The organism is Paenibacillus caui (assembly GCF_019904135.1).
In the GTDB taxonomy this organism is placed as follows: domain Bacteria; phylum Bacillota; class Bacilli; order Paenibacillales; family Paenibacillaceae; genus Fontibacillus; species Fontibacillus caui.
Genome location: NZ_JAIOGQ010000004.1, coordinates 114,365 through 171,064, shown reverse-complemented (window position 1 = coordinate 171,064; position 56,700 = coordinate 114,365). Strand labels below are relative to the sequence as shown.

Annotated in this window: 60 protein-coding genes and 2 riboswitches (2 of these 62 only partly in view); of the genes, 10 read left to right on the top strand and 50 right to left on the bottom strand. The window is 52.3% G+C overall.

Translation table 11 applies throughout. The features are described from left to right. The 5 genes in view from K7397_RS04155 to mtnB are tightly spaced (at most 47 nt apart) and all read left to right on the top strand, a layout consistent with a single transcriptional unit that may run on beyond the window. Positions 1–344 carry the 3' end of a glutamate-5-semialdehyde dehydrogenase gene (locus K7397_RS04155; protein ID WP_223066675.1) on the top strand. The gene continues 907 nt to the left of window position 1, outside the view, so the window shows 344 of its 1,251 coding nt (coding positions 908–1,251); its start codon lies beyond the left edge, outside the window; its stop codon occupies positions 342–344. A gap of 47 nt (positions 345–391) precedes the next feature. Continuing rightward, on the top strand, positions 392–1,252 hold the full coding sequence (gene proC, locus K7397_RS04150; RefSeq protein WP_223066674.1) for a pyrroline-5-carboxylate reductase: 861 nt from the start codon (positions 392–394) through the stop codon (positions 1,250–1,252). Further along, positions 1,249–2,469, top strand: a complete 1,221-nt coding sequence (locus K7397_RS04145) for a 2,3-diketo-5-methylthiopentyl-1-phosphate enolase (protein WP_223066673.1) — start codon at positions 1,249–1,251, stop codon at positions 2,467–2,469. Before proC ends, K7397_RS04145 begins: the two co-directional genes overlap by 4 nt. Then, positions 2,466–3,143, top strand: a complete 678-nt coding sequence (locus tag K7397_RS04140) for a 2-hydroxy-3-keto-5-methylthiopentenyl-1-phosphate phosphatase (RefSeq protein ID WP_223066672.1) — start codon at positions 2,466–2,468, stop codon at positions 3,141–3,143. Before K7397_RS04145 ends, K7397_RS04140 begins: the two co-directional genes overlap by 4 nt. Next, on the top strand, positions 3,143–3,784 hold the full coding sequence (gene mtnB, locus K7397_RS04135; RefSeq protein ID WP_223066698.1) for a methylthioribulose 1-phosphate dehydratase: 642 nt from the start codon (positions 3,143–3,145) through the stop codon (positions 3,782–3,784). Before K7397_RS04140 ends, mtnB begins: the two co-directional genes overlap by 1 nt. Positions 3,785–3,852: 68 nt before the next feature. Here the strand turns inward: mtnB and gcvH are convergent, their stop codons facing one another. Further along, the gene (gcvH, locus tag K7397_RS04130) at positions 3,853–4,248 is read right to left on the bottom strand and encodes a glycine cleavage system protein GcvH (RefSeq protein ID WP_223066671.1); all 396 of its coding nucleotides are present in this window, start codon (positions 4,246–4,248) and stop codon (positions 3,853–3,855) included. 253 nt (positions 4,249–4,501) lie between these two features. Then, positions 4,502–4,610, top strand: a riboswitch (glycine riboswitch). 3 nt (positions 4,611–4,613) lie between these two features. Next, positions 4,614–4,724, top strand: a riboswitch (glycine riboswitch). A 138-nt stretch (positions 4,725–4,862) separates the two neighbouring features. Between gcvH and gcvT the strand changes: the two genes are divergently transcribed. From gcvT to gcvPB, 3 genes are read left to right on the top strand one after another with little or no spacing between them, the layout of a single operon-like run. Beyond that, a complete protein-coding gene (gene gcvT, locus K7397_RS04125; protein WP_223066670.1) occupies positions 4,863–5,984 on the top strand; it encodes a glycine cleavage system aminomethyltransferase GcvT in 1,122 nt (373 codons plus the stop codon). Between the two features lie 2 nt (positions 5,985–5,986). Continuing rightward, positions 5,987–7,339 (top strand): aminomethyl-transferring glycine dehydrogenase subunit GcvPA, encoded by a 1,353-nt coding sequence (gcvPA, locus tag K7397_RS04120; RefSeq protein WP_223066669.1) that lies wholly within the window; start codon positions 5,987–5,989, stop codon positions 7,337–7,339. Further along, positions 7,336–8,826: an aminomethyl-transferring glycine dehydrogenase subunit GcvPB gene (gcvPB, locus tag K7397_RS04115; protein WP_420488747.1), complete on the top strand. Its 1,491-nt coding sequence runs from the start codon at positions 7,336–7,338 to the stop codon at positions 8,824–8,826. Before gcvPA ends, gcvPB begins: the two co-directional genes overlap by 4 nt. 132 nt (positions 8,827–8,958) lie before the next feature. On the opposite strand, the gene K7397_RS04110 is transcribed toward gcvPB, so the two are convergent. From K7397_RS04110 to K7397_RS03990, 25 genes are all read right to left on the bottom strand, one after another. Next, positions 8,959–9,966 carry an NAD-dependent epimerase/dehydratase family protein gene (locus tag K7397_RS04110; RefSeq protein WP_237690653.1) on the bottom strand — a complete coding sequence of 336 codons (1,008 nt, stop codon included), beginning with the start codon at positions 9,964–9,966 and terminating at the stop codon, positions 8,959–8,961. After that, on the bottom strand, positions 9,950–10,297 hold the full coding sequence (locus tag K7397_RS04105; protein WP_223066695.1) for an ArsR/SmtB family transcription factor: 348 nt from the start codon (positions 10,295–10,297) through the stop codon (positions 9,950–9,952). The genes K7397_RS04110 and K7397_RS04105 overlap by 17 nt, the downstream gene beginning before the upstream one ends. 172 nt (positions 10,298–10,469) lie before the next feature. Further along, entirely contained in the window at positions 10,470–11,069 is a 600-nt protein-coding gene (locus K7397_RS04100; RefSeq protein WP_223066668.1) for a nitroreductase family protein, read from the bottom strand. Positions 11,070–11,383: 314 nt separating this feature from the next. Beyond that, positions 11,384–12,088: a DnaD domain protein gene (locus tag K7397_RS04095; RefSeq protein ID WP_223066694.1), complete on the bottom strand. Its 705-nt coding sequence runs from the start codon at positions 12,086–12,088 to the stop codon at positions 11,384–11,386. A gap of 32 nt (positions 12,089–12,120) precedes the next feature. Next, positions 12,121–13,416, bottom strand: coding sequence for an asparagine--tRNA ligase (gene asnS, locus K7397_RS04090; RefSeq protein ID WP_223066667.1), 1,296 nt, complete (start codon positions 13,414–13,416; stop codon positions 12,121–12,123). A 33-nt stretch (positions 13,417–13,449) separates the two neighbouring features. Continuing rightward, complete coding sequence (locus tag K7397_RS04085) at positions 13,450–14,655, bottom strand: acetate/propionate family kinase (protein WP_223066666.1); 1,206 nt, start codon at positions 14,653–14,655, stop codon at positions 13,450–13,452. After that, a complete protein-coding gene (locus K7397_RS04080; protein ID WP_223066665.1) occupies positions 14,652–15,524 on the bottom strand; it encodes a 3-hydroxyacyl-CoA dehydrogenase family protein in 873 nt (290 codons plus the stop codon). Before K7397_RS04080 ends, K7397_RS04085 begins: the two co-directional genes overlap by 4 nt. Before the next feature lie 138 nt (positions 15,525–15,662). Next, complete coding sequence (locus tag K7397_RS04075) at positions 15,663–17,165, bottom strand: AAA family ATPase (RefSeq protein ID WP_223066664.1); 1,503 nt, start codon at positions 17,163–17,165, stop codon at positions 15,663–15,665. Continuing rightward, positions 17,158–17,691 (bottom strand): hypothetical protein, encoded by a 534-nt coding sequence (locus K7397_RS04070; protein ID WP_223066663.1) that lies wholly within the window; start codon positions 17,689–17,691, stop codon positions 17,158–17,160. The genes K7397_RS04075 and K7397_RS04070 overlap by 8 nt, the downstream gene beginning before the upstream one ends. Before the next feature lie 239 nt (positions 17,692–17,930). Next, positions 17,931–18,416 carry a cell wall elongation regulator TseB-like domain-containing protein gene (locus tag K7397_RS04065; protein WP_223066662.1) on the bottom strand — a complete coding sequence of 162 codons (486 nt, stop codon included), beginning with the start codon at positions 18,414–18,416 and terminating at the stop codon, positions 17,931–17,933. A gap of 73 nt (positions 18,417–18,489) precedes the next feature. Continuing rightward, entirely contained in the window at positions 18,490–19,788 is a 1,299-nt protein-coding gene (locus K7397_RS04060) for an amidohydrolase (RefSeq protein WP_223066661.1), read from the bottom strand. Then, positions 19,778–20,425 carry a redox-sensing transcriptional repressor Rex gene (locus tag K7397_RS04055; RefSeq protein ID WP_223066660.1) on the bottom strand — a complete coding sequence of 216 codons (648 nt, stop codon included), beginning with the start codon at positions 20,423–20,425 and terminating at the stop codon, positions 19,778–19,780. Before K7397_RS04055 ends, K7397_RS04060 begins: the two co-directional genes overlap by 11 nt. Position 20,426: 1 nt before the next feature. Beyond that, a complete protein-coding gene (gene dinG, locus K7397_RS04050) occupies positions 20,427–23,315 on the bottom strand; it encodes an ATP-dependent DNA helicase DinG (RefSeq protein WP_223066659.1) in 2,889 nt (962 codons plus the stop codon). A gap of 167 nt (positions 23,316–23,482) precedes the next feature. Further along, positions 23,483–24,115: a tetratricopeptide repeat protein gene (locus K7397_RS04045; RefSeq protein WP_223066658.1), complete on the bottom strand. Its 633-nt coding sequence runs from the start codon at positions 24,113–24,115 to the stop codon at positions 23,483–23,485. A 114-nt stretch (positions 24,116–24,229) separates the two neighbouring features. Then, positions 24,230–24,613, bottom strand: coding sequence for an aspartate 1-decarboxylase (gene panD, locus K7397_RS04040; RefSeq protein WP_223066657.1), 384 nt, complete (start codon positions 24,611–24,613; stop codon positions 24,230–24,232). After that, entirely contained in the window at positions 24,606–25,508 is a 903-nt protein-coding gene (gene panC / locus K7397_RS04035) for a pantoate--beta-alanine ligase (protein WP_223066656.1), read from the bottom strand. Before panC ends, panD begins: the two co-directional genes overlap by 8 nt. Continuing rightward, a complete protein-coding gene (panB, locus tag K7397_RS04030; protein WP_223066655.1) occupies positions 25,505–26,380 on the bottom strand; it encodes a 3-methyl-2-oxobutanoate hydroxymethyltransferase in 876 nt (291 codons plus the stop codon). Before panB ends, panC begins: the two co-directional genes overlap by 4 nt. Before the next feature lie 303 nt (positions 26,381–26,683). Further along, positions 26,684–27,670: a biotin--[acetyl-CoA-carboxylase] ligase gene (locus K7397_RS04025; RefSeq protein ID WP_237690651.1), complete on the bottom strand. Its 987-nt coding sequence runs from the start codon at positions 27,668–27,670 to the stop codon at positions 26,684–26,686. Continuing rightward, a complete protein-coding gene (locus K7397_RS21800; RefSeq protein WP_273545567.1) occupies positions 27,663–29,111 on the bottom strand; it encodes a CCA tRNA nucleotidyltransferase in 1,449 nt (482 codons plus the stop codon). The genes K7397_RS04025 and K7397_RS21800 overlap by 8 nt, the downstream gene beginning before the upstream one ends. A gap of 51 nt (positions 29,112–29,162) precedes the next feature. Further along, positions 29,163–30,335, bottom strand: coding sequence for an N-acetyl-alpha-D-glucosaminyl L-malate synthase BshA (gene bshA / locus K7397_RS04015; protein ID WP_223066654.1), 1,173 nt, complete (start codon positions 30,333–30,335; stop codon positions 29,163–29,165). Positions 30,336–30,383: 48 nt separating this feature from the next. Further along, positions 30,384–31,082: a bacillithiol biosynthesis deacetylase BshB1 gene (gene bshB1 / locus K7397_RS04010; protein WP_223066691.1), complete on the bottom strand. Its 699-nt coding sequence runs from the start codon at positions 31,080–31,082 to the stop codon at positions 30,384–30,386. Then, positions 31,079–31,501: a methylglyoxal synthase gene (mgsA, locus tag K7397_RS04005; RefSeq protein WP_223066653.1), complete on the bottom strand. Its 423-nt coding sequence runs from the start codon at positions 31,499–31,501 to the stop codon at positions 31,079–31,081. Before mgsA ends, bshB1 begins: the two co-directional genes overlap by 4 nt. Positions 31,502–31,518: 17 nt before the next feature. After that, positions 31,519–32,322 carry a 4-hydroxy-tetrahydrodipicolinate reductase gene (gene dapB, locus K7397_RS04000; protein ID WP_223066652.1) on the bottom strand — a complete coding sequence of 268 codons (804 nt, stop codon included), beginning with the start codon at positions 32,320–32,322 and terminating at the stop codon, positions 31,519–31,521. A 17-nt stretch (positions 32,323–32,339) separates the two neighbouring features. Continuing rightward, a complete protein-coding gene (locus K7397_RS03995) occupies positions 32,340–32,873 on the bottom strand; it encodes a tetratricopeptide repeat protein (RefSeq protein WP_223066651.1) in 534 nt (177 codons plus the stop codon). Positions 32,874–32,923: 50 nt separating this feature from the next. Next, positions 32,924–33,256, bottom strand: a complete 333-nt coding sequence (locus tag K7397_RS03990; protein ID WP_223066650.1) for a nucleotide pyrophosphohydrolase — start codon at positions 33,254–33,256, stop codon at positions 32,924–32,926. Positions 33,257–33,404: 148 nt separating this feature from the next. Here K7397_RS03990 and K7397_RS03985 point away from each other — a divergent pair, with 148 nt between their 5' ends. Further along, positions 33,405–34,274 (top strand): YitT family protein, encoded by an 870-nt coding sequence (locus K7397_RS03985; protein ID WP_223066649.1) that lies wholly within the window; start codon positions 33,405–33,407, stop codon positions 34,272–34,274. Positions 34,275–34,303: 29 nt separating this feature from the next. On the opposite strand, the gene K7397_RS03980 is transcribed toward K7397_RS03985, so the two are convergent. The 4 genes from K7397_RS03980 to K7397_RS03965 form a co-directional block, all read right to left on the bottom strand. Continuing rightward, positions 34,304–35,182, bottom strand: a complete 879-nt coding sequence (locus K7397_RS03980) for a sporulation protein YpjB (RefSeq protein WP_223066648.1) — start codon at positions 35,180–35,182, stop codon at positions 34,304–34,306. A 77-nt stretch (positions 35,183–35,259) separates the two neighbouring features. Further along, a complete protein-coding gene (locus tag K7397_RS03975) occupies positions 35,260–35,886 on the bottom strand; it encodes a DUF1405 domain-containing protein (protein WP_223066647.1) in 627 nt (208 codons plus the stop codon). A 120-nt stretch (positions 35,887–36,006) separates the two neighbouring features. After that, entirely contained in the window at positions 36,007–36,189 is a 183-nt protein-coding gene (locus K7397_RS03970; protein WP_223066646.1) for an IDEAL domain-containing protein, read from the bottom strand. Positions 36,190–36,230: 41 nt separating this feature from the next. After that, a complete protein-coding gene (locus K7397_RS03965) occupies positions 36,231–37,376 on the bottom strand; it encodes a hypothetical protein (RefSeq protein ID WP_223066645.1) in 1,146 nt (381 codons plus the stop codon). 258 nt (positions 37,377–37,634) lie between these two features. Between K7397_RS03965 and K7397_RS03960 the strand changes: the two genes are divergently transcribed. After that, positions 37,635–37,901, top strand: coding sequence for a hypothetical protein (locus tag K7397_RS03960; protein ID WP_223066644.1), 267 nt, complete (start codon positions 37,635–37,637; stop codon positions 37,899–37,901). A 155-nt stretch (positions 37,902–38,056) separates the two neighbouring features. On the opposite strand, the gene K7397_RS03955 is transcribed toward K7397_RS03960, so the two are convergent. The 20 genes from K7397_RS03955 to K7397_RS03860 form a co-directional block, all read right to left on the bottom strand. After that, positions 38,057–38,650, bottom strand: a complete 594-nt coding sequence (locus K7397_RS03955; protein ID WP_223066643.1) for a histidine phosphatase family protein — start codon at positions 38,648–38,650, stop codon at positions 38,057–38,059. 126 nt (positions 38,651–38,776) lie between these two features. After that, positions 38,777–39,352, bottom strand: a complete 576-nt coding sequence (locus tag K7397_RS03950; protein ID WP_237690650.1) for a zf-HC2 domain-containing protein — start codon at positions 39,350–39,352, stop codon at positions 38,777–38,779. Positions 39,353–39,372: 20 nt separating this feature from the next. Further along, complete coding sequence (locus K7397_RS03945) at positions 39,373–39,966, bottom strand: RNA polymerase sigma factor (RefSeq protein ID WP_223066641.1); 594 nt, start codon at positions 39,964–39,966, stop codon at positions 39,373–39,375. Between the two features lie 527 nt (positions 39,967–40,493). After that, positions 40,494–41,588 (bottom strand): prephenate dehydrogenase, encoded by a 1,095-nt coding sequence (locus K7397_RS03940; protein WP_223066640.1) that lies wholly within the window; start codon positions 41,586–41,588, stop codon positions 40,494–40,496. 45 nt (positions 41,589–41,633) lie between these two features. Next, entirely contained in the window at positions 41,634–42,731 is a 1,098-nt protein-coding gene (gene hisC / locus K7397_RS03935; protein ID WP_223066639.1) for a histidinol-phosphate transaminase, read from the bottom strand. Between the two features lie 39 nt (positions 42,732–42,770). After that, positions 42,771–43,577: a tryptophan synthase subunit alpha gene (trpA, locus tag K7397_RS03930; protein WP_223066638.1), complete on the bottom strand. Its 807-nt coding sequence runs from the start codon at positions 43,575–43,577 to the stop codon at positions 42,771–42,773. After that, positions 43,574–44,776: a tryptophan synthase subunit beta gene (trpB, locus tag K7397_RS03925; protein WP_223066637.1), complete on the bottom strand. Its 1,203-nt coding sequence runs from the start codon at positions 44,774–44,776 to the stop codon at positions 43,574–43,576. The genes trpA and trpB overlap by 4 nt, the downstream gene beginning before the upstream one ends. Next, complete coding sequence (locus tag K7397_RS03920; RefSeq protein WP_223066636.1) at positions 44,773–45,447, bottom strand: phosphoribosylanthranilate isomerase; 675 nt, start codon at positions 45,445–45,447, stop codon at positions 44,773–44,775. The genes trpB and K7397_RS03920 overlap by 4 nt, the downstream gene beginning before the upstream one ends. Beyond that, positions 45,440–46,255 (bottom strand): indole-3-glycerol phosphate synthase TrpC, encoded by an 816-nt coding sequence (gene trpC, locus K7397_RS03915; RefSeq protein ID WP_223066635.1) that lies wholly within the window; start codon positions 46,253–46,255, stop codon positions 45,440–45,442. Before trpC ends, K7397_RS03920 begins: the two co-directional genes overlap by 8 nt. Continuing rightward, positions 46,245–47,285, bottom strand: a complete 1,041-nt coding sequence (gene trpD, locus K7397_RS03910) for an anthranilate phosphoribosyltransferase (protein WP_223066634.1) — start codon at positions 47,283–47,285, stop codon at positions 46,245–46,247. The genes trpC and trpD overlap by 11 nt, the downstream gene beginning before the upstream one ends. 13 nt (positions 47,286–47,298) lie before the next feature. Further along, a complete protein-coding gene (gene trpE, locus K7397_RS03905) occupies positions 47,299–48,861 on the bottom strand; it encodes an anthranilate synthase component I (RefSeq protein WP_223066633.1) in 1,563 nt (520 codons plus the stop codon). Positions 48,862–49,376: 515 nt separating this feature from the next. Next, positions 49,377–49,742, bottom strand: coding sequence for a chorismate mutase (gene aroH, locus K7397_RS03900; RefSeq protein ID WP_223066690.1), 366 nt, complete (start codon positions 49,740–49,742; stop codon positions 49,377–49,379). Further along, positions 49,735–50,838: a 3-dehydroquinate synthase gene (aroB, locus tag K7397_RS03895; protein WP_223066632.1), complete on the bottom strand. Its 1,104-nt coding sequence runs from the start codon at positions 50,836–50,838 to the stop codon at positions 49,735–49,737. Before aroB ends, aroH begins: the two co-directional genes overlap by 8 nt. Beyond that, complete coding sequence (gene aroC / locus K7397_RS03890) at positions 50,838–52,007, bottom strand: chorismate synthase (protein WP_223066631.1); 1,170 nt, start codon at positions 52,005–52,007, stop codon at positions 50,838–50,840. The genes aroB and aroC overlap by 1 nt, the downstream gene beginning before the upstream one ends. Positions 52,008–52,229: 222 nt before the next feature. Continuing rightward, a complete protein-coding gene (locus tag K7397_RS03885; protein ID WP_237690649.1) occupies positions 52,230–53,030 on the bottom strand; it encodes a CheR family methyltransferase in 801 nt (266 codons plus the stop codon). 23 nt (positions 53,031–53,053) lie between these two features. Continuing rightward, a complete protein-coding gene (gene ndk / locus K7397_RS03880; protein ID WP_223066629.1) occupies positions 53,054–53,497 on the bottom strand; it encodes a nucleoside-diphosphate kinase in 444 nt (147 codons plus the stop codon). Positions 53,498–53,595: 98 nt separating this feature from the next. Further along, positions 53,596–54,570 (bottom strand): polyprenyl synthetase family protein, encoded by a 975-nt coding sequence (locus K7397_RS03875; protein ID WP_223066689.1) that lies wholly within the window; start codon positions 54,568–54,570, stop codon positions 53,596–53,598. Then, positions 54,570–55,433: a menaquinone biosynthetic enzyme MqnA/MqnD family protein gene (locus tag K7397_RS03870; RefSeq protein ID WP_223066628.1), complete on the bottom strand. Its 864-nt coding sequence runs from the start codon at positions 55,431–55,433 to the stop codon at positions 54,570–54,572. Before K7397_RS03870 ends, K7397_RS03875 begins: the two co-directional genes overlap by 1 nt. Next, positions 55,414–56,037: a UbiX family flavin prenyltransferase gene (locus K7397_RS03865; RefSeq protein ID WP_223066627.1), complete on the bottom strand. Its 624-nt coding sequence runs from the start codon at positions 56,035–56,037 to the stop codon at positions 55,414–55,416. Before K7397_RS03865 ends, K7397_RS03870 begins: the two co-directional genes overlap by 20 nt. Beyond that, positions 56,034–56,700, bottom strand: the 3' portion of a protein-coding gene (locus K7397_RS03860; protein WP_223066626.1) for a UbiA-like polyprenyltransferase. The gene runs 209 nt beyond the window's last position; the window shows 667 of its 876 coding nt (coding positions 210–876); the start codon falls outside the window, past its right edge — the gene reads right to left on this strand; its stop codon occupies positions 56,034–56,036. The genes K7397_RS03865 and K7397_RS03860 overlap by 4 nt, the downstream gene beginning before the upstream one ends.

Below are 56,700 nucleotides of genomic sequence, written 5' to 3'. Positions count from 1 at the left end.
CTACCGAGCAGGATTACGCAACGGAGTATAATGACTATATCCTGAATGTGAAAGTGGTTGACGGTCTGCAGGAAGCGATTAGCCATATTGCCAAATTCGGCACCAAACATTCGGAATGCATCGTGACCGAGTCGGCCTCGAATGCCGATCGCTTTCTTCTGGAGGTGGATGCCGCAGCCGTTTATCACAACGCTTCAACCCGCTTTACCGATGGGTTTGAGTTCGGTTTTGGCGCCGAGATCGGCATCAGTACGCAAAAGCTGCATGCCAGAGGCCCGATGGGACTTCCCGCGCTGACGTCCACAAAATACAAGATTACCGGATCGGGACAAATTCGAGAGTAGCTTAAGTTCATAGTCCATATCTATTCCATTTGCAGGAGGTAATTCAAATGTCCATACCGGAGCAATCCACTTCCCCGGCCATCGTTTTTCACGGCGCAGGCTCCATGGCGGAAGCTATCGTTCGCGGTCTGATTTCAACCGGAACATCCAAACCGGGGACCATCGCCATGCTGAACCGCAGCAACCGGGAACGGCTGCAGGCGCTGTCTGACCGCTACGGCGTTCACACCGCGAACGAGCCTGCCGACAAGGAAAAGCTGCTCGCAGAGGCCGAAATCATCGTCCTCGCCATGAAGCCGAAGGATGCCGGCGCAGCCATTAAACTTTTGGGGCCGCTGCTGCATGATGGCCAGCTTATCGTATCCGTTGTCGCCGGCCTCTCGATCCGCACGATTCAAACCTTGCTGGGACAAAAGCTGCCGGTCGCAAGGACGATGCCGAACACGTCCAGCACGATCGGGCTTGGCGCGACCGGTATTTCGTTTTCGGAGGAAGTGACGGACGACTTGCGGCACCGTACGCTGTCCATCTTTGAAGCGGTCGGCACCGTTAGCGTCATTCCTGAAGAACAGATGGATATCCTGACGGGCGTTTCCGGCAGCGGTCCGGCCTATGTGTACTTCATGATGGAGGCAATGATCGCGGCGGGCATTGAAGGCGGGCTTACGCCGGAGCAGTCCAGGGAGCTTACGGTTCAAACCGTGCTTGGAGCCGCCTCCATGATGAGGGAGACAGGCGAAGAGCCTGCCGAGCTGCGCCGGGCGATTACCTCGCCGGGTGGTACGACTCAGGCCGCGCTGGAAGTGCTCGCGCAGCAGGGCTTCCCCGAAGCGGTGAAGAGAGCCGTTCATCGCGCCGCGGAGCGATCCCGCGAAATGGGGGCCGCGATTGAGGAGGAATTGTCGTGAGCTTCTGCACAGCCACTTACCGGATTTATGACGATAAAGCGGACTTTGACAAGAAAGCCAAATCGATTGCCGTCGGCATGACCGTAGGCAGTTGGACCGAGCTTCCTCAGCTTCAACAGGAACAAATGCGAAAGCATTTGGGACATGTGGAAAGCGTTAAGGTCCATGAACCGGAAGGCGCAGCCCCGGGTGAACGCTACGCCGATGTGGTGATCGCCTATCCCGACATTAACTACACCAAAGACATCCCGGCGCTGCTGATCACCGCCTTTGGCAAAATCTCCATGGACGGCAAAATCCGGCTGCTGAATCTTGGCCTTTCCGAATCGTTTCTTTCCGCTTTTCCGGGTCCAAAATTCGGGATTCCGGGCATTCGGAGCTTGCTGGACAACCACAACCGCCCTTTGCTCATGAGCATCTTCAAATCGGTTGTCGGCTACGATCTGGACGGTCTGAAGAAGCAGTTTATGGCCCAGGCGCTGGGCGGCGTCGATTTGGTCAAGGACGATGAAATTTTGTTTGAGAACGAGCTGACCCCGATTGAACGACGGGCTGAGGCTTGCCTGAAGGCGGCCGAAAAGGCGCAAGCGATCACGGGCAAAAAACTGCTGTACGCCGTCAACTTGACCGGCAAAACTTCCGAACTCCGCAGCCAGGCGCTGAGGGCCATAAACGCCGGAGCGACCGCCCTTCTGTTCAGCACGCTGGCCTATGGCTTTGACGCGCTGCAGGAGCTGAGCGCAGACCCGGACATCCATGTCCCGATCGTCGCTCATCCTTCCCTCGCCGGCGCCATTTATCCGTCCAAGCATTACGGAATCGCCCCTGCCCTGCTGCTGGGCAAGCTGCTGAGAGTCGCCGGCGCCGACCTTGTGCTCTTCCCTTCGCCTTACGGTTCCGTCGTTATGCCGAGGGAAGAAAATCTGGCGATCCGGGATGAGCTGGTTCGCGAGGATCTGCCGCTGAAACCCAGCTTCCCGGTTCCGTCGGCGGGCATCCATCCGGGGCTTGTCCCGCGCATTCTGGGCGATTTTGGAACCGATGTCGTCGTCAATGCAGGCGGCGGCATTCACGGGCATCCCGGCGGCGCGCAGGCCGGGGGGCAAGCTTTCCTGCAGGCCATTGACGCCGCCATGAACAACGTGGCGCTTGAGGAAGCGGCGCTCCGGCTGCCGGAGCTGAAAGCGGCACTTGACCTTTGGGGAGGAAGCAAATGACCGGCAAGAAGGAACCCGTCATTTTCTGCGATTTTGACGGGACGATTACGAACAGCGACAACATTGTGGCGATTATGAAGCACTTCAGGCCGGAAGGCTATGAACCGATTATGGATGCGACAGTCCGCCAGGAGCTCTCCATCCGGGAAGGTGTTGGCCGAATGTTCGCGCTTCTTCCATCCGCCATGAAACAGGAAATTACGGATTTTGTGCTGGGACAAGCAGGGATTCGAGCAGGATTCAAGGAGTTTCTGCAGTATGTGCGGGAGCAGCGCATTGAATTCAATGTGACCAGCGGAGGGATCGATTTCTTTCTGGGGCCGCTGCTGGCTCCCTTTCAGATTGAGCCGGAGCATATTTATTGCAACGCCTCCGATTTTGGCGGAGAGACGATCCGCATCGTATGGCCCCATCCCTGTGACGATGAGTGCGGGAATGGCTGCGGCATGTGCAAAACAACCGTAATGCGGCGATACCCTAAGGAGCGTTATGAACGCATATTGATCGGCGACAGCCTGACCGATTTCGAAGGCGCAAAGCTGGCCGACCGCGTATATGCAAGGGCGCGACTGACCGAGCAATGCCGCGAGCTCGGCGTTCCTTACACGCCGTTTGAAACCTTTTACGATATAATGAACGACATGAAGTCAAGAGAAAGAAAGGATCGTGAATGATGAGCTTCCATCTGATTCCCCTTGAGGAAAAACTTAAGGCCCTGGATGAGCTCCGCACCGTCAAGGAGCTGTTCGCATCCAGAGGCTGGTTTCCAGGCACCAGCGGCAATCTTTCGGTCAGAGTCGGCGGCTTTGCGGAAGAGGCCTTTTATTTCGCCGTCACGGCCAGCGGAAAAGACAAGTCCGTCAGTACGCCCGAGGATTTTCTGTTCGTAGATCAGCAGGGCAAGCCTTGCGAGACGACGGGGCTTAAGCCGAGCGCCGAAACGCTCATTCATGCGGAGATTTACCGTCTAACGGGCTGCGGCGCCATTTTTCATATCCATACCATCTTCAACAGCATAATCAGCGAACGCTACGGCGACAAAGGAGCCGTTCCCGCGCAAGGAATCGAGCTCATCAAGGGTCTCGGCATCTGGGAGGAAAATGCAAAGATCGAGGTTCCCGTCCTCCCCAACTACGCGAACATTTCAAAGATCGCAGAGCTTGTTCCAGACGCGCTCAAAGGCGATATCCCCGGCATCCTGCTGCGCAATCACGGCATCTATGCCTGGGGCAACAACGTGTTCGAAGCCAAGCGGCATCTGGAGGCGTTCGAGTTTATTTTTGAGCATATTTATCACAGCTTGCTGCTGCCTTAGCCAATCTGTCAATCGTAGAAAAAAAACTCCAGACTCCCGGCGCTTGTTGCGGAGCTGGAGTTTTTATTTTAATTTTCGTCGATATGCTTGCCGTACGCCTCGGCATCCAGAAGCTTCGCGAAAGCTTCCTCCCCGCTGCCGGACAGCTTGATCTTGACCATCCAGCCGCCGCCGTACGGGTCCTCGTTCACCAGTTCAGGCGCATCCTGAAGCTTGTCGTTCACTTCCACAACGCTTCCGCTAACCGGTGAGAACAGATCGGATACCGTCTTGACGGATTCAATCGTCCCGATCCCGTCTTCCGCATCCACTTCGGTCCCCAAGTCCGGAAGCTCCACAAACACAATATCGCCGAGCCGGTCCTGGGCAAAATCGGTGATGCCAACGAGCACGGTTCCGTCACCCATATCCTGCACCCATTCATGTTCTTCGCTGTACCATAGTCCTTGTTTAATTTCGCTCATCGCTCTATTTACGCTCCATTCCTCATGACCAGATTTTGCCTGATGCTTGGCGCCAGACACGGATTTACAAATCTAGGTTATTCATTTCGCTTGCAAATGTCAATATATCTTACATTTTTTACGCCTGTCCTGATAACAGCCGCCAACCCTTGCCAGATTGCCCGCCTTTGCCTCATAAATTTCAAATTTAATGATAATTTTATTGACATCTCGTGCGGTTTCCCGTTTTAATGAGAGTATGAAGAAAAAGCGGTTGAACGTAAAGGGAGAGCTTATCGCTGCTTGAGCGGTAACGCCGAAGGAGCAAGTTCCGGTCACGGACCCGGAGTGAATCTCTCAGGCAAAAGGACTTTTACCGGACGCATCTCTGGAGAGCATTTGGTCCCGGCAAGGGCCGAATCACCCAAGGGGAAACCTATGAACACCCAATCCGGGTGTCGATCGTGTAGGGTAACTCTCAGGTACCAAGGACAGAGCCTTCAGGAATCCGGGCTTGGCGATATTTTTCGTCAGCCAGCGGGTTCCTGGGCCTGTCCTTTTTGTGCTGCCCGCAAAGCGTTATTTAAAGCCCAGGTACAAACAAATTCCAGCCAATCATTCACGAGGTGATAAAAATGACAGATCTGCTTAGGACACCGCTGTTTCCCTGCTATTCCGATTTTCCAGGGGCAAGATGCATTGATTTCGGCGGATGGGAACTGCCTGTTCAGTTCGAAGGCATCCAGAAAGAGCATGAAGCCGTGCGCACGCGTGCCGGTTTGTTTGATGTATCCCATATGGGAGAGTTCATTGTGGAAGGTGTGGGCGCGCTCGCTTTCCTTCAGCACATGCTGACCAATGATGTATCGGTCCTAAAGCCGGGCGACGTCCAATATACGCTGATGTGCTATCCGGACGGCGGCGTCGTGGATGACCTGCTCGTCTACTGCCTGGCTGACAACAAATACATGCTTGTCGTCAACGCGTCCAATATCTCGAAGGATTGGGACTGGCTCCGCGAACACCAGGCAGAAAACGTCCAGATGACCGATGTCTCGGCAAGCACCGCCCTGATTGCCTTGCAAGGTCCTTTGGCAGCGCAAATCCTTATGGATGCTGCGGGAGCTGCCGCGATCCCGGCCTCCCCTTTTACGTTTCTTATGAACGTCGAACTCTTTGGCGGTAAAGTCATCGTTTCCCGTACCGGCTATACCGGCGAAGACGGATTTGAAATTTACGCCCTGGCGGACAATGCTGGGACGATCTGGAGAGGGCTGTTTTCGGTCGGAGCGGCGCACGGACTAGTGCCGGCTGGGCTTGGAGCGCGCGATACACTGCGCTTTGAAGCGAAGCTGCCTTTGTATGGCCAGGAGCTTTCGGCGACGATTTCTCCTTTGGAAGCCGGCGTCGGTTACTTTGTGAAATGGAACAAAGGGGACTTTATCGGACGGAGCGCCCTGGAGCGCCAGAAACTGGCCGGTCCAAAGCGTAAGCTTGTCGGCATTGAAATGATTGACCGCGGAATTCCGCGGAGCCATTATCCCGTATTTGCTGATGGAGTCCAGATCGGCGAAGTGACCACCGGCACCCAGTCGCCTACGCTCAAGCGGAATCTGGGGCTTGCGCTCGTGGACAGCAAATACGCTGCGATCGGAACCAAGGTCGAAGTTGAGATTCGCGGCAAACGGCTCAAGGCCGAAGTCGTGAAGGCTCCATTCTATAAAAATACACCCAAGTCTGCCAAAGGAGCTGAGTAAACATGAAGCACCGTTATTTGCCCATGACCGAGCAGACGAAAGCCGAAATGCTCGCCGCTGTCGGTGTCGAATCGGTTGAAGATTTGTTCAAGGATATTCCTGCCGCCATCCGTTTTCAAGGAGAGCTTCCGGTTTCGCCCGCCCTTGACGAATATGCCCTTACGCGCCATATGGGCGCCCTGGCCGGACAAAATGCGGATACCGATCGTTTTGTCAGCTTTCTTGGCGCAGGGATTTACGATCATCATGTCCCTTCCGTCATTAATCACGTCGTTTCCCGCTCCGAATTTTATACGGCTTATACGCCTTATCAGCCTGAAGTCAGCCAGGGCGAGCTGCAGGCCATTTTCGAGTTTCAGTCCTATATCTGCGAACTGACCGGCATGGCCGTAGCGAACGCCAGCATGTACGACGGAGCGACCGCGCTGGCGGAAGCCGCCAATTTGGCCGCTGCGGCAACGCGCCGCAAACGGATCGTCGTCTCCCGCGCCGTTCATCCAGAAGCGAGAAGCGTTCTGCACACTTATGCGCACGGACTTAACCTGGATGTGGTGGAAGTGGAAACCCGAAACGGCGTCACCGATCCCGAGGCGCTGGCCGCAGCCGTAACCCCGGATACCGCAGCCGTACTCGTGCAAAGCCCAAACTTCTTTGGCGCCATTGAAAATATTCCGGCGATCGGCGAGCTGATCCACGCCGGGAAGGGCCTCCTGATCGTCAGCACCAACCCGCTGGCGCTCGGTCTGATCGAGGCTCCCGGCAAGCAGGGCGCGGATATCGTTGTCGGCGACGCCCAGCCGCTCGGCATCTCCGGCTCCTTCGGCGGCCCGACCTGCGGTTTCTTTGCGGTTTCGGAAGCCCATATGCGGCGGATGCCGGGACGCATCGTCGGCCAAACGAAGGACCGCAATGGCAAAAGGGGCTTTGTGCTTACGCTGCAAGCCCGCGAGCAGCATATCCGACGCGAGAAGGCAACGTCCAACATTTGCTCCAACCAGGCACTGCTCGCCCTCTGCGCATCCGTTTATCTGTCTGTCATGGGCAGACGCGGCCTTGTTGAAGTCGCCGAACTCAACCTGCAAAAAAGCCACTATGCCAAACAAAAGCTGGCTGGCGTCAGCGGAGTGACCGTTCCTTTTACATCTCCGACGTTTAACGAATTTGTCATCAGGCTGCCTGAAGGTGCGAATATGTCCCGGATCCAGAGCAAGCTGCTGGAAGAAGGTTATATCGGCGGCTATGATCTCGGAAGAAGTTATCCCGAGCTTGCGGGACATCTGCTGATTGCCGTGACGGAGCGCCGCAGCAAAGAAGAAATCGACCGGTTCGCGGTCATCCTGGAGGGATTGCTATGAGTATGAGCGAAACCATAAACCGTAATGAGAAGCATGACAAAGCGCTGATTTTTGAACTTAGCCGTCCGGGACGCACCGCTTACTCCCTGCCTGAGATGGACGTACCGGTTCAGAAGATCCATGAGCTGATTCCGGAAGGCATGCTGCGCAAGCAGGAGGCCGCTCTTCCCGAAGTATACGAAGTCGACGTCATCCGCCATTACACCGAGCTGTCCCGGCGCAATTTCGGCGTGGATAACGGCTTTTACCCGCTCGGTTCCTGTACGATGAAATACAATCCGAAAATCAACGAGGATGTAGCCCGCTACGCCGGCTTCGCCAAAATTCATCCTTACCAGCCTGAAGAAAGCATTCAGGGCGCGCTTGAACTGATGTATACCTTGCAAAAGGATCTGGCCGGACTGACCGGCATGGATGCGGTCACGCTGCAGCCTGCGGCAGGCGCCCACGGCGAATGGACAGGGCTCATGATGATTCGCGCCTACCATGAAGCGAACGGCCAGCATGAGCGGACCAAGGTCATAGTCCCCGACTCCTCGCACGGCACGAACCCGGCGAGCGCATCGGTTGCCGGGTTCCAGACGGTGACGATTCCTTCGACGGACAAAGGTCTTGTCGATCTGGACGCGCTTCGCGCGGCCGTTGACGACGACACGGCAGCCCTGATGCTCACCAACCCGAACACGCTAGGCTTGTTTGAAGAGCACATCGTAGAAATTGCCGAAATCGTGCATGAGGCGGGCGGACTTCTCTATTACGACGGGGCCAACTCCAACGCGATCATGGGCATTACCCGCCCGGGGGACATGGGCTTTGACGTCGTTCACCTGAACCTGCACAAAACGATGAGCACGCCTCACGGGGGCGGCGGACCCGGAGCCGGTCCTGTTGGCGTCAAAAGCCTGCTCATCCCTTACCTGCCGAATCCGGTTGTCATCCAAAAGGATGACGGCACGTTTGCGTTCAGCGAGAAAAGCGATTCCTCAATCGGCCGCGTGAAAGCCTACTACGGCAACTTCGGTATTCTGGTTCGCGCTTATGCCTATATCCGTACTTACGGACCTGAGGGCCTGCGCCGGGTATCCGAATATGCGGTGCTTAACGCCAACTATTTGCGGGCCCGTCTTGCTCCTTATTACCAGATGCCGTATGACCGGATCTGCAAGCACGAGTTTGTCATGTCCGGCAGCGGTTTGAAGCCGTACGGCATCCATACGCTCGATGTGGCCAAACGGCTGCTCGATTTCGGCTACCATCCGCCGACCATTTATTTTCCGCTTAATGTGGAAGAATGCATTATGATTGAGCCAACGGAAACCGAAAGCAAAGAAACCCTTGACGGCTTCATCGAAGCCATGATTCAAATTGCGAGTGAAGCCAGGGAGAACCCTGAGCTGCTGCTGAATGCGCCCTATACCACACCTGTGACCCGTCTGGATGAAACCGGCGCGGCCCGCAAACCGGTGCTGAACTGCGCCTGCAGCTAAACCGTTTCCCTCGATTCTGAAAGAAATGCTTTCCGCTGATTAAACGATAACAAGCCCCGGGTCCGTTGGAAGGTTGAAGCCTGCTGACGACCCGGGGCTTGTTCTTACTGGTCTCTCAAATTCTTATTCTTCTCAGTGATTCAACGCTGTTTGTCTGGATCTGAAATCATGAATGGCTTCCCCCACTGCATCTTTTAAACCATACTTCGTTGTAAAGCCCAAGCTCCTGATCTTCTTATCATCCCATAACCGGTTTACTGTAAGCATTTGGACGGCAAATCTGGATAAAGGAGGCTCCTTGGTGGCCGGAGTCATATACTCAGCAAGTCCACCAATCGCCCAAGCAATAGGCCTTGGAATCTTAATTGTTCTTGAAAACGAGCCCACCGAAACGTCGATCATTTCTTTTAAATCTCCCCAAGTTGTATCAAATCCCTTTAAGTTATAAATACCAGTATCTTCAGGGGATTTTTGATGAGTCCCTAACCAAGTCATAGCCCGTCCTATATCTCGCGTATCAACCAAGGAAACACGGGCATTCCCATTTCCAAGAATAGGGTACCTTCCTTTTTTGTGCGCCTCATACAATTTTAGAAAGAAAGATGAATGGTCTCTGGCACCAATGGTGCTCGCCGGGCGAAGGATCATAGTTTCCAGGCCCGTACTTTTCCCGTATTGCTGAACAATCTGCTCTCTTTGAAATTCAATCTCCTGTATGGGGTACTCGGGCTTTGAGATGTAAGATTCATCAAACGGATCGCTGCTTTTGAAATCATAAAGGACGATTGTACTTAGCTGAATAAATTTTGACACGCCGATCGCTGATGCAGCTTCAAGCAGTTCTCTCGTTAATTTAATCTCTACATCGGCACCTGCTACTTTTCTTCCCAGTACCTTTGCACCTGCTGTACAATTATAAACGACATCTTTCCCCCTCATGCATTCGGCCACTTCAGATGGATCGTTAAAATTAACGACTTGAGCATGAACTCCAAGAGCTCGTAGAAATCGAGTGTCGCTTGACTTGCGGACAGCAACCGTTACTTCATGATCCGCCAGTTTTAGTTGTTCAACTACGTGGCTTCCTATGAAGCCAGTTCCCCCAAATACTATCGCCTTCACTTTAACTTCTTCCTCCATTATCGCTGCAGCTTTCTTCGATAATCTGAATAAGCTGTTTGACTTGATGTAACGAATTATCAATCCTCAGATAATAAAATTTTTCCTTACCTAACTTCTTAAAATCGATAAGGCCTGCCAGTCTCATGATTTTGAGATGATGTGAAATCGCGGGACGCGACAGGTCATTCAAGTGATCTGTAATCCCATTTACCGTCAACCGGTCAAATTGCATAAGAAGCAGTATTATTTTTTGACGATTAGGATCTCCAAGCGCCTGAAAAACGGCACTCACTTCTTTAAATTTTTCAGCTACCTGTTCTTTATTGTTACAATGGTGGAAGCCTTCCATCATTTCATCTCCTAATATGTTTAAAAGATTAAACTTATTTAAGTAATAAACCTGGACTTACATTTATGCAAGCTATTTTATTCTTTTCATTTGAGTAGCTTCGAGAGTAATATACCGAAAATGAAAAGACCGGCCCTCCGGCCGGTCCGAAAAGTTCCATTAACATTCATGATCACTTAAAAACTTTAACGCGTTCTTCCACAGGCTGAAATTGTTTGTCGCCCGGCTGCGCCGCAGGTTTGCCAAAAGGCATTTGGGCAATCAGCTTCCAGTTTGAAGGAATGCCCCACGCGGACTTAACTTCAGCGTCGATCAGCGGGTTGTAGTGCTGAATGGATGCGCCCAATCCTTCTTGCTCCAGGGCAGTCCAGACCACGAGCTGCAGCATGCCGTTGGACTGATTCGCCCAAATCGGGAAATTGTCGGAATACGCCGCATACTGCTCCTGCAAACCTTTGATTACATTATCATCTTCAAAGAACAGAACGGTTCCATAGCCGTTATAAAATGAGGCCATTTTTTCAGATGTAGCTGCGAAAGCCTCTTCGTTTTTTGCAATTTTTCTTAGTTCTTCTTTGGTAATGTCCCACAATTTATTGTGGTTTTCTCCCAGCAGCACTACGGCACGGCTTGTTTGGGAATTGAAAGCGGTAGGCGTGTGTTTCACAGCCTCTTGGACGATTTCCACAATGCGCTCGTCGGAAACCGTGGATTCCTTGCTGATTCCGTAATAAGTCCGTCTGTTCTTCAATGCTTCAAAAAGTGTACTCATGTTTAGCAGCCTCCCTGAATAATTAAGTATTGTTTAAGTTCTTAAGTATACTGCCTGCTTTGCTCTCTAAAGAAAGCATGCGTCCGTACCTGCCAAAATATACAGAATGAAGTAATCCGTATATTTGGGTTCCAGAGTTAAAGTTCATTGATAGTAAATTAATTGTTAGTTACTTTTCGTAATTTAATATATAATAGTAATCAATTAATGTCAATACCTATATCATAAAAAATTCTATCCCGACATTATTTCTTGGAAAATAACTAAAAAAAAGACATCCGATAAAATCGGATGCCTTTGAATGTCTTTATGGATCACTTGCTGCCTGTCCCCCGGAAACGCTGCGTATAGGCCTTCGCCTCGTCGGCTGTACGAACTCTGTTTCTGCTCCATTCCAGCAAAATACGGTCGATATACCGGAAATGGATCTTCCCGGCAAAAACAGCTTCCTTTAACGCAAGCCTGATCAGTTCCTCAGGATAACCGTCCTGGTCAATCCAGCCGGATATGGTCTCACATTCCATCGGCGACAAAGGGCGGGCAAATTCCTGTTCAAAAGTTACGAACAGATTTCGCTGAGCGGGATCGATTTCTTCGAAATCTTCTCCCGCCATGTTCTGTCTGCCTGACCGGCTTTCCTTGCGTTCCGCTGCAAAGCTCTCCGCCAGACATAAACTAAGCTTCTTGTACATGCCGTTCAAATGATAATGCTCGGATTGAATTCCTGTTGTCTCATCGGTTACCGGATCAATAGTAAGCCAGCCATCCTTGACCAGACGGCGAACAGCCGAAGCAACGGTTCCGGGCGCGGCGCTCATTCGCTGCTCAATTTCGCCGAGCGAAGGGAATTCGCTTCCTCCGTTCTGCCGGAAGCCCAGAAGGTGAATCAGCAGCATGGCTTCCGTGTCGCTAAGCTTTAATCGGCGGTAATAGGTAAGCAGAGCGTTCGGAACGTTTATGCTTCCCGTTTCCATCCCGTAAGCAATACCGTTTGCCCATACTTTCCAGCCTTCATTCATGGCCACTTTAATCTTCCCCTCTTACCTCCAAATTACGGATAGAGACGATATAGTGTACGCGGGAACGGAATCGTCTCGCGTACATGATCCAGCCCGCAGATCCAGGCAACCGTACGTTCCAGCCCCAGTCCAAAACCGGAATGCGGAACCGTGCCGTATTTCCGCAAATCGAGGTACCATTGGTACGTTTCTTCGGACAGATGATGCTCGCTGAAACGCTGTGCCATCAGTTCAGGATCGTCGATCCGCTGAGAGCCCCCAATAATCTCGCCATAACCTTCCGGCGCAATCATGTCCGCGCACAGCACAACTTCAGGACGAGCCGGATCAGGCTTCATATAGAACGCCTTAATCCCTGCAGGGTAGTGCGTAATGAATACCGGCTTGTCGTATTCCTCGGCAATCGCCGTTTCATGAGGCGCGCCAAAATCCTCACCCCACGGAATATCGAAGCCTTGTTTATGCAAAAACTCGATCGCGTCGTCGTAAGTAATTCGCGGGAACGGCGCCTTGATTCCCTCCAGCTTGGACACGTCGCGTCCGATCGTTTCAAGCTCTTCGCGGCAATTCTTCACAACGGATTGAACGACGTGCGCAATGAAGTTTTCCTGCACGCGCAGGCTTTCCTCATGGTCCGTAAACGCCATCTCGGGCTCGATCATCCAGAACTCGATCAGATGGCGGCGGGTTTTGGATTTCTCAGCGCGGAATGTAGGTCCGAAAGAATAAACTTTGCCTAAGGCCATAGCCGCAGCTTCCATATAAAGCTGGCCGCTCTGCGTCAAATAAGCGTCTTCCTCGAAATACTTCGTATGGAACAGGTTGGTCGTGCCTTCTGCCGACGTTGGCGTCAAAATAGGAGGATCTACAAGCGTAAATCCGTTCGTATCAAAAAACTCCTGTACCGCCCGGATAATTTCCGCCCGGATCACAAGAATGGCGCGTTGTTTCGTCGAACGAAGCCACAGATGGCGATGGTCCATCAGAAAATCAACGCCGTGCTCCTTCGGTGTGATCGGATAGTTCTCGGTCAGTTGAATCACTTCGATACCGGTAACGGTCATTTCATAGCCCGATTTGCTTCTCGGTTCCTCGCGAATGATCCCAGTGACATAAACAGAGCTTTCCTGAGTCAAGCTTTTGGCCAGATTCCAGATTTCCTCGGACACCTCGTTTTTTACAACAACTCCCTGAATATATCCTGTGCCGTCCCGTAGCTGCAGAAACTGGATTTTACCGCTGGAACGTTTGTTATGAATCCAGCTGCCGATAACAACGGTTTCCCCGACATGATCGCTAACCTGCCGGATTACGGTTTTGATCGCCACATTACTCTCTCCTCTAACATAAGTTCACTTTATTTATTTGCTTTCTTGTACGATCCGAAGCGTATCGCGCGCAATCATGAGCTCTTCGTTGGTTGGAATTACAAGCACTTCCACTTTCGAGTTCGGGGTTGAAATGCGGCGCGGATCGCCGGAACGGATCTTGTTGAGCTCAGGGTCGATTTCAACGCCCAAGTAAGTCAGGTTCTCGCACACTTTTTCACGGACAACCACCGAGTTCTCGCCTACGCCGGCTGTAAACACAATGACATCCACGCCGTCCATGGCCGCAGCATAGGCGCCGATGTATTTGCGTAGACGGTACTCGTACATTTCGAATGCCAGGGTTGCATTCGGTTCGCCCTCTGCAAGACCATCCGTGACGTCGCGCATGTCGCTGCTGCTGCCGGAAATCGCGAGCAGACCACTGTGCTTGTTGAGCATCGAGTTCACTTCGCTGATCGTAAGCTCTTCTTTATTCATCACAAAAGTAACGACAGCAGGGTCCAGATCTCCGCTGCGTGTACCCATCATCAGACCTTCAAGCGGTGTCAATCCCATCGATGTATCATAAGATTTGCCGTCTTTAACGGCCGTCAGGCTGGCGCCGTTTCCGATATGGCAGGTGATGATCTTAAGGTCCTCAATCGGACGTCCCAAATATTCGGCAGCGGTCTTGCTGACGTAGTCATGAGATGTACCGTGCGCTCCGTAACGGCGAACATGATGTTTCTTGTAGAGCACCTTTGGAATCGGATAAAGATATACTTTCTCTTCCATCGTTTGGTGGAAAGCCGTATCAAAGGCAACGACCTGAGGTACTCCCGGCATATTTCTTTCGGCAGCCGTAATACCGGTGATCGCCGGCGGGTTATGTAGCGGCGCCAAGTCGAACAGACGGCGAATTTCGGCTTTTACTTCCCCAGTAACCAAAGCGGAGCCTTTAAACGATTCGCCGCCGTGAACAACGCGATGGCCGACAGCCTGAATCTCTTCAACCGAATCCAGTACACCGTGCTCTTTGTCGGTCAGCTTCTCAAGCACTTTGCGGATCGCGGTTGTATGCTCCAGAATTTCGCTGACTTCCGTAATGTCCTCCTTGCCTGTCGGCTTGTGAGTCAAAATAGAGGAGTCCATGCCGATTCTCTCAACCAAGCCTTTGGCAAGCACCGATTCGTCATTCATGTCATAAAGCTGATATTTCAGGGAAGAGCTTCCCGCGTTGATTACGAGTACTTTCATATCCGGTCACCATCCTTGTCGTATTTGAAAAATCCTTCGCCCGTCTTTACGCCCAAATTGCCTGCACGGACCATTTTCTTCAATACGAATGAAGGCCGGTATTTAAGTTCCCCGAAATCCCGGAACATGCGCTCCAGCGCAGCAAGAACCGAATCCAGCCCAAAGCGGTCAGCCATTTCAAGCGGGCCGTACTGGAACTGATAGCCGATGCGCATCGCGTCATCAATATCTTCTGCCGAAGCAACGCCTTCGCCAAGCACGTGAAGGGCTTCATTGATCATGAGGCAAATAATGCGGGATGTCACAAATCCTGGCGACTCATTAACCATAATCCCCCGCTTATCCACGATTTCCTCAACGAAGGTTTTGGTTTCATCAAAGGTAGTATTCGAGGTTTTCAGACCGCGAATAATTTCCACCAGGTTGATTTTGGATACCGGATAAATAAAGTGCATGCCAATAACGCGTTCAGGATACTTGGTGGATCCCGCGATCTCGGTCAAGCTCAGCGTAGATGTGTTGCTGGCCAGAATAATATTGCTTGGACAAACTTGATCCAGCTGCTGGAATACTTTCTTCTTCTCTTCCAGATCTTCCGAAATCGTTTCAATGACCATATCCGCCGTACCCAGATCGGCCAAATGGGTCACTTTTTGAATTTTCGACAAAATCAGTTTCTTCTCGGCCTTCGTGATCGCCCATTTCTCCAGCTGCTTATCCAGACTTGTTTCAATCATGTCGTAGGCATGATCCAGTTTTTCTTGGTTCTCCTCAACCAGAAGGACATCAAGACCTTTGCCTGCAAGCATTTCGCAAATGCCTTGGCCCATCGTACCGCCACCGATGACACCTATTTTCTTGAAATTCATAGTTCTCTAGACTCCATCCTTTCGTCTATTCTTCAACATATTATACCCCTGATGTCGAAGAATACTTCTTTCTATACCCAACATATAATAATATCTTAGCACGGCAAAAAAGTAAAAAAAAATAACCGGCACGAAAAATCATGCCGGTAATGGAGCACTTTCACGAAATTGACACCGGAATTCATCGCCGGACATGCGTTCCTCTTTAAAGAGGATGTCGAGCGATTTGTCGAAAACGGCCGCGTGCTGTTCAAGCAGCTCTTTCGTTCTAGCGGCGAGTTCGTCCAGAATCGTCTGGTTCTCTTTCATGAGCACTTCGGTAGTAACCATATCCATATTCATAATTCCAAGCGATGTAAGACCCGAGGTCATCATCGTCTGCACCAGGTTCAGAGCCTGTTCAAAATCGTTTCGGGAACCTGTACTGCGTCCCCCGTAATAAATTTCCTCCGCTGCGGCACCTGCCAGTGCGACCATGATCTGCCCTTCCAGATAGCTTTTGGTGTACAGATATTTTTCTTCCTGCGGGTTATGCCGGACATATCCGAGCGCTTGTCCTCTAGGGCTGAGCACGACCTGATTCACGCTGCCCGGAGACACGATCTCCGCAAGAATGGCATGTCCCAGCTCATGGATCGCCACGCGCCTTTTCTCTTCCAGCGTCGATTCCCGATCCGTCTTTTCGCCGAGCATGACTTTGTCGACGGCCATGGAAAGATGCTGCTGCAAAATTTGCGGCTCATTTTCCCGCATGGCGTAAATCGCAGCTTCGTTCATCACGCTTTCCAACTGCGCGCCGGAGAAGCCGAAAGATTCCTCAGCTACTTTTTCAAGATTTGTAGTTTCGTGGATCGGTTTATTCTTGGCGTGAATATTCAGGATCATCATCCGGCCCTTCTTGTCCGGGAGGTCCACCTGAATGTGACGATCGAAACGCCCCGGACGCAGCAGCGCGCTGTCCAGCATCTCCTTGCGGTTCGTCGCTGCAATGAGCAGAATTCTCGGCGAATCGGAAGTGTAAATACCGTCCATTTCCGTAAGCAGCTGGTTCAGCGTCTGATCATATTCGCGCTGCTGGCCGCCTTCTCTTTTACCGCCGATCACATCAATCTCATCGATAAAAATAATAGCGTTTTGCTTGTTCTCCTTGGCGGCGCGATTACGCGCTTCCTTGAACAAATCACGGATACGGCTTGCGCCGACACCAACGTACATTTCAACAAACTCACTGCCAGAAGAGGCCACGAACACCGAATTGGTGTAATGGGCCGCCGCTTTGGCCATCAGCGTTTTTCCTGTTCCCGGAGGACCGGTTAGCAAAATCCCCTTGATCGGCCGGATGCCGAATTTTTGGATTTCGTCGTAACGGACCATAAAATCAAGCGCTTCGCGAAGCTCCTGCTTGGCGCTGTCCTGGCCGCCGATCTCGTCGAAGGTCAGCTTGGCCGGGCCTGCTTTCTTTCGGCGCCGTTCCTGCGCTGCGCCTACGGTAAGGCCGCCCCGCATAACCATTAAGGCATACAAAGCCCCCAGAAGCATTGCGAGCACAACAAACGGGACAATATTCACGCCGATGAAAGCAAGAAAAATAAGCAGCACCGGAATAAAACCGATCGCTATTTCCTTTGTCCATTTAGGCATTATTCCACACCCCCATCTTTTGTCCGGCCCGCGGCAGAATGATAAATTTGCTTGCCGTTCCATCCGTCAGCGAGATGTATACGTTCGTGTCATCCAATTCAGCGGTAGCCTGAAGGCCAGGCGTGTTTCGCCCCAGCTTGTCAAGCGTGTTCGTAATTTCGGTATATTTCTTGTTCTCCATCGCCTCGGCGATCGGGAACAACGCTTCGGACCACCATTTATCGAGTACCTCGTTCGAGTGATCCTCCACATCAATCCGGAGCTTCTTGCCGCCGATCAACGACTGACCGTCGTCCTTAAGGTGCTGAATAAGGCCACGAAGGTCCGTTCCAGGTTTCAGATCCAGTTTCAAACTGACTGTATTCTGGTTAATGTCGAAATGAGCGCTTTTCACCCCATCATATTGCATCACTATTTTGTGCAGCGGATCCTTCAGCGCCATTTGCTGGTACACATACCAGCCTCCGAACAACAAGAGGGCCGAAACAACTGCTGCAGCAACAATTGGAAAAATACGAAGTTTCAACAAAGTTGTCCCCCTTCTATCTATATAATTAGCTTTCGCTATATCACTACGACAATACGAATCTTGTATATCGCAAGCACAGATAATAGTATATCACAGAATATATATCATTTTATTTATTAAATATGAACTTATTTTAAATTTTCAGGTTTTTTTCGCAAAATTAGAGAGTAGAAGCATTATTTTCCTTAAGAAAAAAACTCCCGGACGTATTGATCCGGAAGTTTAATTGAAATTATTCATCGGTTCGGCAGTGTAAACTCCTCTGTTAGAGCACTGCCATCGTTAAAACGGTAGAACCTGTAATAATAGTGATCCCCGTTCTTGTAAAACAGCTGCCAAACGTATTGATTCTCATAGACGCCCGGAAGCAGGCGAACAATGTGGATGTTTGGCATCTCCGCTTTGATTTTGGCCTCCATGGCCGTTTTGGTTATCCCCTGATCTACTTGTTCTGTATGCGGCGCTTTGCCATCCTGCAGCCAGACCATGATGTGCTGCCCGGACGCGTCCTTCCCTTCGACGACCCAGCTCACTTCGTCCCAAACGGACTTGCTGACCCCGATCGTCTTAACCAGCCCGGCTTCCTTCTTGGCGCGAAGAATGGCTGCATCCTCCTGCGTCCACGTATCCTGCATCACATAGATATAATAGCGGTAAAGGCCAAAGATTGCAGCCGCCGCAACCAGAACGGAGATCAGAATCCATTTCGTTCGTGTTCTCAAGCCTTCACTTCCTCTCCTTACCTTAACCTTGGCATTGGCCGGAAACAAGGTTTATAGCACCCTGCCTCGGCGGTCAGCGGGCAAGGAGACCTTCGAATGCCTTCTGGGATTCATAGCGGATGCGCTGCTCATCCATCGTCAGACATTCCCCATGCTTCACCACATGTTCTCCGTCGACCCATACATGCTCGACATCCTTTGGCCCTGCTGAATAAACGGTATGCGAAATATAATCGGTTTTCGGCAGAAAATGAGCCTGGTCCGTATTTAACGCGATAAAATCGGCTTTCATGCCGGACGAAAGTCTTCCGACTTCAGGCAGAAATAACGACTTCGCGCCGAATTCGGTGCCAAGCTGAAGCGCCTGCAGTGCAGGAATCGCGGTTGGATCGCCGGAAACGCCTTTATGAATCAGAGCGGCCAGGCGAATTTCTTCAAACATGTCCAGGTTGTTGTTGCTGGCCGCCCCATCCGTGCCGAGAGATACCGTTACGCCTGCCTTGAGCAGATCAACGACGCGGGCGACACCGCTGGCCAGCTTGAGATTGCTCCCCGGATTATGCGAGACTGCGACCTGGTGTTCCGCCAAAATTTCAATTTCTTCGTCGAGCAGATGTACGGCATGCGCAACCAGCGACGGTCTGGAGAACAGCCCCAGCTTCAGCAGATGCTCTGCTGGCCGAACGCCGTAATCCCGTACATTCTGCTCGACTTCTGCCCGGGTTTCCGACATATGCGTGTGCAAAGGCAGATCAAGGTCATGCGCCGCCTGAACAATCCGTTCAATATAGTCCGGCGGGCAAGTGTAAGGCGCGTGCGGGGACATCATCGCCGTAATTCGTCCATTCGCGCCGCCATGCCACGTTTTGGCAAACGTGATGGCATCCTCCAGCTTGGCCGTCTGTACTTCAGGAGGGCAAAGCCCGATGACACCTCTGGTCAGTACAGCCCGAATGCCGCTGCTCTCCGCCACCTTCGCCACCTGATCCATATGGTCGTACATATCGAGGAAAGTCGTCGTACCGCCCTTCAGCATCTCAAGAACGGACAGTGACGTGCCCCAATATACGTCATCCGACGTAAATTTGGCTTCCATCGGCCACATTTTCTCCTGCAGCCATTCCTGAAGCACCATATCGTCTCCATAACCCCGCAGCAAAGACATCGCCGCATGCCCGTGGGTATTGATCAGCCCCGGAAGAAACAGCAAATGACTGCCGTCAAAGCTTTCCGTTTCCTCTTCCCCTTCCGGAAAAGCTTCGCCGATATATTTGATCCTGTCACCCTCCACCAGCATGTAACCGGTGATGACCGGATTATCCAGGCTCATTACCGCGAATGTTCCGTTTTTAATCAACCATTTACGACTCATTTAACGTTTCCTTTCCTTGATCCAAATAATAGGCCAAACTTAGCAGATCTGTTGTAAAATCAGCGGCATGAACGCGGACATCGGACGGTGTCTTTAAAATAATGGGTGCAAAATTCAGTATGGCCTGTATACCGGCCTCCACCAGTTGATCCGCTACACGCTGGGCCTCCCTGTCCGGAACGGTTATGATCCCGATCCGGATGTTCAGATCCTTCACCATTTTCGGCAGCTCTTCAATCGGTTGAACGGTCAGGTTATTGATTTTTGTCCCGATTTTGGCTGATGCGATGTCAAATAATGCGACAATTTTCATATTGTCTTTCAGATACATATTGTAATTCGACAAGGCTTGACCGAGATTACCGGCTCCGACCAGCGCAACGCTGATCTGCTGATCCAGATTCAGAATCTGCCTTATCTTCTCAATCAGATAAGCTACATCATATCCGATTCCTTTGCGGCCAAAGTCGCCGAAATAGGCAAGATCCTTGCGAATTTGAGCCGGGTTCAGGTCCAGATTCTGGCCAAGTTCCTGTGAAGATACCGTTGCGACATCCCGGCTGTGAAGCTCGTTCAGGTACCGCAAATAAATAGGCATGCGCCGGACAACGGCGTCCGATATTTTCTCCGATTTCATCTTATTCACCCTTTGCTGCGCTATTCATAGCGCCGTTTTCCGCCGGTTCGAGCCATTCCGAAATACGCGGAACCATTTGGCTCAGCGGCATATGCTCCATCTTCGGACCCGGCAGGGAGTACAGGAAATACCTGCCGTAATAGGAATCCAGGATGCGCGTATCATAAACAATGACAATGCCTTTGTCCCTGGACGAGCGCACCAGGCGTCCGAAGCCTTGCTTAAAGCGGATCACCGCTTGCGGTACAGACAGCTTGGTAAACGGATTTTTCTTCTGCTGCTGCAGCCGTTCGCTTTTCGCTTCAACCAGCGGATGATTGGGCGGCTGAAAAGGCAGCCTCACAATCGCCAAGCTGGTCAAAGCGTCCCCGGGAATGTCCACGCCTTCCCAAAAGCTGCTTGTCCCAAGCAGCACCGAGGCATCCTTGCTCTGAAAGCGGCGGGTCAGCTTCGTACGGCTTCCGCTGTCCATCCCTTGGCCGATGACCGTAATATTGAACGCGGCCAAACGTTCTTTCAGCGGGTCATACACCTGCTTCAGCATCCGGTATGAGGTGAACAACACCAGCATTCTTCCGTTTGTCGCGGCCGCCGACTCTGTCAGGGACTCTACGAGCGTATTTACAAAATGGGCGTCCCCGACACTTCCCTTAACGCTTGGGAAATCGCGCGGAATGACAAGCAGCGCCTGCTCCCTGTAATTGAACGGGGAAGGAAGAATGGAAGTAAGCAGCCGCTCCTGTTCATTCGCTTCCTGAAGTCCAAGCTGGTCGATCATAAACTGGAAGGACTTATCGATCGTAAGCGTAGCAGACGTCATGACGACGCTTTTCTTCTTGTCGAAGAAATAGCCTTTAAGCTGCTCGCTGACCTCAATCGGAACAGCGTACAACTGGAGCGATTTGCTGCGAAAGTGGCCGTTGGCTTCGAGCCAGTAAACGGTCTCCTCGCTGTCAAGCTTCATGAAGAAGCGGAGCGAATCGCGCTCGCTCCCCAGATCCTTAAACAAACCGGAGATATCCGTAATCAGGCCTTCGACGCCATAATCATCCTGCTCCTCCTTGATTTCCCCCAGCATTCGTTCGCCTTTCCGAAGCACTTCGCTGATGGAGACGTGAATCTGATTCTCAAGGGCGGTCAGCATATCCCACGCTTCAGGTTTGCGGCCGGGCAACAGCCGCCTTACGAATTGACCGGGCTCTCCGGGAGCCGCATCGCTGCGGTCAGGCATAAGACCGAACAATAGCTCGCTCAGTCTGTCCCAGCTCTCCTTCACCTCAAGAAGGGCAGGGTACAGAGCATCGATGGTTTCGGTCCAGCCGAGGCTTCGTTCCGTACCTGCAGCGCCCAGCAGCATCCGGAGATTGGGCAGCTGGCCTGTTCGGCTGTCCTTGAACAGCCGGGTCAGCGTATGAATGATCGTGAAATATTTCATATGAAGGCCCAGATGCTTGCCGGCAACATCTTCCAAATGATGGGCTTCGTCGATGACGAGGCGTTCATAGCCAGGCAGCAGCTGATGCCCGGCCTGAATATCGGTAAACAGCTTGGAGTGGTTCGTAATGACCACATCCGCTACACCCGCCTCATGCTTGGCCTTATGGTAGAAGCACTTTCTGAACCAAGGGCAGGCACGGCCAAGGCAGGAATCCGATTCGCTGGCTACCATCTCCCAGAAGTCTCCGCCGCGGCCGAGGTTCAGCTCCTCATCGTCCCCATTCTCCGTCTGAGTCAACCAGACAATAATCTGGGCGGCGGTGATCATGTCCTCCTTGGGACTTACAAAATCACGACGGCTGAGCTTGTGTTCGAATTTGCGCAGGCAGAGATAATGCTGTCTTCCTTTGAACACCGCTGCCCGGAACGGGAACGGAACCGTCTCCGTCAGCAGGGGAATGTCCCGCTCGCGAAGCTGTTCCTGAAGGTTGATGGTATGGGTGCTGACCATAACCTTCTCGCCCGACTTGACGGAGGAATAAATGGCCGGCAGCAGATACCCGAGAGATTTGCCCGTACCGGTTCCCGCCTCCACAAGCAAATGCTTGTCTTCTTCGAACGCTTTGACTACGTCATGAAGCATGATATGCTGCGCTTCCCGCTCTTCGTAATGAGGCAGCTTGACCTTAAGGTTCTCCCGGACATCGCTCAGAAACTGCTCAAAGCTGACATTCTGCAGCGGATTGTCAGCCATATCATGCCGTGCCGGCAAAATATCCATCCAATCCTCGTTACGCATCGCGAACTGCCGATAGTAGACATATCCGTCATCGCCATCCTGAACCGCCTCGCTTTCCCGCTGATTCAAGAGAGCATCAAAGAACCAGCCCAGGTCGCTGTCTTCCCCGGCAAACAAATCGGCCAGCCTCTGCATCGTAATCAGCGGCAGATCAGCCAGTTCGTCAAGACATTTCAGAAAAATCTCCGCCGTTGCAACCGCGTCGCTGTCCGCCTGATGCGGCCGATCGTGACTTAAACCAAATTCGCTGCTGACCTGTCCGAGCTGGTACGAGGTGAGAGAAGGAAAGCAGATTTTCAAGAAGTCCATCGTATCCAGAATCCGTCCGGTAAACGGAAGGTATCCGCAGCGGTCGAGCGCCCGCTCAAGAAAATTGAAGTCAAAAGCAACATTGTGGCCTACCAGCACCACATCATCCAAGAGGGGAACCATTTCCATCATGACCTCTTCAATGGCAGGCGCGTTCTCCACATCCTCATCCGTAATGCCTGTCAGACTGGTAATAAAGGGAGGAATGGATATTCCCGGTTTGACATAGGAAGAATAGACCTGTGAGACAGCCAAATCATGATCTATGATGGCAAGCCCTACCTGAATTATTTCATCGGAGGACTGATTACCCGTAGTTTCAAAATCGAGTACAGCATACTTCATCGGTTTGCAAAATCCCTTTCATTCAGGTCTACCATTTAGCATATCAAAAAAAAGAACATTTGGAAATTAACTGGCGGCTTCTGGCGTGAAATCAAAAAAAAGATGCGTCATTTTTCCGGTCAAAACAACACGGAAAAGCGCGCATCCTTAGGAAATCATCATTTTTTTTACAGCAAGGTTTCAAGCTGGCTTTCAAACTGGAAAGCCCCTTGATTGGTCATGCAGGCCTCCAGATTGGCCAAAGGCTCAGGAAGAGTTGGATCCAGCCGGTAAGCCGAGAGAAATAGCTCACGGGCCTTCTCAAAGCGCTTCTCCATGGCCGCAATACAGCCAAGTGCATTGTAACAAATCGATCTCAGCTTGTTGTTTCCGCTTTGGGAAAGAATCAGATTGAAACAAGAAACAGCCTGAGGCGTTTCACCCAGATGGACAAAGCATACAGCAAGAAACAGTAAGGGAAGCGGGCTTTCCGGATGGCGAATGGTCGCTTCACGGAACTGCCCGGCGGCCTGTTCGTACATTTGCAGGCTGAAATACCCCTGTCCTTTCATGAACGGGCCGCCGTCTAGCTCCGAAAGCTGAAGGCTTTCGGCCGAATCAAATCCGGCGCATTTCTTGCGGATATCTCCCATTTTTTCTTCAAAAGAAAGCCATTCTTCGATTATGCCGTCACTCATTTGCTTGAGGATCTTCCATTTGTTCCCCAGATCTTCTTTTTGCTTCCCCTGTGCATGGGGATACTGCTGAGCGATTTCTTCGAGCATTTGGTTCATTTCGGCAAACATATGCTCAAACATCATCCCACCTCATTCCTGAACAAAATGAAATCAGTGCGAAGCTTATCTTCATTTTTTGTTCAAGACGGGCTTTTCATTCCGGGGTCCAGTTATTACATAACGGGCCCAAGATTCGCATCAGCGTACGGTTGCGTGAACTTCACGGATTGCCGATTCAACCGGCCGGTTATGCTCATCCACAAACACAACGGTCGGCTTGTGGCTTTTGATCTCGTCAGGCGACATCTGGGCATAAGAAATGATGATGACTTTGTCGCCGGGCTGTACGAGCCGGGCTGCCGCGCCATTCAGACAAATGACGCCGCTGCCACGCGGGCCGGGAATTACGTAAGTTTCCAGACGTGCTCCATTATTGTTGTTTACGATCTGGACTTTTTCGTTCTCCAGCAAATCCGCTGTTTCCATCAGATCCTCATCGATCGTAATGCTGCCCACGTAATTCAGATTGGCTTCGGTCACCGTGGCCCGGTGAATTTTGGATTTCATCATTTCTCTATGCATAAATCGCCACGCCTTTCTTCTGTAATAACATATTGTCGATCAGCCGGGTGCTGCCGAACTTCACAGCCAACGCCGCAATGATATCCCCTTCGATCTCCTGGATTTTTGCGTTTTCGGGCAGTGCTTCAAGACCCGGAAACGTCAGCACGTCCACATAGTCAATTTCCGCAAGCGGCTTGGACAATATCCGGTCCGTCAGAAATGCCTTCAGATCAGCGGCCGTAGTAATGCCCCCTTCATCGATCCGCTGCCGGGCTTCCTTCAGAGAAGCCGACAACACCAAAGCCTGCTCCCGCTGCTCATCGCTCAGATAAACGTTGCGGGAGCTCAGGGCCAGGCCGTCCTGTTCGCGGACGATCGGACATGGCACCAGCGTCACGTTCATATTCAGATCACGTACCATCTGGCTGAGAACCGCTACCTGCTGGGCATCTTTCATGCCGAAATAGGCAAAATCCGGTACGACGATATGAAACAGCTTGGAAACGACTGTAGTAACCCCGTCAAAATGCCCCGGACGGGAAGCTCCGCACAAGCCTGACGTCAGATCGGAGACCTGCACTTTGGTCTTTGCTCGCTGCGGGTACATATGCTTTACTTCGGGCATGAACACAATGTCCACCCCTTCTTGTTCCGCTAGAGCTAAATCCCTTTGCGCATCGCGCGGATAACGTTCAAAATCTTCATTCGGCCCAAACTGGATCGGGTTTACGAAAATGCTAAGTACAACAACATCATTGGCTCTCGCCTTGCGCAGCAAACTGGCATGTCCTTCATGCAAATAGCCCATGGTGGGAACAAGCCCCACCGAAAGCTCTCTGCCCATGCGGGCAGCGGCGAATCGCCGCCGTTTGATTTCGCTTTGCAGCTCTGCCGGTTCTTGAATCACGATCATGAGGTAACGCCAACCTTTCTTTCGGTTTTTCCATATAGGGATTGGGTAACGCCTTCCTCAGCGGCAAAAACGTGCTGCTCCGCCGGAAACGCGCCGCTTTTCACTTCTTTTACGTAATCCGAAATGCCCGTACGAATTTGGTCGCCGATGTCCGCAAAGGTTTTGACGAAGCGTTTCTCACGGTAATCGTCTGTATACTTCACCAGGTCGTGAAAAACGAGAACCTGGCCGCTGCAGCCTCTTCCCGCTCCGATTCCGATGGTGGGGATATCGAGGGCTTTCGTAATTTCCGCCGCCACTGCTTCGGTGACGAGCTCAAGCACAATGCCGAATGCTCCCGCTTCCTGCAGCGCCTTGGCATCCTCCAGCAATCTGCGGGCATCGCGCGCGTCCTTGCCCTGAATCCGGTAACCTCCGAGCTGGTTCACCGACTGCGGAGTAAGCCCGATGTGGCCGAGTACCGGAACGCCGGCTCTGACAACGGCAGCGACCGTATCCGCAATCTCGGCGCCGCCTTCCATTTTGACGGCATGGGCATGGCCCTCCTGCATCAGACGGCGTACCCCGCGCAGGGTTTCATCCAGGCTCCCGTGATAGGTCATAAAAGGCATATCCGCGACAATAAACGTATGCTCCGCGCCTCTTGCCACGGACCGTGAATGATAAACCATATCTTCCAAAGTGACAGGAATGGTCGAGTCGTAACCGAGCACCACATTCCCCAGCGAATCACCGACTAGCAGCATATCGACGCCCGCCTGCTCAGCCAGTCTGGCCGACGGGTAGTCATAAGCGGTAACCATGGCAATGGGCTCCCCATCCTGCCTCATTTTCTTTAATTTCACAATAGTAACCGATTGTTTTGACGCCATTTTCGTGTCCCTCTCCTTTCAGAGCGTTCCCGCATCTTTCAGCTAACCTTGCGCTCATGGGCGCAACAAAAAAAGCCTTTAGTTGTTCACTAAAAAGGCCCGAAAGTCCAAAGAAGAGTCACATAGCGATCGTCCCTTCTGTCTCGGTCCTTTCGGCTCAGAGCAGAATCCAGGCGTAACCGGCAAAACATTTCATGACGGTTATAAAATTTCATAAGCTAATGAAAAATACTGCCCCAGAGTGCAATTCGGTCACGCCGATACCGCCTCTTAGGGTCAGTATAACAAAAGACGTCAACTTTTTCATCCATCAATCGCCACATCGCCTGAAAAAATCTTGTGAGTTTGTCCATTCTGTAGACGAATGACCAGCGCTCCGGAGGGATCCAGGCCCGTTGCCGTGCCCTTCAGCTCGCCGGATGGGGTGCTGGCAGTGACAGGCTGATGCAGACTGACCGACAAGGCTTCCCACAAATTCGCGATGGAAGCAAACCCGTCTTGCACATAGAGGGTATAAAGCTGCTCCATCTCCGTCATAATTGCCCCCGCAAGCACGGAACGGTCTACAGGCTGGCCGCTTTCGATCATCAGCGACGTCATGATCCGGCGAAGCTCTTCGGGAACCTCCGGCTCTGACAAATTCACATCAATTCCAATTCCGGCAATGCAGTAGCGAATCCGTTCGTCCTCACAGGCGGATTCGAGCAAGATGCCGCAAACCTTGCGGCCATCAATCAAAATATCGTTAGGCCATTTGATGCCTGCATTTACGGACGCAGCCAGACGGATCGCCCGGCACACGGCCACGGCCGTCAAAAGCGTCAGCTGCGGAGCCGAGGTGAGCGGAAGCTGCGGACGCAGCAGGAGGCTCATCCATAAGCCTTTGCCGGCCGGTGAATACCAGCGTCGTCCCATCCGCCCCCTGCCTTTTGTCTGCTCTTCGGCGATGACCAGCGTTCCTTCCGGGGCTCCTTGTTCCGCAAGCTGCCTGACATCCTCCTGCGTCGATTCCGTGACCGTCAGAAGCTTCAGGGATCTTCCCAGAACAGACGCCTTTGAAGCGGCCATAATCGCCGCGGCATTCATCCGGGAAGGCTGACTGCGCAGCCGGTATCCCTTTCGGGATACCGCCTCGAACTCGTAGCCGGCTTCCCTCAGCTTGTTGATATGCTTCCAAACGGCCGTTCTGCTGATCGCAAGCTGTCTGCTGATTTCCTCACCCGAAATATAATCTCCCGGGCGCTCCTTAAACATGTACAATAGAGATGCTTCCATATTCCTGTCACTCATGACTTAACCGCTCCTTCACCGCTTGCAGCAGTACCTGCTTCTCATTGGGAAGATCACCGGCCGCAACCCGGTGCACCAGCTCGTTCATAAGCGCACCAAGCCAGGGGCCTCCCCGCTTCCCGCCCGCCTCCATCACTTCCCCTGCCGACAAGACGAGATCGGCGACTTTGTGAACAGGGACAGTACGGTGCCAGATAGATGCCATGTTAACGATATCCTGTCGTCTTGTGAGAGCGGTCCGCTTTGCGAATTCAGCCGCAGGCTGCTGTTCTCCCGCTTCCTCTGACAAATGCTTGAGGCTTTCCTCAAGAATCTTCTGTTCACGCTCAACCCACATTCCGGCCGCTTCCTTGCCCCAGGCAAGCTGAAGCTGGATCCAGGACCGGCGCAAGCGGTCCTTGGAGAGCGGATCAGAATTCCGCTCGCTTCCATCCCGGGTTCTATCCCCGTCAGTCGCCGCGAGTAGCTGCCCTACCCCTTCTTCAACATGCAGAAGGGCCGTAATTTGCCGCGACAGCGCGCCCGGAAAGGTCCAGCTGCGCAGCAGCGGGTCCGCTTCTTCCGCGCTGACGCCCAGCGCCTCCAGCAGCAGCGACCAGCGCAGCGCGGGCTGCCCGGCGGGCAAGGCCGCCAGGGCCGCAAGCCGCGCTGCGGGCGCGGCCGGGCAGCTGGCGGCGCCGCCAATAGCGGCTGCGCTGGCTGCGGGGGCGGCGCAGCCAGCCTGCGCAGCAGGCAGCGGCGCCTTCGACCGCGCCAGCAGCCCGCTGCGCGCCAGCAGCGCGAGCCCCCGCAGCGGGCGCGGGCCCAGCACGATCCGCTCCAGCTCCGAGCGGATCCTCTCCACCGCGATGTAGGGAAGCCCATCGCGGCAGTTCAAGAGCCCCCGCCAGAGGCTCTTGAGCGGCTTGAAGCCGAAGACGGAGGCGAAACGGACCGCGCGGATCATGCGCAGCGCGTCCTCCTCGAACCGTTCTTCCGGCTTCCCGACGCAGCGAATCCAGCCGCGCTTAATATCTTCGCGGCCCCCGAACGGATCCACCAGCGCCCCCTCCAGGCTTCTCGCAATCGCGTTCATCGTAAAGTCCCGGCGCATCAAATCTTCTTCGATGCCGTCCACAAACTCCACCTCGGAGGGTCTCCGGTGGTCGGTATACCCCGTTTCTTTGCGAAACGTTGTAACCTCAAAAGACTGCCCCTCCAAAAGGACAGTCACGGTTCCGTGCGCCAGACCCGTAGGCACCGTTTTGTCAAACAGGGCCATAACCTGCTCGGGTGCAGCCGAAGTGGCGATATCCATATCATGGACGGGACGCCCCATCATTTCGTCGCGTACGCAGCCGCCCACAAAGTAGGCCTGATGACCGGCCTTTTCCAAACGGCGCAGCACTTCTTCTCCGGAAGCAACCATCTGCGGTTCTGCCTGTGACCAATGATGACTCAAGCCTTATAACCTCCATTTGAGCGAATCCAGATCCTCATCCTGGCAAGCTTTCTAGCCTTTGGGCAACCCACAAGCCGTGGTCAGCTGGGGATTTTTTCCTGTCAAAACGCGATAATAGATCTGCTCATATTGTTTTGTAATCAGCTGGCTGTTAAATTCCTTCTTGGCCCGCGCGATACACGCCGCCGAAATTTGGGCGGCGAACTTGTCGTTCCGCAGCAGCTGCAGCGCAAAGTCAGCCATAGCCGCTGTATCGCCGATTGGCGCCAGAAAACCGGTTGTGCCGTGAGAGACCAGCTCGGGAATGCCGCCGGCCTGTGAACCGACCGTAGGCACGCCGCAGGCCATCGCCTCCAAGGCGACAAGCCCGAAGCTCTCCTTCTCCGAAGGGAGCATCAGAACGTCGGCCAAAGAAATAATTTGCGCGATCTCATCCTGCTTGCCCAGGAAATACACTTTATCCTCAAGTCCGAGTTCCCTGACTTTGCATTGGATTTTCGGCAAATCCGGGCCTTCGCCTACAAACAGGAGACGGGCCGGAATTTCCTGAATGACGCGTGCAAATACATCAACCACATCTCCCACCCGTTTCACAGGCCGGAAATTGGAAATATGCATCATGATTTTTTCATGCGGTTCGGCAAATTCCTTGCGAAGCTCGGATACGTCCCGCGGGAAATAAACCCGCTCATCGACAAAGTTATAGGTCAAATCGATATCCCGGGTAATGTCCAGCACTTCCCGGGTTTCCCGCATCAAATCCAGCGACACCGACGTAACCGCATCGCTTTCGTTGATCGCCAGACGGATCAAATCTTTAAGCGATTCATCCTGGGCCAGTACCGTTATATCCGTACCATGGAGCGTAGTCACGACTTTGAGCTGGCTCCCTACCATCTGTTTCGCCAGAAACGCACATACCGCGTGGGGAACGGCGTAATGAACATGCAGCACGTCGAGCTGTTCCCTTTTAGCCACTTGAGCCATTTTGGTTGCCAGCGAAAGGTCATACGGCGGGTAGCGGAACACATAATAATCGCTCACTTCCACTTCATGATAATAAATATTTTTGTGAAAAGCGCCGAGCCGGAAAGGAACGCTATGTGAAATAAAATGCACCTCATGGCCTTGTTCCGCAAGCAATTTTCCGAGCTCGGTAGCTACGACCCCCGACCCTCCCAGTGAGGGATAGCAGGAAATGCCGATTTTTAGCGGCTCACTCAAGTCCGGCCACCTCTTTTCCGTAAATATACTGTAATATCACGAATATGACTAAATAAAGCGTTCTATACGAAAAGGTGCTTTCACCGCAAACCCTTCGGCAAAAGGAATAAGCTTTCTTTGTCCCAGCAGGGCATCCCGCGCCTTGACGCGCTCAACATAGCCCTGGTTCAGCGGGGTGGCTACCGTATCCCCACCCGGTGCCTGTCCGAATTGTGAGCGATAGCACTGCAAAGAATGAACCTTAGTATCATAATACTCCGTAACATCAACTACAAGATCGGGAGTCTTCCAATCATTAATAAAATAGAAAAATAAGTCCTCAACAAGCACAGCCGGCTCATCCGGCATAAACTTGCGCAGCTTCGCGTTGAAGACGGCTTCTTCAACGAGCTTGCTGCAGGCGACATGGTCAGGATGTCGGTCATCCCAATAGGGCGCGAATACAATGCGGGGAGCAAATTTGCGGATTTCGGCCGTAACCGCCGCAATATGCTCAGGGGTAATGTGGAGCCCGCGGTCCGGCAGCCCCAGATTGGTTCGAGCATGCAGTCCAAGCACCTCTGCCGCTGCGTTTGCTTCCCCCTGACGGCGCTCGACCGTACCGTTGGAAGACATTTCAGCCCTGGTGAGATCGCAAACGCCAACCTTCAAGCCTGCGGATACATGCTTGGCAATCGTTCCGGCCATTCCAATCTCGGCATCGTCCGCATGCGCGCCAAAGATCAGAATATCCAGCTGGCCGCTCATGGCTGCGATTTCGGCTTGTGCTGCTCCACAAGCTCCCGCCATGCAAAATCACCGCGGTCCAGGGCCCGGACAAGAATTTCCGCGGTCGCCATATTCGTCGCCACCGGTATGCCGTGCACGTCGCAAAGACGAAGCAGCGCCGTAATATCCGGCTCATGCGGCTGGGCCATAAGCGGGTCGCGCATAAAGATGACCAGGTCCATTTCATTCTGGGCGATCAGCGCCCCGATTTGCTGGTCACCGCCGAGCGGTCCCGACAAATAACGATGAATTTTGAGGTTTGTGGCTTCCATGATGCGCTTGCCGGTCGTACCCGTTGAATATAGCTTTTTATCTTTGAACACATGTTCATAGGCCACGGCAAAATTGACCAAATCTTCTTTTTTACGGTCATGGGCAATAAACGCTATATTTAGCATATCCCTAATTCCTCCCTCTACTCCATCAGATGCTCGAAACCATAGAGCATCCCTTTATAGTTCATAACCTTTTTTATCGCTTGATTAACCCCTGGCATATAGGCGGCCCGGTCGTAAGAATCGCTGCGGATCTTCAGACTCTGGCCAAACCCGCCGAATACGACTTCCTGCTGGGCAAAGACGCCCGGCAGTCGTACGCTATGAATCCGGAAACCGTTATAATAGCCGCCTCTGGCTCCCTCGATCGTTTCTTCTTCGTTAGGGTTTCCCTGCCTGATTTCCTCGCGATTCGCGGCGATCCATTCCGCCGTCTTGATGGCCGTACCGGAAGGAGCGTCAAGCTTCTGATCTCCATGATATTCGATAATTTCCAGATGGGGAAAATATTTGGCTGCCTGGGCAGCGAATTGCATCATCAGAATCGCTCCGATTGAAAAATTCGGAGCAATCAGCCCGCCGATCCCTTGCATCCGGCACTGCTTGTCCAGTTCCTCAATCTGCTCAGGCGTAAACCCGGTAGCTCCGGCGACTGGCCGCACGCCAAGTGAGATAGCCAGTTCAGTATTGGCATAGACCGATTGAGGAGTGGTAAAATCAACCAGGACATCGGCATCGCAAGATCCGAGCGCCTTCGCAAGGTCGCTCTCCAGCTTGATGCCGGAAGCCGGCAGACCTACCAGCGTTCCGGCGTCAGTTCCTGCATGGGATCGGTTTACGGCACAAACGAGCTCAAGCTCGGCATCTTCCAGCACCATTTTCACCACTTCTCTACCCATTCTGCCTGCCGCCCCTGCGACTGCTACACGAATTTGTTCTGCCATAAAATTCTCTCCATTCTCTAGTTTGATGAGTGATCGATATAAGTCTTGAAGCGCTGCTCCAGTTTTTTCAAATGTTCGGATACCGTGTCATCCTGCATCAGAGCGGATGCTTCCCAGATAGCCGTCAGTGCCTTGCGGTAGTTTTTGAGCTCCCCGTATCCGAGTGCCAGCCATATCTGAATTTGTGCCGACAGCGGGTCGAGCTTTGCCGCTTCTTCAAGCAGTCCGACTGCTTCTTTCGCCTCGCCGTAATCGTCATCCTGCCTGAATTGTAGCTTGTTAACAGCTTTCCGGGTCAGTTCCCTCGCTTGAAGACGCTGATAATGAAGCCGGTACGCCTGCTCTTCGGGATCGAGCCTGATGGCTTCCCGGACATTTTGGATGGCCTGCTCCAACCTGTTGCTGCGCGCATAGGTTATGGAGCAGCGGTAGCGGATATCCGCTCTGCGCGGTTCAACCGATATCGCCTTTTCAAACCAGTCAATCGCCTGTTCGAAATCATTGTCAAAGATGCATTTGTACGCCTTGTTCAAATAGTCGTCTGCCTTCATATGCTGTCCCCCCTTGGATGGGCTGCTGCTACAGCATATGAAGATACGGCCTATTCGGTGTTCTTTTTGGTCCAGCGGTTTGCATCCCTTGTATTGAATTTGTGCATCACTTTGTCATGGGCTTCTGTCAAATCTATCCCTAGCGAGTTAGCGAAACAAATGGTAATAAATAAAATATCGCCAAGCTCGAGCTCTATGGAGTTATCCGCCTCCGTCTTTTTCTTCGGTTTCTCTCCAAACCGGTGGTTTACCTCCCGGGCCAGTTCGCCTACTTCTTCGCTCATTCGGGCCAGCATGGAAAGCGGACTGAAATATCCCTCTTTAAACTGTGATATGTACGCATCTACTTCACGCTGAAGCTCCGAGAGCGGTCTGTCAGCCATTTGCAATCCCTTCTTTCCTTCACTTGCATTTTCCCCCCTTATGTTATCTTAAAGGCGAAATGAAAACAAATGCTTTTTTAAAGTACGCCGGAAAAGGTATACTAGGAATGTTCTTCATTTTGACTAAGTTATACGAAGAGGGGATTCAATGATTACGGAAAAATTGTCCACCGCAATCAAAACAACGCTGCCCATCCTGCTGGGCACCGCTATTTATGCATTCGGGCTGCTTTATTTCATTATTCCAAACAAGCTTACCGAAGGAGGAGTCACCGGGATTACCGTGCTTCTGAAGTACGGATTTGGCGTATCGCCCTCATTGACGACTCTTGTCATCAACATTCCTTTGTTTATGCTGGGTTGGAAAATGCTTGGCGGAAGGCAAATCGTCTACACCGGGGCAGGGATCGGATCGCTCACTTTTTTCCTGTGGCTGTTTGAGCATTTGATGAATCGGGGCTGGATCATTCCGTTCCGTACCGAGCACGACTACATATTAGCTTCATTATATGCAGGTGTAACGCTGGGCGCAGGACTCGGCATCGTCTTTCGCTATGGCGGCACGACGGGCGGGTCGGATATCGTTGCCCGGATTATGAACCGCAAGTTCGGGTGGAGCATGGGTCAGGTCATTTTAATCATCGATGTCATCATCATCGGTCTTTCCTTGCTGTTCATTCCGATTGAAAAAGTGCTGTACACCTTGGTAGCCGTCTACATCTCTTCGAAAGTGATCGATTTCATCCAGGAAGGCGCCTATGCGGCCAGAGCTTTCATGATCATAACGGACCACGCCGAACAAATCGCAGATTTGATCACGAAAGATATGGAGCGGGGCGTAACGCTCATTCCGGCGATAGGCGCTTATTCCAAAAAGGGCAAAAATATGGTGTACTGCGTGGTGGCAAGACACGAAATCCGCCGCCTCAGCCTGCTCGTCAAATCGATAGACCCCAAGGCTTTCATGGTCATTAACGACGTGCATGACGTACAAGGCGAGGGGTTCCGTGAAGAGTAACGTTTTGTTCGGACAAGCTGCTGCTCTCATCAGGTACGTTTGTCCGAAGGCTGCTCTTTCGGCATCATCACAGGCTGCAGCTCCTGCTCGGCGGCATACTTGCGGTAAGCGGTATAGCCCAGCGCCAGCAATATCCAGACGCCGATCAGCAAACTCCATCGCCATGGATTGCTGTACCCGGCAATAGGAAGAAGCACTGGCTGCTCTCTCGGTTTGCCGAACAACCTATTCAAAAGCCCTTGCCCTCCTGCAAGGGCTTTTTGCAGTTCGCCAAGATCACTTTTGTTTCCGCCGCTCAAGCCTTCTATATAGGACATCCAGGAATCCACGGCCGCAATCTCGGAGGGATCCTTCCGGATGACCGCCGCAGAGCGAATCATCTCATAATGATCCCGCATCTCCGAAAAAGAACGCTTGACGCCCTGCAGGTCGTTTTGAATAGAAGCCTTGGACAATTGGTCCGCATCGTCTGTTAACACCTTATAATATTGAAGCCAGAGCGCTCCCTTCACATGAATCAAACTGTCTACGGCCAGACGCAGGCGGGCCGAGGACGTTTTCCAAGCTTCGGGTGAAGGTTCCGCTTTGTAAAGAACGGAACGGGCATCCATCACACACGCCGTCAGCTCGTGGATCCCTTCCACACCTGTAAGGCCTTGATATGATATTTCCCCGATCAGGGACGAAATGGTTCCCATGGCTTTCTGGGCTTCTTCTGCGCGGCCGTTTTGCATGGACTGATACAGCGATTCCGAAGCCCGTTCCAGCAGGAGCAGCTGCTCCTGCCGGGCCCTAGGGCCATCTTCCTTCGCTGCGGCGGCAGGGACAAAATTCCACTGCCAGGCCAAGAAAACCATCAATGCCAAAACCGCTGCTGCAATTCTGCGCCAACCGACTCTTCCATTCACCGGACATCCCTCCTACCACAATTTATGGCAGGTTGTCTCAACTTAGAACGAGAAGACGGTTTCCGTCTTGAAGAGCTCTACTCCCTTCCCGAGAGCCTTACGCTGATCCATGACAAGGCGCTGCTGAAGAGCGTAAGCAAAAAGGTGAAATTCTGAACTTCCGTAACGTTGTCATCAAGCTGGTCAGGCAGCCAGGGGTAAACCCCAAAGCTATAGTCCACCGTATCATTCAGAAAGGTCCAGGCCGCCGCGCACAGAATCATCCAGGTCCCGCAGCGGAAGAAGCGGACGTATAGAAGAGCCTCTGCCGCCATCGCCAAATGAGAAGCGGTCAGCATATAGTCCTGCCAGGCGAGGGTCCCCCCCTGATAAGCGCCTGCAAAAATCATAGCTACAGCCCATATCCCGTATTTGATGCTTGTTACTACACCCAAAGCTTCAATCAGCATTCGGATTTTCAGCCATTTAACGAATCGGTGTTCCAGTAGAAGAAATAGAATAGACAGCGTAAAAAACAGACTCGCTGTCGGGCTGTCCGGGACAAAAACAACCAGCCAGACCGGATAGTTATTGACCGTGTCTTGAAGCTGCGAGCCGTACCATATGTATCCGTATATCGTTCCAAGCAGATTACAGATGAACAGGAGCCATAAAATAAGGGGATTCGTTAAGAAACGGCGGCTCCATAGCACAGACAATTGCATGAACCTACTCCTTTTCCAATAATTTTGCTTGCCGTATAAGTTCTACTATATCCCAATCATGGCTTTTGCACAAAAAAGAAGAAATGCCATCGGCATTTCCTTAATCCCGGCATTTCTTCGTCAGCTTTGCAAAGTTTTCAGTTGATCCGTCAGAAGCCGAAAAGCTACTTCATCGCCCTCTGCCAATGCACTGTCTATTTCGCCGTACAATTGTTCCTCACGATGTTTGCGTAAAGCTTCGTCCAGAACCATCTCTGCTGCCAGAGCCAACATGACTTCGTAAGTAGCCTTCATTTTATCCATGGGATGCACCTCCAACAGATATGAAATAGTATAGGTATCTTTTACACCCGAATATTGCTTTTATCCGTTGTCTTGTTGTCCGTTAAACCGGCCGTGCCGGCAACCAGGCTCTTCACATAGGACCTTCCGGCCGGCGTCATCCGCAAAACCGCCCCATGCTCAGCATCCTCTCCGACTTTAACCATCCCCAAGTGAAGCATCATCTTGATGATGCGCTCCCGAAAAATTGATTCCGGAGTGTCATAATAGAACGGCCTGATAAAACGCTGCATCGTTTCAAGCAGGGAAGCAGCGCTGGTCCACAGGGCACAACCTTGATCGATCCAATAAATCAGAGAGAGCAAATTGGGGATAGGTCCTTTATACAGTCTTAACCAAAAGTGGATCAGGCAAAGCAATGGCTCCTTTGTCTCTTCCTGCACGGCCTTGTCTCCAAGCTCCGTCAGGGTCAGCCGTCCAGCCTGTTCGCGAATGAATCCGCGGTGGCAAGCATAATCGTACAGGAGGGCAAATCTGTCCGGATAATCCCTGAACCTCCTGCCGTACCCGAAGCGCCACCCGGCTCGCCCGACAAGAGGTTCACCGACATATAGCTTCTCCATTAGCTGGGATTGATTACGCTTGTACATGACGCCTTCCGAATTCAGCTGAATTTCGTGTCTCTGAATATAATGCAGCAGCAGGTACAGGTCTTCGGGCGCCTGCTCCTGCTCCTCACGGTAAACTGTCGGCTCCTGAACCTTCACAACCTGTGAAACAATTTGCTGCTCCAGCACGCTCCGAAACCTTGACTTCAAGTCCTCCGGCACACCGAACAAATACCGGGTGTTCGGGGTAGAGCCGTTGAACAGCCAGCCCCTTTGCCTGAACCTCGCAATCATTTCGCGGACTGACCCTGACCCGCTATTCTTGTCTTCCGGGCTAAATTTCGCCTGGCCGGCACTGGCGAGCAGTTCCTCAAGGCTTAAGCGGTTCCTTCTGTCGAACAGCAAAGTGTTGAGAAAGCGGAGATCTTCAATGCCCATTTGGTCGACATGCTCCTGAATGAACTCCCGGTTCCCCATCTTGTTTAAAATGGACTGGATCAGCTCCATCTTTGAATGGGAATTGCAATTGCATTCATAGTGCGCAGCAATTTTCGAGAGCATTTCGATATCGGCATATGTCAGCATTTCTGCCAGATTCATGGATCATCGCCTCACCGTTTTAATACCATTATGGGAAATCCTCCGTCTTTTATTCCGTCTCCTTAAAAAAAAGTGCTCCAAACCGGAAAACGTCCGAGAACAACAACTTCCCTAAGGTTCATGAACGTGCTAGGCCAAGTTAAAGGCGGGTTCCGCTTGGTAAACGCAAATATTAGACTTTCCCCGTTTTTTTGTTATCATAAATAAAGAATCCATAAATTCAATAAATTTCCAATCAGGAAAGCGAGTTGATTCTGGATGCCAGGTCTTTCCCAATCCAAGAATGGAAATAAACCCCAGACAACAGAGAGGGAATCTATAACCGAACCATTAATCATTGCTGAGCAGCAAGAGGGATATGTAGATGAGCATTTAAGACCGTTGCAGCAAATCGAAGGTGGCGGAGGGCCAAAAAAAATCAACTTGGAGAGTATGCCAAAACCCACCAGATATTTAGGTTATATTTTTTTGTATATCATCCCTGTATTATTAATCATTCTAGTGATGATCAGCTTTATCCGTTAACAAGTTATAATCTTGCTTGTATCTCTTGATTTATAAATAATCTCTTGTCAGCAGCCATCATCATGCAAAAAGACCGCTTAGCAGCCTGCAGCCTGCAAGCTTCTGAGCGGTCCCTTCATAAAGTAGGATGATGCTATGCAATTCGAAAAAAACGTTTACTGCTTTCCGGCAGCCGAAGTGAGATGCTTTGTACAGTTAAATAGAACAATCTCCCACTCCGCTTCCTGTTTCTCCAGTATGGACAGGGACAAATTGCCGATTCTTTCCTTATACTTAGACTTATATAATCCCATATAGAGCTGCGCCAACAGGCCGCCGTGGGTCACTACGAGCACGTTGCTGTGCGGAAACCGCTTGGCCAGATCGGCCATAAAAGCCAAAGCCCGGCTTTGAACCTCCGATTCCTTCTCCTGTCCTAGCTCCTGCATATCCCACTCTTTACCCCATAAGCTTTCACGCTCGCTCTGCGTCAGCCCTTCCGCTTTGCCGAAAGAGCGCTCCAGCAGTCTGGAATCGGGATCATATACCGGAATCTTTAGTGCTTCGGCAATGATTTCTCCCGTCTCCTGAGCGCGGGACAAACCGCTTGTTATGACGAAATCCCATTTGAGCGGTTCCTGAACCAGGCGATCTGCAAGCAGCTTAGCTTGCCTCCTCCCCTCATTGTTCAGCGGGATGTCGCTTCGTCCCTGTATTTTGCCGATGGCATTCCAGTCTGTGAGTCCATGGCGGATCAAGCCAACTATCATGAGAGACCTCCTTGTGATTGCAGTCGGTATGCTTATAAAACAACCCCACAGACGTGGGGCGTTCACTTCAAAACGATTTCAGGCACTTGACGGGGACCCTGGAAAAGTTATGAATGTCCTTTGCCGTTAGTGATGTCTGACGCGTCGCAGCCCCCTCCAGGCCAGCAGCGCAAGCCCCATTGCGACCATGGACAAAACCATCCAGTATAGGGGGTGAACCGGATTCATGCCTACGACATAAGGATCGACAATTCCGCTTGAAACATTGGTCAGATTATACCTCATGTGGGAACCGGACACGCTTTCCGTACCGGCCACAGCCGTCGGAATCAGCCCGGAGCCCATTGTTTCATCACTTTTACTCGATAATGGCCCGGAAAAAGCGTATAGAATTACACTAATCAGAAATACGGACATAAAACCGGCAGCCCAAATCATCAGCCGTTTGCGGAATAAGCGTTCGGATGCCGTTTCTTTGCCGGGTGCCAGCCACGGTGACTCCGCGTAAATCCGGTCCATAACCTTGCGGTTAACGGCTTCAGCACGTTCTTCGCAAACCTCGACGGGCAAACTATGTACGAGATTCAAGCTTTCCTGCCAGATTTCAAACTGTTCTGAGCAGTCTTCACACCCGCGCATGTGCCACTCCAAACGCTTGCGTTCCGGATGGGATTCAGGCAAATCCCAGATCCATCCAAACATGTCTTGGGCCTCTTTACAGTTCATCTGCTCTTCATCCCTTCGAGTTGCTCAAAAAACGGTTCATAGAAGTAGGGTTCAAGCTGATTTTTCACACTGCTCCTAGCACGGAACAGCAGCGACTTAACGGCGCTGATGCTTTGTCCCAAAATGACAGAAATCTCATGATAATCCAGTTGGTCGTACTCCCGCAAAATCAAAGCCGATCTTTGCTTTTCCGGAAGATTGTTGATGGCGTCCCTCACCTTGCTGACTCTCTCATTGCGGAGAATGGCCTGCTCCGGAATAATTTCGTGCGGCGCAACCGGAACATAACCGCTGTCTTCCAGCGGAACGTTGCTGCTGCGCTGCTTGCGCAGTTCGCTTAGCACGGTATTTCTGGCGATCGTATAAAGCCAGGTCGAGAACGATGCATCCACTTCCCGGAAGGAATGCAAACTGCGAAAGGCCTTGTAAAACGTCTCCGAACATAGATCCTCGGCAAGCAACTCGAGATTGGCGCTTTTAAGCATATGGTAGACAAAAGTCAAAATTTTTCGCTGGTAACGTCGCATCAAATGGGAATACAGCTCAGTATTGCCTTCTTTAATTTCTTTAATCAGTTGGGAATCCGTCATTAAATGCGATCCTCCTAGCCCACCCTGTCATCATCCCGTTTGCTTGTCATATGTATTTGTACCAAACAGGATTGAAAAAGTTTCGGTAGCTAAACAAATTTTTTTGCTGGTGACTTGGAAGGAATCATCCAATCACTCCAATATTATACCATATGGCCAAGGATCAAAATAGAGAATCGTTTATTATTCCCTGTTTTTCTCGAGTGCATACCTTTCTTCGGACTCTTTTTTAACCTGATCGGCATTCCTTTTATCAATATGTGTGTTTCCTACAAAAAGTGATCAAATAACCCCATAAAGTGAGGCTTTTACTTTGAGGCGGATTCAGGTACTTTGCGGGGACCCCGGAAACTCATAAAAAAAAGGCCGCCCTTTGGGCGGCCACCATCCATTTGCAGGACGGTCAGTTTGGATAGGAGTGGAGAGAAACCATACTGTACTTTTATTATATGTATACGTTTTCATTTTGTCAACCCTATTTTTTTAACGCTTACATTTTTTTATCTGGAAAAATTTCCAGACTGCAGTCAGAAGTAAACTTTATACTCCAGCTCCTGCAGCAAAGCCTTTGCGCGTTCCATCTCTTTCTCATTGCGGAAGGAAAGATGCATCAGACCCGGCACATCTTCGCGGCTCTCAATGATTTGCATATTGCTCAGATTGATCTCGCGGAGACCGAGCTCCGTTGCCACTTGGCCGATAATTCCGGGATGGTCCGGCACATCGATATAGAGATCGAACAACGGCTGTATAGCTCCTTTGCGCCGTTCCGGCAGTTCTTTGCGAAATAAACCCGCCTGGCTGAAAGCTTGCTCAATCCCAGCTCCGTCCTCTTGTTCCAGAAGCCTCGCAAAGCCGTCAACTTCCTGCTTCCAGTCCTTCAGCAACTGAAGCAGCACTTCCTTATTGCTTAGTAAAATGTCCCGCCAAACCACCGGATCGCTGGAGGCGATCCGCGTAATATCCCGGAATCCTCCTGCCGCAAGCAGGCGGTATAAGGCATTTTTCTCATTGTAGCCCCGAATCTGGTTCACGAGGGCAACGGCTATAATATGAGGAAGATGGCTGATTGCCCCCACAATTTCATCATGCAGCTCCGGCTCTACCCGGATAATGTGCGATTTGGTGTAACGGAGCAAATTCTCAAGATCTTCATAAGTTTCCTCGGTTGCGCTGTTTGAAGGAGTCAGCACGTAATAGGCATTTTCAAAGAGCAGCGTCGAAGCTGCCTCAACGCCGGACCGTTCGGAACCGGCCATCGGGTGGCCGCCGATAAAATGGACATTTTGCAAGGAAAGCGTATCTGCCGAGGCGGCTATGGAAGCTTTGGTGCTGCCCACATCGGTTATGATGCAGCCGGGCTTCAGAGGCAGCTTGCTAAGCTTGTGCAGGTAGCTTTCCAAACTGCCGACAGGTACGCACAAAAAAATAAAGTCGGCATCAACTGATGCCTCCTCCAATGAAAGGGTGACTTGGTCCACAACACCGCGTTCTTCGATACGTTTCAGGATGTCGGGACGGTGGCTGTAGCCAACCACCGTAATTTCGGGCTTGCCTTTAAAGCATAGCGCAAGCGAACCGCCAATCAACCCGACACCAATAATGGCAATCTTTGTAGTCATATTCTATTTCACTCGACTTCCCCAAAATTCTGTATAGCTTTCTCTTTAGACGATCGTCTGCTCCTTCTTGAGCACTTGCTCAAGCGCGGAAATAAACTTCCGGTTCTGCTCCGCAGAGCCGACGGTCACCCGGATCGAGTTCGGATATTTGCCGAACCCGCTGCGGACAATGATGCCAAGCTTCAGCAGGGATTGAAACATCTCTACTGCCGAGCTGCGCACATCGACCATGATGAAATTGCCGTGCGCCGGAAAATACGAGAGCCCCAGACGGTCAAACTGCTCATAAAGATACCGGATGCCTTCCGCATTGCGCTCGCGGCACTGTTCAATATATTCCCGGTCGCCAAGGGCGGCAAGAGCTGCAGCCTGAGCAATTCGGGAAGTGTTGAAGGGCTCGCGCACCTGATTGATGAGCTTGATAACGCCGGCATCGCCGATCCCGTAGCCGATGCGCAGGGAAGCGAGGCCGTAGATTTTGGAGAAGGTGCGGAGCACTACCAAATTCCGGTGCTTGCCAAGCAGGGACAAGCTTTCCGGATAACTATCGTCCACGACGTACTCGGCATAGGCCTCGTCCAGGACAACCAGCACGTGCTCAGGCACCCGGTTCAGAAACGCCGTTAGCTCGGCTGCCGAAACAATCGTTCCGGTCGGATTGTTCGGATTGCAAACCCAAATCACTTTCGTCCGGTCCGTAATCGCCGCAAGCATCGCTTCAAGGTCATGAGTTCCGTTCACGAGCGGGACTTCTATGCTGACGGCGCCTTCGATATCCGCATTGCTTTTGTATACGGAGAACGTCTGATCCGCCATGATCGTTTCATCCCCCGGGAGAAAGAAAGCCCGGGCAATCAGTGCGATAATTTCATCGGAACCGCAGCCGAAAATAATCTGGTTCGGGTTAACGCCGAGTTGTCCGGACAGGACGCGGGTCAATTCCCCTGCGCTGCCGTCCGGGTACAGGCTGATATTGGACAGTTCCTCCTGAATGGCAGCCGGTACCTTCGGCGAACTTCCAAACGGATTTTCATTGGAAGCCAGTTTCACAACCTCTTCAAGACCGAGTTCGCGTTTCACTTCTTCTATAGGCTTCCCCGGTTGATAAACGGGAAGATTGACAATATGGGGTTTGGGCTGCATATGTTCATTTCCTGCCTTTCTAACCAAATGAGTGAACTGCTATTCTTTTAATTGTGACACAAAATTGCGAATTTGCAATAGACCTTCCGGTTTTGACTCTTCCTTCTCCAGCAGAGGCAAATGCTTTTCGATTTCGCGTACAATCGCGCTGCCGACGACGACGCCGTCACAAATCGCTGAAAAGCGCTCTACCTGCTCATGCGTGGAAATGCCGAAGCCGACAGCAACCGGCAGATCGGTCCCTTTTTTTACCGAACCAAGAAAGCCCTCGATCCCTTCGTGGAAAGAAGAGCGCATCCCGGTTACGCCCAAAGAGGATACGCAATAGACAAACCCTCTCGCTTTGCTTAATATGGACGCTATTCGTCCTTCGGAAGTAGGCGCGACAAGAGGGATCAGATGAATGCCCGCCCGGTCGGCATGCTCCAGCACTTCAGCCGATTCCTCAAAGGGAAGATCGGGAATAATCAGCCCGCTGATATGGTGTTCGGAAGCGGCTTTAAAGAACGTATCTAGGCCCATTTGCATAACCGGATTATAATACGTAAAAAGAACAAAAGGAAGCTCTACGCCCCGCACTCTCGCCTGGCCCGCCGCCTCAAGACAGCTGCCGATCGTAATTTGCTGCTTCAAGGCCCGCTCGGAAGCCCGCTGGATCACCGGCCCGTCCGCAAGCGGGTCGGAATACGGAACGCCGAGCTCCAGGATGTCGGCCCCCGCTTTTTCCAGCTCGGCTATCAAATCTACCGTGGCGTTGACATCCGGGTCCCCGACGGTCAGAAACGGGATCAATGCGGTTTTGCCCTGTCCCTTCAGCTTTTGAAAAGTGGCGTCGATCAAGTTCATTGCGCTTCACCTCCCAGATAAGCCATGATGGAATCGACATCTTTGTCTCCCCGTCCGGAAAGGCAGATGACGACAATCTGGTCTGCCGAAAGCGACGGCGCAAGCTTGACGACTTCAGCGACGGCATGGGCCGATTCAAGCGCCGGAATGATGCCTTCCGTCCGGCTGAGCAGCTGCAGCGCGTCCACAGCCTCCTGATCCGTGATTGGCACGTATTTCGCTCGTTCCATATCTTTCAGATATGCGTGCTCGGGTCCGATTCCCGGATAGTCGAGTCCGGCGGAAATGGAGTGGGCAGGCTGCACCTGGCCGTGTTCGTCCTGCAGCAAATAGCTGAGCGAGCCCTGGAATACCCCTTTGCTCCCTTGAGTCATGGTTGCCGCATGATAAGGGGTGTCGATCCCTTTCCCTGCCGCCTCGACGCCAACAAGCTTGACGGAAGCGTCGCCGATGAACGGGTAAAACATGCCGATCGCATTGCTTCCCCCGCCTACGGCAGCGACAACGAGATCCGGCAGTCTGCCTTCCGCCTCGAGAATCTGCGCTCTCGTCTCATCACCGATGACCCGCTGAAAATTGCGCACCATCATCGGATACGGATGCGGGCCAGTAGCGGAACCGAGAATATAGAACGTATCGTCTACATGGCTGACCCAGTAGCGCAGCGTTTCGTTGCAGGCATCCTTCAGCGTTCTTGTCCCCGAAACGACGGGAACGACTTCGGCTCCGAGCAAGCGCATCCGGAAAACATTGAGCTGCTGACGTTTCATGTCCTCTTCGCCCATAAACACCTTGCACTCCAGCCCAAGCAGCGCGGCGACGGTGGCGCTGGCCACTCCATGCTGCCCGGCTCCGGTCTCGGCAATGATCTTGGTTTTGCCCATTCGTTTGGCGAGAACGCCCTGGCCGATCGCATTGTTAATTTTATGGGCTCCCGTATGGTTCAGATCTTCGCGCTTTAAATAAATTTTGGCTCCGCCAAGCTGCTTGGAGAGACGTTCGGCATAATAAAGCGGCGTCTTCCGACCGGAATATTCCTTAAGCAGATAAGCAATCTCTTCCTGAAAAGAAGGGTCCTCCGCATGCTTGCGATAGGCCTCCTCCAGCTCCATCAATGCGTTCATCAGCGTTTCCGGCACATAGCGGCCGCCAAAGCTACCAAAACGCCCGCGTTCATCGGGCACCTGTGACTGTATCATATGCCTTTCACCCTCTCTACAAATGCTGTGATCTTGTTTATATCTTTTATGCCCTCACGCTCAACTCCGCTCGATACGTCTACTCCGTCCGGATGATAGGAGGCAATCAAATGCTGTACATTATGTTCATGAAGCCCGCCCGCCACAAGGAGCGGGATTCCGCTCTTCTTCGTCCATTCCTGATATGGCGCAAGGGCGCTCCAGTCGAAGGAGGTACCCGAGCCCCCGCCGTAGACCGGATCGTACGCATCCACCAGCAGCGCGTCAATAAAGCCCTGATAGGAATTCAAACAACGGCTCGTGTCACGGCTTTCTCCATCCTTGACCGACATCGCCTTCATGATCCGAACCGGAAAACGTTCCTTCACGCTCCGGCAAAATTCAGGACTCTCCTGGCCGTGAAGCTGCACGACATCAAGAGCGGCCTCCCGCAGAACGAGCTCCAGCTCCTCCAGGGAAGGATTAACAAACACGCCGACGCTCTTCGGTACTGGTTTGCCCGCTGCTGCCTCATCCTGCAGGACCTTCACAATTTGGGCGGCTGTTCCTGGAGCAATCTGTCTCCGGCTTTTCGCAAACACAAGCCCGATCATTTCAATAGGTAAGTGCAACAACGATTTTACCACTTCAACGCTTTGCAGTCCACAAATTTTTACCGCCGTATCAGCCATTTCGCACGGCTCCCTCGCGGTTTAACGGGCCCATAACCTGGTGGACAGCCTCTTCCACCGATTCCTTGCGCATAAATGTTTCCCCGATCAGCACGCCCTTTGCGCCGCACATGGAGAGGTAGGCAATATCCTCCGGACCTGTGATTCCGCTCTCGCTGATTAAAGTGGCTCCCGGCGGCACATACCCGGCTAACTGCGCTGTGGTTGCCAAGTTCGTTTCAAATGTTCTTAAATTCCGGTTGTTGACGCCGACCAGCTTGATGCCGTCGATCAGGCTTGCTCTTTCAAGCTCCTTCTGATCATGAACTTCGACCAGCGCATCAAGTCCAAGCGACTCCGCGAGCGCAAAATAGGATTTGAGCTGGCTGTCATCCAAGATAGCCGCAATGAGCAGCACGGCGTCGGCGCCGAGCAGCCGGGCTTCATAAATTTGCAGCTCGTCAATGATAAAATCCTTCCGAAGCAGCGGCACGCCTACGGCTTCCCGGATGTTCATCAGATAGCTCCCGCTTCCCTGGAAATACTGCACGTCGGTAAGTACGGAAATGCAGTCCGTTCCGGCCTGTTCATAAGCTTTCGCTATGCCGACCGGATCGAAGTCCGGACGGATCAACCCTTTGGAAGGGGAAGCTTTCTTCACTTCCGCGATGAGTCCCATCCCCCGGTGTCTTCCAGAGCGCAAAGCCTCCGCAAAACCTCGCGTGTTCGGCATGGTTGCAATGACCTTCTCTGCGGAGCCCGCATTTAAACGTTTTTTCAGCTGCTCCACTTCCGTTTTTTTCGTCTCAACAATTCGATCAAGATACATAACTGAACGCTCCTGTCGTTTGAATAAGCTCCTCCAGCTTGCTTTCTGCCTGCCCGCTGTCAACGGCGTTTGCGGCAATGGACACGCCTTCGGCTATGCTGTCCGCCTGACCGGCAATGTAAATGCAAGCGCCTGCGTTGGCCAGAACAATATCGCGATGGGGCCCTTTTTTCCCCTGAAAAATATCTCTGATGATCCGGGCGTTGCGTGCGGCATCGCCTCCATAAACGTCCTCAAGGGGGCAGCTTTTTAAGCCGAGATCGGCAGCTTCAATTTCAAAGGTTTTGACTTCTCCGTTCCGAAGCTCGGAAATTTTGGTCGGAGAGGAAAGGCTGATCTCATCCAGTCCTTCGCCGCTAGTTACGACCAAAGCTCTGGATGATCCCAGTTCTTTCAGAACGTGGGCAATCGTCTCCGTCATACGGGGATCATAGATGCCTAGAAGCTGACGGTCAGCCCCTGCCGGATTCGTAAGCGGGCCCAGCATGTTAAATACCGTCCGGATTCCCAGCTCTTTGCGGGGACCTGCCGCATACTTCATCGAAGGATGGTACACCTGGGCGAACAAAAAGCATATGCCGATTTTCTCCAGGCACTGCTTCGCCTGCTCCGCCGTCAGGTGAATATTGACGCCAAGCGCCTCCAGAACGTCCGCGCTGCCTGCGCGCCCCGAGGCAGAGCGGTTGCCGTGCTTGGCAACCCTGACCGATACGGAGGATGCGATAATCGCGGAAGCCGTTGAAATGTTGAATTTATGAATGCCGGAGCCGCCCGTACCGCATGTATCCAGAAGCTGCGTCCGTTTGACTTCAACGGAGCTTGCCTTATTTCGCATCGCTTCGGCAAACCCGGTAATTTCCTGGACCGTCTCGCCTTTGAAACGCAGCGCGGTCAGCAGCCCGCCAATCTGGGCCGGCGTCGCCTCCCCTTTCATGATGATCCCCATCATATCCTTCGCTTCCTCACGGCTCAAATGCTCGCCGCGAACCACCTTGGATATTCCTGCCTGCATCATTTCATGTCCGCTCATTGCCTTCTCCTCCTTATTGAATAGGGCTGTATTGATACATATAATCCTGGTTGATCTCGCTTTGCACGCTTGGCCGTTCCTCAGGGAACATCGCCTCCGCCGTCCGGATCGCCATAAGCAGCGCTTTAGCCTTGTTAACCGTCTCTTCATATTCCTTTTCCGGTACGGAATCCCACACAATGCCCGCTCCTGCCTGGACGTAAGCTTTGCCCGCTTTAAAAACAATCGTGCGGATCGTGATGCAGGAGTCCATATTGCCCGAAAAGCCAAGATACCCGATGGCTCCGGCATAGGTCCCTCTCGCTTCGCGCTCCAGCTCCGCGATAATCTCCATCGCTCTCAGCTTCGGAGCCCCCGAGACGGTTCCGGCCGGAAGGCAGGACAGAAACGCATCGAAGAAGTCCTTATCCTGCCGCAGCCGGCCGGAAACGCCGGAGACGATATGCATGACGTGGGAGTATTTTTCAATTTCCATAAACGTGTCGCACTTCACGGAGCCGAATTCCGAGACGCGGCCCAGATCGTTGCGGCCCAGATCCACCAGCATCAAATGCTCGGCGCGCTCCTTCTCATCCGCAAGCAGCTCTTCCACCAGTCTGGCGTCTTCCTCTTCCGTTGCTCCCCGCCGCCGCGTTCCCGCGATAGGACGGGTCTCCACTCTTCCCTGATCCACTTTGACCAGCGCTTCCGGCGATGTGCCGACGATGACCTCATCGTCCAGCTTCAAATAGTACATGTACGGCGACGGATTCATCGTGCGCAGCAAGCGGTAGACATGCATCGGCGATACCTCTGTTTCGATATGAAAACGCTGGGACAATACAACCTGAAAAATATCGCCGGCTCTGATGTACTCCTTGGCGCGCTCGACATTTTGCATATACTCGTCTTTCGTCAAATTGGACCGGACTTCTCCAAGCTCCACATGTTCAGGGATCGGTCTGCGGTTAATGCCTTCCAGGTTCCCCGGCTGCTCCAGCATTTCAGCGGTTGCATCCAGCTTGGCGCAGGCGGCATCGTAGGCTTTGCGAATTTCCCCGTCGGTGGCTCCCGGGGCGATATGCACATTGGCTACAAGTAAAATCTGCTGTTTGACATGATCGAACACAATAACATGATCGCAAAACATGAATTGAATGTCCTGCATGTTCATATCATCCACAGCGTGAGAAGGCAGCTTTTCGTAATACTGCAGCAGATCATATCCGAAAAATCCGATCGCTCCCCCCGTAAAAGGAGGCATGTCATCAAGCCGCGGGCTGCGGTACTGACGGAGAAGGCCCTTTAGCTCTTCAACCGGCTTGCCGTGAAGAACCGTTTTTTCTCCCCCCTTTTCCATGACAACCCGTCCTTTTTTGGCGGATATCAGGAGAAACGGATCCGTGCCGATAAACGAATATCTGGCCCACTTCACGCCGCCCTCGACACTCTCAAGCAAAAAGGCCCGATCTCTTTTGGCAAAACGCTGAAATAACCGGATTGGAGTTTCCAGATCGGCAAGCAAAGGCCTCACAATCGGAATCAGGTTATATTCGCCGGCCATGGCGATAACTTGCTCAGCCGTAGGGGTTGTCATAATGATTCACTCCTTTGATGGGTTTCTCTATAAAAAAAGCCTCTACTCAAAGTAGAGGCTTCACTCATATTCGCAGATCAGGACAATATACCGCAAGAAAAAGAATGCCTTGTGCAGGTGCAAATGGCGCAAAAATGCTCCTAATATGCATGGTCTGCTGCATTCCGCTCCTCAAGCGGACTTATCCGTTACTCATCTCTGCTCAACTCAGCTCTACTCTGCTCTTCTACTAGGTAAAAACACTCTGTTCACGAAAGCGCGCCGCGACTCTGGAGCCTGGCCGCTCGCCAACTTCCTCTAATCTCAAAACTGCTTTTATTCTCATCCAAATCGGCCGCTGACGGCCGACACGCTACAACCAATATACCCAATACCGCTTCATTTGGCAACACCTATCCTGAAATATCATCGCCGCCCAATGATTGGCAACTTTGCTGAGGGGCAGCTTCTTATGAAATTTCTGATCCGCTGACCAGAAAGAAACGGCATTGCTGCCCGTTTCGGTTAACGGCAGGTTATTTCGCCAAATCGGGACGCAAAATATTGGCTCCGTTCAAATAGACATGCTTCATTTCCCGCTGGCTCTTGTCCGTATTGACTTGAATCATGAGCCTGATGCAGCGGGGCAAGCTTCCCTTCACCGGGATTTCCGTCGCACACATCAGCGGCACGAGCTCCCATCCGTCAATCTGTCTTACCGCGCGTGCCGGAAAAGCAGCATCAAGATCTGTGGTCATCGTGATCCAGACACTGCAAATCGCTTCCGGATCCAGCCCGTTTTCGGCAATGATTTCATTCAGCAGCTCGGCGGTTGCCTGCAGTATTTCCTGCTCGTCATTGTGCTCGACGGTTGTTGCCCCCCGAATCCCACGGTTAAACATCATATCCCTCCTCTTTCAGCTGCCTGAGCACGTCTCTTACCTCGGACAACTGAATGTCATTCACAATGCTGACCTTGCCGATCGACTCCGGCAGTACAAAAACGATTTTGTCCTCCCGAAACTTCTTGTCATGCATCATGGCATTGATGATGGACTCTTCATCCCATCCGGAAGGAATGGCTGTCGGAAGCTCAAAGCGCCTAAGCAGCCGCTTCGTCCGGGTCACAATTTCTTGCGGTTTCCCCCGGTTAACGGCAAGCAGGGCTGAGCCCACCATTCCGATCGCAATGGCTTCGCCATGCAGCAAAGTCCCGTATCCGCCGATCGCTTCAAGGGCATGGCCGATCGTATGGCCCAGATTCAATATAGCGCGCCGGCCGTTCTCCCGTTCGTCATCCGATACGACCTCGGCTTTAATCGAACAGCCCTTCTCAAGCGCATACCCCAGCTCCGGAAGACTGAGACCGAGCAGTTCTGCGGCATGTTCGTCGCACCAGTCTGCAAAGCCCTCATCCCAGATGAGGCCGTGCTTGACCACTTCGGCAAGTCCGGCCCGAACCTCCCGGGGAGGAAGGGTCGCCAGCGTGCTCAGATCATACAGAACAAGCGCCGGCTGGTGGAAGGCGCCGATCATATTTTTGGCCAAAGGATGGTTGACGGCTACCTTGCCTCCAACACTGCTGTCATGCGCCAATATCGTTGTCGGGAGCTGCACAAAGGTAATCCCGCGCATATATGTAGCGGCAACAAAGCCCGCCAAATCGCCAACGACTCCGCCGCCGAGCGCGAGGACCGCGGAACTGCGGTCAAGCCCCGCCTGAATCGCAGTGGTCATCACTTCTTCAAAAACGGCCAGAGACTTCGACTTCTCTCCGCTGCTGACAATATGGGATACCGTACGGTATCCCCCCGCCTTCAAATGGCCCTCAAGCTGACTTAAGTAAAGCGGCGCAACATGATCATCGGTCACAATAAGCAGCGGGCTTTTCTGTGATACACCATGCTGTGCGATCAGCTCCGCCGACTTCTGAAGCAGCCCTTCCCCGATATAAATCGGGTAAGAGCGCTCGCCCAGGTTTACGTTTAAGGTTCTCATCAATAACGCTCCAGCTGCTGCTTGTAGGACTCGAAATTCCGCTTGATTTCGCCGATCGAGTCGCCGCCAAACTTCTCCAGGAATGCCTTTGCGACCTCCCAGGCAACAACATTTTCGAGTACTACGCTGGCTGCAGGAACCGCGCAGGCATCAGAGCGTTCAACCTGGGCAGTAAAAGGCTCTTTCGTATCAATGTCGACGCTTTGCAGCGGTTTGTACAGTGTAGGAATCGGCTTCATGACGCCGCGGACCACAATCGGCATCCCGTTTGTCATGCCGCCCTCGAAGCCGCCAAGCCGGTTGCTGGCCCGGTAATAGCCGCGCTCCTCGCTGTACAGAATTTCATCATGCACCTGGGAACCGCGCAGCTTCCCGGCTTCGAAGCCAATCCCGACTTCAACGCCTTTAAAAGCGTTGATCGACATGACGGCCTGGGCGATACGTCCGTCAAGCTTGCGGTCATACTGCACATGGCTGCCTAGGCCTACCGGCACGCCTTCAATAATGCATTCCACAATGCCGCCGATGGAATCGCCTTCCTGCTTGATCTGATCGATATAGGCTTCCATTTTGGCTTCCGTTTCCTTGCAGGCGACGCGAACGGAAGACTCTTCCGTCACGCGGACAAGCTCGTCCAGCGGAAGATTGTTCGGCGGAGCCTCGATCTCGCCGATGCGGATGACTTGGCCGGCAACTTTGACGCCGAAATGCGCGAGCAGCTGCCGCGCTACCGCTCCGCAGGCTACCCGGATCGCCGTTTCACGGGCGCTTGAACGCTCCAGCACGTTGCGCAGATCCTTCAAATCATATTTGAGACCGCCGTTCAGGTCGGCATGTCCGGGACGGGGACGGTGAACCCGCCGCTTCTCTTCATCCGAACCTTCGATCGGTTCAATGTTCATTATATTTTGCCAATGCTTCCAGTCGTTATTTTCCACAATGATCGCCACCGGCGCGCCCGTTGTAAACCCATGGCGCACTCCACCCGCAATCACTGCTGTATCTTTCTCAATCTGCATGCGGCGGCCGCGGCCGTAGCCTTTCTGCCGGCGCTGCAGCTGAAAGTTTAACGCTTCGAAATCCAGCTCCAAATTGCTGGGCAAGCCTTCTATAATCGCTGTAAGCTGAGGTCCGTGCGTTTCGCCGGCCGTCAAATAACGCAAACTCATGCTGCGTTCCCCCTTTAAACTGTTAAACTGTAAAGAGCTAAAATCGATAATTTCTTTGCTCATTATAGTATAGCTTTCGTTCTTTGACAAGAAAACAGAGCTTCCAAGAATATACCCATGAAAACAAAAAACAGACGCCCGGCTTGCCTTTCCGAAGGGATAGGCGGGCATCTGTTCCTTTAGGAAACGTATAAGTCCAATATGTAATCTCCAAATAGCGACCTAAGCCTTTTTTCGGTAAAAGAAGGTTTCCGCCGCTTCAAAACCGTATTTCCCCGGGGAGAAAATCTGTTCCGTGCTCCCGACAAACAAAATTCCGCCCGGCCTGAGCGCTCTCGCGAATTTGTGATAAAGATCATTTTTGGCTTCTTCCGTAAAATAGATCATCACATTGCGGCACACAATCAGATCATGCTTCTCTTCAAAAGGATCCAGCAGCAGATTCTGCTTTTTGAACTTGACCGCCTTTTTAAGACGCTCATCGATTTTCAGCAAAGCGCCGTCCCTTGTAAAATAGCGGGATGCGACCGCAGGAGGCACATCCTTAATCGAGCGTTCCACATAAATGCCCTGGGAAGCCTTGAACAGTGCACCTTCGTCAATATCGCTTGCGGTAAGGGACGTCTGCTGCAGCAAACCCATATCCGCAAAAATCATCGCGAGCGTATACGGCTCTTCGCCGGTGGAGCAGGCAGCGCTCCACACCTTCAATCTGTTGTTTGTCCTCAGAAGCTCCGGAATGACCTTATCACGCAAAATTTCCCACCGGTTCGGGTTTCTCCAAAACTCGGACACGTTAATCGTCATCTTGTCCAGAAATTCGTAGAACAGCTTTTTATCCCCAGTCATCGCCTTGTAAAATGCGGCAAACGACGAGTAACCGTTCTTGTTGCGAAGGGTGGTCAATCTGCGCTTCATCTGCACTTCCTTGTACAGGGACAAATCGATGCCCGTGCTTTGTTTTACATTTTGAATAAATCCTTTGTAATCCGAATCCGAATTACATTCCTGCGCCGAACTCATAAGGTCTCTATCCAGCATAACTATCAAATCCAGTGTGCAATCGTCTTATCATAATCCAGCAGCTCTTTCTTTTCGAAAAAATTGGCGATCTCGCGCTCCGCACTCTCGGCGCTATCGGACCCGTGAATGAGATTGAACGGCGTATGCGCCGCAAAATCGCCGCGAATGGTACCCGGCAAAGCTTCCGTAACCTTTGTTTTGCCCATAAGCATTCGGGACAGCGTTACGATGTCATCGCCTTCCCAAACCATGGCGAACACCGGACCGGAAGTAATGAAGCTTACGAGCTCTCCAAAAAAAGGTTTGCCCTCATGCTCGGCGTAATGCCGCCCCGCCTGTTCCTCGGATATTTGCATGAACTTGCCGGCAATCAATTTGAATCCTTTGTCTTCCAGGCGGCTGACGATCCGGCCAATCAGACCACGTTGTACTCCATCAGGCTTGACCATCATAAACGTGCGTTCCATAAGGTTACCTCCCGATTGATAGCGCCCCTGGTTTCATCAGAGGGCGAAAAATGCGTTTTCAAACGTATTTTAGCAGAAAAGCGGGAGGCAAATAAAGCCTAATATGTTCTTCTGTTCACGAAATGTGCGATATCGAGCAAACTTTTGCGGGCTTTAATTTCCGGCAGTTGCCCGAGCGCGTCAAGCGCTTTATCGATATACCGGTCAGCGAGCTTCTCGGCTTTTGCCACTCCTGCGCTCTGCCGGATTTTCAAGATGGCCTCCGAGGTGTCCTTGCGTCCATCCAACTGGTGGATTTCCTGAATATCTCGGAGCAGCGGTTCCCTTAAGCCTTCCTCCTGCAGCGCATACAAAACAGGCAGCGTAATATTGCCCTGTCTCATATCGCTTCCCGGCGGCTTCCCGATCTGCTTCTCCGTCCCGAACAAGTCGAGAAGATCGTCCCTGATCTGGAACGCCATTCCGACGTTATATCCATACCGGTACAGCAGATTGCTGACGGAAGCCGGCGCTCCGGCCGCAACCGCTCCGAGCTGGCAGCTAATCGCAATCAGCAGCGCCGTTTTGCGCCGGATGCGCAGCAAATAATTGAACACGGTCTGCTCCGTATTGAAGAAATCGCGGATTTGCTCCATTTCGCCGATCGTCATTTGGACCATGGCCTTCGCCAGAATCTGGTGAATAAGCGGATCCTCCAGGCGAGTAGCCAGAGTCAGCGCTTTTCCATATATGTAGTCTCCGGTATACATGGCGATCCGGTTGTCCCACTGCGATTTGACGGTCGGTTTGCCGCGCCGGGTGTCCGCATCGTCGATCACATCATCATGGACAAGGGATGCGGAATGAATAAGTTCAAGCGGAACCGCTATGTATTGCAGCCTTTCCAGATCGTAATTCCCGAACTTGCCGCCAAGCAGCACAAAAACGGGGCGGAGTCTCTTCCCGCCTGCCTTCAGCAAATGAACCGAGGTTTCGCTGAGCAGGCCATCTTCTCCCTCAACGCTGCGGTAAAGCTGCTGTTCAATGTAATCCATATCTTTTTTCATCATGCCAAACAAATCCAACATTTTCATCATTTCACCCGTGTCCGCGTATTGTCATTCCAGAAGGAAATCCGCACTTTGTGCGGAAGCAGCCCCAGTTCATGGCAATAATCAAAATACAGCTGCAGTCCGCGCTGTCTTTCATCAGTAAAATCATAACATAAATTATGGAAATAAGAGTTCCAGTACTCTTCGGTACCTCCGATTTCCGCGCACGCTTTTACCGCAAGCGCGCTTAAATCAAGCTCGCTTTGTTTTTTGCTTGCCTGAAAGGCGGCAGCGATCTCGTCCAGCCATTCCGCATGATCACGCGCAAAGGACTGCTGCACGGCCCACACGGCAAAGGTCATTCCGTAACCGGTCCACTCTTTCCATACTTTTCCCAGATCCGTAACATGGTAACCGTGGTCCCGCCAGGAAGCGCGGATGGCGTGATCCCCAATCAGCAAGGCCGCGTCGCTTTTTGCCATCATGGCGTCCAGATCGGGTTCGCTGTCCCAATAAGTCGGATGGCCGCCATAGCCCTTCTCCATCATGATCTTGAGCAAATTGACCGAAGTGGCAGAAGTGTTCGTAAGCGCAATGACGCCGTCTTTTACCGACGCCAGCGGCCTAGCGGAAAAGACCAGAATGGAATGGACCGGCCCGTCCGAGCTGACGGACAACCTGGGAAGAAGCTGCAGACGGCTGCTTGCAAACCCGTAGGCAAAAGAAGAAACCGGGGAAAGATCCAGTTGGCCTGCGATCATTGCCCGGTTCAAAACAGCCGGCACTTCCGTCACTAGTTCTGCCTGCCGGCTCAGCTTTTTCTCGTCAAAATAGTGAAAAATGGGCCAGACATTGGTGTAATCGATTTTGCCGATCCGTGTCGGTTCAGTCTGCGTATGGCTCATGTTGCTCCCCCCATCTCTTGAACAGCCGATGATCGATGCGAAGACTGTCCAGCACTTTCCCTACCATGAAATCAACAAGCTCGTCCATGGACTGCGGACCGAAATAAAAAGCGGGCATTGCGGGTATGATCCGGACGCCAAGCTTGGCCAGCTTCAGCATATTTTCCAGGTGGATCGCATGCAGCGGCGTTTCTCTCGGAACGAGGATCAGCTCCCTGCCCTCTTTCAGCATGACGTCCGCAGCACGTGTCAGCAAATTGTCGGAGGATCCGTGCGCGATGGACGACAAGGTGCCCATGGAACAAGGCATGACGATCATGCCTTCCGCCCGGAACGAGCCGCTCGCAATCGACGCGCCGATATCCGCGAGTCTATGGTAGGTCAGCTTCCCATCAAAGCTTCCGAATTTGCTTTCAAGCAAAGCCTCGCGGTCCGTAATGTTCCAGCCCAGTTCCTCCTTGATCACTCTCCAGCCGGCCTGCGTTACAACAAGATGTACGTCATACCCCAGCTCAAGCAGCACACTCACCAGTCTGACGCCGTAAACAGAGCCGCTGGCGCCGGTGATACCTACGACATAGGGACTCCTGCGCAATGTGCTCATCGGTAAACATGCACCGCCAGATCAATCAGCGTAAAGCAGAACACAACGATGCTCAGCGTGCCGTTCATCGTAAAAAACGAAGTCTGCAAGCGGCTAAGGTCTTTCGGGGATACGATATGATGTTCATAGAAGAGAATAATGAGAGCAACCAGAATACCAACAATATACCACCAGCCCAAATGCAACAGCAGAAGCAGGGCAATGAAACCGGCGGCAGTGATGATATGAAAAGCCTGGGCGATCTTGAGCGAACGGCTTACTCCAAAACGGACAGGGATGGAGTACAGCCCCTCCTTGGCATCAAATTCAACGTCTTGACAGGAATAAATGATATCAAACCCCGCGACCCAAAAGGCGATCGTAATAAAGAACACCATGGCCGTCCAATCCACATGACCCGTAACCGCAACCCAGCCGCCTAAAGGCGCCAAGGCCACCGTGAAACCCAGCACTACATGGCAAAGCCAGGTAAACCGCTTGGTGTAGGAATACAGCACAAGCATGACGACGGCAACCGGCAGCAGCTTCATGGCAAGCGGATTAAGCTCCGCAGCGGCCCAGAAAAGAAGAACGAACGAGATGACGATAAAAAGGACAACCTCCGATATCTTAAGCAATCCGGCTGGTATCGCGCGGCCGGCAGTGCGGGGATTTTTTTTGTCG

Excerpts from the sequence above, each read along its gene's own strand:
- proC (WP_223066674.1), top strand. The coding sequence starts at position 392 with ATGTCCATACCGGAGCAATCCACTTCCCCGGCCATCGTTTTTCACGGC.
- K7397_RS04140 (WP_223066672.1), top strand. The coding sequence starts at position 2,466 with ATGACCGGCAAGAAGGAACCCGTCATTTTCTGCGATTTTGACGGGACG.
- mtnB (WP_223066698.1), top strand. The coding sequence starts at position 3,143 with ATGAGCTTCCATCTGATTCCCCTTGAGGAAAAACTTAAGGCCCTGGAT.
- gcvH (WP_223066671.1), bottom strand. The coding sequence starts at position 4,248 with ATGAGCGAAATTAAACAAGGACTATGGTACAGCGAAGAACATGAATGG.
- gcvT (WP_223066670.1), top strand. The coding sequence starts at position 4,863 with ATGACAGATCTGCTTAGGACACCGCTGTTTCCCTGCTATTCCGATTTT.
- gcvPA (WP_223066669.1), top strand. The coding sequence starts at position 5,987 with ATGAAGCACCGTTATTTGCCCATGACCGAGCAGACGAAAGCCGAAATG.
- gcvPB (WP_420488747.1), top strand. The coding sequence starts at position 7,336 with ATGAGTATGAGCGAAACCATAAACCGTAATGAGAAGCATGACAAAGCG.
- K7397_RS04110 (WP_237690653.1), bottom strand. The coding sequence starts at position 9,966 with ATGGAGGAAGAAGTTAAAGTGAAGGCGATAGTATTTGGGGGAACTGGC.
- K7397_RS04105 (WP_223066695.1), bottom strand. The coding sequence starts at position 10,297 with ATGGAAGGCTTCCACCATTGTAACAATAAAGAACAGGTAGCTGAAAAA.
- K7397_RS04100 (WP_223066668.1), bottom strand. The coding sequence starts at position 11,069 with ATGAGTACACTTTTTGAAGCATTGAAGAACAGACGGACTTATTACGGA.
- K7397_RS04095 (WP_223066694.1), bottom strand. The coding sequence starts at position 12,088 with ATGAATGAAGGCTGGAAAGTATGGGCAAACGGTATTGCTTACGGGATG.
- K7397_RS04085 (WP_223066666.1), bottom strand. The coding sequence starts at position 14,655 with ATGAAAGTACTCGTAATCAACGCGGGAAGCTCTTCCCTGAAATATCAG.
- K7397_RS04080 (WP_223066665.1), bottom strand. The coding sequence starts at position 15,524 with ATGAATTTCAAGAAAATAGGTGTCATCGGTGGCGGTACGATGGGCCAA.
- K7397_RS04075 (WP_223066664.1), bottom strand. The coding sequence starts at position 17,165 with ATGCCTAAATGGACAAAGGAAATAGCGATCGGTTTTATTCCGGTGCTG.
- K7397_RS04060 (WP_223066661.1), bottom strand. The coding sequence starts at position 19,788 with ATGAGTCGTAAATGGTTGATTAAAAACGGAACATTCGCGGTAATGAGC.
- K7397_RS04055 (WP_223066660.1), bottom strand. The coding sequence starts at position 20,425 with ATGAAATCGGAGAAAATATCGGACGCCGTTGTCCGGCGCATGCCTATT.
- dinG (WP_223066659.1), bottom strand. The coding sequence starts at position 23,315 with ATGAAGTATGCTGTACTCGATTTTGAAACTACGGGTAATCAGTCCTCC.
- K7397_RS04045 (WP_223066658.1), bottom strand. The coding sequence starts at position 24,115 with ATGATGTTTGAGCATATGTTTGCCGAAATGAACCAAATGCTCGAAGAA.
- panD (WP_223066657.1), bottom strand. The coding sequence starts at position 24,613 with ATGCATAGAGAAATGATGAAATCCAAAATTCACCGGGCCACGGTGACC.
- panC (WP_223066656.1), bottom strand. The coding sequence starts at position 25,508 with ATGATCGTGATTCAAGAACCGGCAGAGCTGCAAAGCGAAATCAAACGG.
- panB (WP_223066655.1), bottom strand. The coding sequence starts at position 26,380 with ATGGCGTCAAAACAATCGGTTACTATTGTGAAATTAAAGAAAATGAGG.
- K7397_RS04025 (WP_237690651.1), bottom strand. The coding sequence starts at position 27,670 with ATGAGTGACAGGAATATGGAAGCATCTCTATTGTACATGTTTAAGGAG.
- bshB1 (WP_223066691.1), bottom strand. The coding sequence starts at position 31,082 with ATGAGCGGCCAGCTGGATATTCTGATCTTTGGCGCGCATGCGGACGAT.
- mgsA (WP_223066653.1), bottom strand. The coding sequence starts at position 31,501 with ATGCTAAATATAGCGTTTATTGCCCATGACCGTAAAAAAGAAGATTTG.
- dapB (WP_223066652.1), bottom strand. The coding sequence starts at position 32,322 with ATGGCAGAACAAATTCGTGTAGCAGTCGCAGGGGCGGCAGGCAGAATG.
- K7397_RS03995 (WP_223066651.1), bottom strand. The coding sequence starts at position 32,873 with ATGAAGGCAGACGACTATTTGAACAAGGCGTACAAATGCATCTTTGAC.
- K7397_RS03990 (WP_223066650.1), bottom strand. The coding sequence starts at position 33,256 with ATGGCTGACAGACCGCTCTCGGAGCTTCAGCGTGAAGTAGATGCGTAC.
- K7397_RS03985 (WP_223066649.1), top strand. The coding sequence starts at position 33,405 with ATGATTACGGAAAAATTGTCCACCGCAATCAAAACAACGCTGCCCATC.
- K7397_RS03975 (WP_223066647.1), bottom strand. The coding sequence starts at position 35,886 with ATGCAATTGTCTGTGCTATGGAGCCGCCGTTTCTTAACGAATCCCCTT.
- K7397_RS03970 (WP_223066646.1), bottom strand. The coding sequence starts at position 36,189 with ATGGATAAAATGAAGGCTACTTACGAAGTCATGTTGGCTCTGGCAGCA.
- K7397_RS03965 (WP_223066645.1), bottom strand. The coding sequence starts at position 37,376 with ATGAATCTGGCAGAAATGCTGACATATGCCGATATCGAAATGCTCTCG.
- K7397_RS03960 (WP_223066644.1), top strand. The coding sequence starts at position 37,635 with ATGCCAGGTCTTTCCCAATCCAAGAATGGAAATAAACCCCAGACAACA.
- K7397_RS03955 (WP_223066643.1), bottom strand. The coding sequence starts at position 38,650 with ATGATAGTTGGCTTGATCCGCCATGGACTCACAGACTGGAATGCCATC.
- K7397_RS03950 (WP_237690650.1), bottom strand. The coding sequence starts at position 39,352 with ATGTTTGGATGGATCTGGGATTTGCCTGAATCCCATCCGGAACGCAAG.
- K7397_RS03945 (WP_223066641.1), bottom strand. The coding sequence starts at position 39,966 with ATGACGGATTCCCAACTGATTAAAGAAATTAAAGAAGGCAATACTGAG.
- K7397_RS03940 (WP_223066640.1), bottom strand. The coding sequence starts at position 41,588 with ATGACTACAAAGATTGCCATTATTGGTGTCGGGTTGATTGGCGGTTCG.
- hisC (WP_223066639.1), bottom strand. The coding sequence starts at position 42,731 with ATGCAGCCCAAACCCCATATTGTCAATCTTCCCGTTTATCAACCGGGG.
- trpA (WP_223066638.1), bottom strand. The coding sequence starts at position 43,577 with ATGAACTTGATCGACGCCACTTTTCAAAAGCTGAAGGGACAGGGCAAA.
- trpB (WP_223066637.1), bottom strand. The coding sequence starts at position 44,776 with ATGATACAGTCACAGGTGCCCGATGAACGCGGGCGTTTTGGTAGCTTT.
- K7397_RS03920 (WP_223066636.1), bottom strand. The coding sequence starts at position 45,447 with ATGGCTGATACGGCGGTAAAAATTTGTGGACTGCAAAGCGTTGAAGTG.
- trpC (WP_223066635.1), bottom strand. The coding sequence starts at position 46,255 with ATGTATCTTGATCGAATTGTTGAGACGAAAAAAACGGAAGTGGAGCAG.
- trpD (WP_223066634.1), bottom strand. The coding sequence starts at position 47,285 with ATGAGCGGACATGAAATGATGCAGGCAGGAATATCCAAGGTGGTTCGC.
- trpE (WP_223066633.1), bottom strand. The coding sequence starts at position 48,861 with ATGACAACCCCTACGGCTGAGCAAGTTATCGCCATGGCCGGCGAATAT.
- aroH (WP_223066690.1), bottom strand. The coding sequence starts at position 49,742 with ATGTTTAACCGTGGGATTCGGGGGGCAACAACCGTCGAGCACAATGAC.
- aroB (WP_223066632.1), bottom strand. The coding sequence starts at position 50,838 with ATGAGAACCTTAAACGTAAACCTGGGCGAGCGCTCTTACCCGATTTAT.
- aroC (WP_223066631.1), bottom strand. The coding sequence starts at position 52,007 with ATGAGTTTGCGTTATTTGACGGCCGGCGAAACGCACGGACCTCAGCTT.
- K7397_RS03885 (WP_237690649.1), bottom strand. The coding sequence starts at position 53,030 with ATGAGTTCGGCGCAGGAATGTAATTCGGATTCGGATTACAAAGGATTT.
- ndk (WP_223066629.1), bottom strand. The coding sequence starts at position 53,497 with ATGGAACGCACGTTTATGATGGTCAAGCCTGATGGAGTACAACGTGGT.
- K7397_RS03875 (WP_223066689.1), bottom strand. The coding sequence starts at position 54,570 with ATGAAAATGTTGGATTTGTTTGGCATGATGAAAAAAGATATGGATTAC.
- K7397_RS03870 (WP_223066628.1), bottom strand. The coding sequence starts at position 55,433 with ATGAGCCATACGCAGACTGAACCGACACGGATCGGCAAAATCGATTAC.
- K7397_RS03865 (WP_223066627.1), bottom strand. The coding sequence starts at position 56,037 with ATGAGCACATTGCGCAGGAGTCCCTATGTCGTAGGTATCACCGGCGCC.